The 50,129-nt window shown below is 30.8% G+C and carries 44 protein-coding genes and 2 pseudogenes (1 of these 46 only partly in view); 5 read left to right on the forward strand and 41 right to left on the reverse strand.

What is annotated here, in order from left to right; genetic code table 11:
• The 13 genes from G5V56_RS08465 to G5V56_RS08525 form a co-directional block, all read right to left on the reverse strand.
• Positions 1 to 565, reverse strand: the 5' portion of a protein-coding gene (locus tag G5V56_RS08465; RefSeq protein ID WP_166963826.1) for an SDR family NAD(P)-dependent oxidoreductase. Its footprint begins 200 nt before the window's first position; the window shows 565 of its 765 coding nt (coding positions 1-565); the start codon lies at positions 563 to 565; its stop codon lies beyond the left edge, outside the window.
• A gap of 32 nt (positions 566 to 597) precedes the next feature.
• Positions 598 to 1,881 (reverse strand): MFS transporter, encoded by a 1,284-nt coding sequence (locus tag G5V56_RS08470; protein WP_166963830.1) that lies wholly within the window; start codon positions 1,879 to 1,881, stop codon positions 598 to 600.
• Positions 1,882 to 2,132: 251 nt separating this feature from the next.
• On the reverse strand, positions 2,133 to 2,837 hold the full coding sequence (locus G5V56_RS08475; protein ID WP_166963832.1) for a FadR/GntR family transcriptional regulator: 705 nt from the start codon (positions 2,835 to 2,837) through the stop codon (positions 2,133 to 2,135).
• Between the two features lie 121 nt (positions 2,838 to 2,958).
• Positions 2,959 to 3,879, reverse strand: a complete 921-nt coding sequence (locus tag G5V56_RS08480) for a polysaccharide lyase family 7 protein (RefSeq protein ID WP_166963834.1) — start codon at positions 3,877 to 3,879, stop codon at positions 2,959 to 2,961.
• 10 nt (positions 3,880 to 3,889) lie between these two features.
• Positions 3,890 to 4,858, reverse strand: coding sequence for a PKD domain-containing protein (locus G5V56_RS08485; RefSeq protein WP_240911258.1), 969 nt, complete (start codon positions 4,856 to 4,858; stop codon positions 3,890 to 3,892).
• Between the two features lie 35 nt (positions 4,859 to 4,893).
• Positions 4,894 to 6,324 (reverse strand): RagB/SusD family nutrient uptake outer membrane protein, encoded by a 1,431-nt coding sequence (locus G5V56_RS08490; RefSeq protein WP_166963836.1) that lies wholly within the window; start codon positions 6,322 to 6,324, stop codon positions 4,894 to 4,896.
• A 27-nt stretch (positions 6,325 to 6,351) separates the two neighbouring features.
• Complete coding sequence (locus tag G5V56_RS08495; protein WP_166963838.1) at positions 6,352 to 9,453, reverse strand: SusC/RagA family TonB-linked outer membrane protein; 3,102 nt, start codon at positions 9,451 to 9,453, stop codon at positions 6,352 to 6,354.
• A 396-nt stretch (positions 9,454 to 9,849) separates the two neighbouring features.
• Positions 9,850 to 10,227 carry a cupin domain-containing protein gene (locus tag G5V56_RS08500; protein ID WP_166963840.1) on the reverse strand — a complete coding sequence of 126 codons (378 nt, stop codon included), beginning with the start codon at positions 10,225 to 10,227 and terminating at the stop codon, positions 9,850 to 9,852.
• Positions 10,228 to 10,324: 97 nt separating this feature from the next.
• Positions 10,325 to 12,613 (reverse strand): alginate lyase family protein, encoded by a 2,289-nt coding sequence (locus G5V56_RS08505; RefSeq protein ID WP_455433269.1) that lies wholly within the window; start codon positions 12,611 to 12,613, stop codon positions 10,325 to 10,327.
• A 159-nt stretch (positions 12,614 to 12,772) separates the two neighbouring features.
• The gene (locus G5V56_RS08510; RefSeq protein ID WP_240911260.1) at positions 12,773 to 13,738 is read right to left on the reverse strand and encodes a polysaccharide lyase family 7 protein; all 966 of its coding nucleotides are present in this window, start codon (positions 13,736 to 13,738) and stop codon (positions 12,773 to 12,775) included.
• A 156-nt stretch (positions 13,739 to 13,894) separates the two neighbouring features.
• Entirely contained in the window at positions 13,895 to 16,132 is a 2,238-nt protein-coding gene (locus G5V56_RS08515) for a heparinase II/III family protein (protein ID WP_166963844.1), read from the reverse strand.
• Positions 16,133 to 16,141: 9 nt separating this feature from the next.
• Complete coding sequence (locus G5V56_RS08520; RefSeq protein WP_166963846.1) at positions 16,142 to 18,466, reverse strand: chondroitinase-B domain-containing protein; 2,325 nt, start codon at positions 18,464 to 18,466, stop codon at positions 16,142 to 16,144.
• A 28-nt stretch (positions 18,467 to 18,494) separates the two neighbouring features.
• Positions 18,495 to 19,442, reverse strand: a complete 948-nt coding sequence (locus tag G5V56_RS08525; RefSeq protein WP_166963848.1) for a sugar phosphate isomerase/epimerase family protein — start codon at positions 19,440 to 19,442, stop codon at positions 18,495 to 18,497.
• A gap of 105 nt (positions 19,443 to 19,547) precedes the next feature.
• Between G5V56_RS08525 and G5V56_RS08530 the strand changes: the two genes are divergently transcribed.
• Positions 19,548 to 20,807, forward strand: coding sequence for an alginate lyase family protein (locus G5V56_RS08530; RefSeq protein ID WP_206285880.1), 1,260 nt, complete (start codon positions 19,548 to 19,550; stop codon positions 20,805 to 20,807).
• Between the two features lie 1,279 nt (positions 20,808 to 22,086).
• Here the strand turns inward: G5V56_RS08530 and G5V56_RS08535 are convergent.
• From G5V56_RS08535 to G5V56_RS08640, 22 genes and pseudogenes are all read right to left on the reverse strand, one after another.
• Positions 22,087 to 23,106, reverse strand: coding sequence for a tetratricopeptide repeat protein (locus tag G5V56_RS08535; protein WP_166963850.1), 1,020 nt, complete (start codon positions 23,104 to 23,106; stop codon positions 22,087 to 22,089).
• Positions 23,107 to 23,139: 33 nt separating this feature from the next.
• Complete coding sequence (locus G5V56_RS08540) at positions 23,140 to 24,108, reverse strand: toxin-antitoxin system YwqK family antitoxin (RefSeq protein WP_166963852.1); 969 nt, start codon at positions 24,106 to 24,108, stop codon at positions 23,140 to 23,142.
• 31 nt (positions 24,109 to 24,139) lie between these two features.
• Positions 24,140 to 24,871, reverse strand: a complete 732-nt coding sequence (locus G5V56_RS08545) for an ankyrin repeat domain-containing protein (RefSeq protein WP_166963854.1) — start codon at positions 24,869 to 24,871, stop codon at positions 24,140 to 24,142.
• Between the two features lie 23 nt (positions 24,872 to 24,894).
• Positions 24,895 to 25,362: a hypothetical protein gene (locus G5V56_RS08550; RefSeq protein ID WP_166963856.1), complete on the reverse strand. Its 468-nt coding sequence runs from the start codon at positions 25,360 to 25,362 to the stop codon at positions 24,895 to 24,897.
• A gap of 41 nt (positions 25,363 to 25,403) precedes the next feature.
• Positions 25,404 to 26,297: a tetratricopeptide repeat protein gene (locus tag G5V56_RS08555; protein ID WP_166963858.1), complete on the reverse strand. Its 894-nt coding sequence runs from the start codon at positions 26,295 to 26,297 to the stop codon at positions 25,404 to 25,406.
• A 280-nt stretch (positions 26,298 to 26,577) separates the two neighbouring features.
• Positions 26,578 to 27,078: a hypothetical protein gene (locus tag G5V56_RS08560; protein WP_166963860.1), complete on the reverse strand. Its 501-nt coding sequence runs from the start codon at positions 27,076 to 27,078 to the stop codon at positions 26,578 to 26,580.
• A 215-nt stretch (positions 27,079 to 27,293) separates the two neighbouring features.
• Complete coding sequence (locus G5V56_RS08565) at positions 27,294 to 27,875, reverse strand: outer membrane beta-barrel protein (protein WP_166963862.1); 582 nt, start codon at positions 27,873 to 27,875, stop codon at positions 27,294 to 27,296.
• A 160-nt stretch (positions 27,876 to 28,035) separates the two neighbouring features.
• Positions 28,036 to 28,767, reverse strand: a complete 732-nt coding sequence (locus G5V56_RS08570) for a DUF2846 domain-containing protein (RefSeq protein ID WP_166963864.1) — start codon at positions 28,765 to 28,767, stop codon at positions 28,036 to 28,038.
• A gap of 116 nt (positions 28,768 to 28,883) precedes the next feature.
• On the reverse strand, positions 28,884 to 29,804 hold the full coding sequence (locus G5V56_RS08575; protein ID WP_166963866.1) for a hypothetical protein: 921 nt from the start codon (positions 29,802 to 29,804) through the stop codon (positions 28,884 to 28,886).
• A gap of 132 nt (positions 29,805 to 29,936) precedes the next feature.
• On the reverse strand, positions 29,937 to 31,892 hold the full coding sequence (locus tag G5V56_RS08580; RefSeq protein ID WP_166963868.1) for a DUF3732 domain-containing protein: 1,956 nt from the start codon (positions 31,890 to 31,892) through the stop codon (positions 29,937 to 29,939).
• Positions 31,893 to 31,894: 2 nt separating this feature from the next.
• Positions 31,895 to 32,389 (reverse strand): three component ABC system middle component, encoded by a 495-nt coding sequence (locus G5V56_RS08585; protein ID WP_166963870.1) that lies wholly within the window; start codon positions 32,387 to 32,389, stop codon positions 31,895 to 31,897.
• Positions 32,386 to 33,576 (reverse strand): ABC-three component system protein, encoded by a 1,191-nt coding sequence (locus G5V56_RS08590; protein WP_166963872.1) that lies wholly within the window; start codon positions 33,574 to 33,576, stop codon positions 32,386 to 32,388. The genes G5V56_RS08585 and G5V56_RS08590 overlap by 4 nt, the downstream gene beginning before the upstream one ends.
• Before the next feature lie 259 nt (positions 33,577 to 33,835).
• Complete coding sequence (locus tag G5V56_RS08595) at positions 33,836 to 34,444, reverse strand: hypothetical protein (RefSeq protein WP_166963874.1); 609 nt, start codon at positions 34,442 to 34,444, stop codon at positions 33,836 to 33,838.
• Between the two features lie 339 nt (positions 34,445 to 34,783).
• Positions 34,784 to 35,011: a hypothetical protein gene (locus G5V56_RS08600; RefSeq protein WP_206285881.1), complete on the reverse strand. Its 228-nt coding sequence runs from the start codon at positions 35,009 to 35,011 to the stop codon at positions 34,784 to 34,786.
• Positions 35,012 to 35,031: 20 nt separating this feature from the next.
• Positions 35,032 to 35,241 carry an RDD family protein gene (locus G5V56_RS08605; RefSeq protein ID WP_166963876.1) on the reverse strand — a complete coding sequence of 70 codons (210 nt, stop codon included), beginning with the start codon at positions 35,239 to 35,241 and terminating at the stop codon, positions 35,032 to 35,034.
• A gap of 816 nt (positions 35,242 to 36,057) precedes the next feature.
• Positions 36,058 to 36,546 (reverse strand): alpha/beta fold hydrolase, encoded by a 489-nt coding sequence (locus tag G5V56_RS08610; protein WP_394366203.1) that lies wholly within the window; start codon positions 36,544 to 36,546, stop codon positions 36,058 to 36,060.
• A 3-nt stretch (positions 36,547 to 36,549) separates the two neighbouring features.
• Positions 36,550 to 36,908: pseudogene (locus G5V56_RS08615) on the reverse strand (alpha/beta fold hydrolase); the annotation flags it as partial.
• Between the two features lie 100 nt (positions 36,909 to 37,008).
• Entirely contained in the window at positions 37,009 to 37,437 is a 429-nt protein-coding gene (locus G5V56_RS08620) for a DUF3592 domain-containing protein (RefSeq protein WP_166963880.1), read from the reverse strand.
• Entirely contained in the window at positions 37,434 to 38,573 is a 1,140-nt protein-coding gene (locus tag G5V56_RS08625) for an FAD-dependent monooxygenase (RefSeq protein WP_166963882.1), read from the reverse strand. The genes G5V56_RS08620 and G5V56_RS08625 overlap by 4 nt, the downstream gene beginning before the upstream one ends.
• 2 nt (positions 38,574 to 38,575) lie before the next feature.
• Positions 38,576 to 39,757 (reverse strand): DUF1302 domain-containing protein, encoded by a 1,182-nt coding sequence (locus G5V56_RS08630; RefSeq protein ID WP_166963884.1) that lies wholly within the window; start codon positions 39,755 to 39,757, stop codon positions 38,576 to 38,578.
• 61 nt (positions 39,758 to 39,818) lie between these two features.
• Positions 39,819 to 40,610 (reverse strand): outer membrane lipoprotein-sorting protein, encoded by a 792-nt coding sequence (locus G5V56_RS08635; RefSeq protein WP_166963886.1) that lies wholly within the window; start codon positions 40,608 to 40,610, stop codon positions 39,819 to 39,821.
• Positions 40,597 to 42,954, reverse strand: a complete 2,358-nt coding sequence (locus G5V56_RS08640) for an efflux RND transporter permease subunit (RefSeq protein WP_166963888.1) — start codon at positions 42,952 to 42,954, stop codon at positions 40,597 to 40,599. Before G5V56_RS08640 ends, G5V56_RS08635 begins: the two co-directional genes overlap by 14 nt.
• An 88-nt stretch (positions 42,955 to 43,042) precedes the next feature.
• Between G5V56_RS08640 and G5V56_RS08645 the strand changes: the two genes are divergently transcribed.
• From G5V56_RS08645 to G5V56_RS08660, 4 genes are all read left to right on the forward strand, one after another.
• On the forward strand, positions 43,043 to 43,666 hold the full coding sequence (locus G5V56_RS08645) for a TetR/AcrR family transcriptional regulator (protein WP_166963890.1): 624 nt from the start codon (positions 43,043 to 43,045) through the stop codon (positions 43,664 to 43,666).
• A 15-nt stretch (positions 43,667 to 43,681) separates the two neighbouring features.
• Entirely contained in the window at positions 43,682 to 44,530 is an 849-nt protein-coding gene (locus G5V56_RS08650; protein ID WP_166963892.1) for an AraC family transcriptional regulator, read from the forward strand.
• Between the two features lie 122 nt (positions 44,531 to 44,652).
• On the forward strand, positions 44,653 to 44,994 hold the full coding sequence (locus G5V56_RS08655; protein WP_166963894.1) for a hypothetical protein: 342 nt from the start codon (positions 44,653 to 44,655) through the stop codon (positions 44,992 to 44,994).
• A 17-nt stretch (positions 44,995 to 45,011) separates the two neighbouring features.
• Positions 45,012 to 45,878: an NAD(P)-dependent oxidoreductase gene (locus G5V56_RS08660; RefSeq protein WP_166963896.1), complete on the forward strand. Its 867-nt coding sequence runs from the start codon at positions 45,012 to 45,014 to the stop codon at positions 45,876 to 45,878.
• A gap of 36 nt (positions 45,879 to 45,914) precedes the next feature.
• Here G5V56_RS08660 and G5V56_RS08665 read toward each other — a convergent pair whose 3' ends face one another.
• From G5V56_RS08665 to G5V56_RS08690, 6 genes and pseudogenes are all read right to left on the reverse strand, one after another.
• Positions 45,915 to 46,472 (reverse strand): DUF4386 domain-containing protein, encoded by a 558-nt coding sequence (locus G5V56_RS08665; protein ID WP_317166419.1) that lies wholly within the window; start codon positions 46,470 to 46,472, stop codon positions 45,915 to 45,917.
• Positions 46,473 to 46,560: 88 nt separating this feature from the next.
• Positions 46,561 to 47,373 carry a DJ-1/PfpI family protein gene (locus G5V56_RS08670; protein WP_166963898.1) on the reverse strand — a complete coding sequence of 271 codons (813 nt, stop codon included), beginning with the start codon at positions 47,371 to 47,373 and terminating at the stop codon, positions 46,561 to 46,563.
• 7 nt (positions 47,374 to 47,380) lie between these two features.
• The gene (locus tag G5V56_RS08675) at positions 47,381 to 48,118 is read right to left on the reverse strand and encodes an SDR family oxidoreductase (protein WP_166963900.1); all 738 of its coding nucleotides are present in this window, start codon (positions 48,116 to 48,118) and stop codon (positions 47,381 to 47,383) included.
• Between the two features lie 68 nt (positions 48,119 to 48,186).
• Positions 48,187 to 48,753, reverse strand: coding sequence for a Crp/Fnr family transcriptional regulator (locus tag G5V56_RS08680; protein WP_166963902.1), 567 nt, complete (start codon positions 48,751 to 48,753; stop codon positions 48,187 to 48,189).
• An 83-nt stretch (positions 48,754 to 48,836) separates the two neighbouring features.
• Positions 48,837 to 49,427: pseudogene (locus tag G5V56_RS08685) on the reverse strand (site-specific integrase); the annotation flags it as partial.
• Positions 49,403 to 50,026, reverse strand: coding sequence for a DUF6624 domain-containing protein (locus tag G5V56_RS08690; RefSeq protein ID WP_166963904.1), 624 nt, complete (start codon positions 50,024 to 50,026; stop codon positions 49,403 to 49,405). The pseudogene G5V56_RS08685 and the gene G5V56_RS08690, both read right to left, overlap by 25 nt.
• Between the last annotated feature and the right edge of the window lie 103 nt (positions 50,027 to 50,129).

A 50,129-nucleotide genomic window follows, 5' to 3' on the forward strand; every position in this document is an offset into this window, starting at 1 on the left:
TACCAGGAGAAACAGCGTTCACTCTAATTCCGTATTCAGCAAGGTCTTTTGCCAATGCTCTTGTTATTGCCTGAACTCCTGCTTTAGATGTTCCATATATACCTGCTCCAGGACCACCTGCATTCCAAGCAGCAATTGATGTATAATTAATTATTGAAGCGTTTTCTCCTTTTTTAAGAAATGGTATAGCTGCTCTTGAAGCAAAGAATGTTGAGTCAAGATTTAATGCCATTACGAATCTATAAAATTCGGTAGTCATTTCTTCAAACCTAGATCTTCCACCTAATCCTCCAGCATTGTTTACTAGCAAGTCAATTTTACCATATTTTTCTCCAATTTTATTGATATTTGAAGTTACTGCTTCTTCGTTTGTAACGTCAAACCCGTAATATTCTGCAGTGATTCCTTCTGCAGAAAGTTCTTTAACCCTCTCAGCTCCTGCTTCATCCTCTATCCCATTTAATATTACTGTATATCCATCTTTTCCAAGTCTTTTAGCTACTTGAAAACCAATACCCCCAGTGGCTCCAGTAATTACAGCTACTTTTTCTTTTAAATTACTCATATTTTTAAATTTTAATTTTATTAATTTTTAGACTATTCTACCGATTTAATATCCTTTGCAAAAAAATAGATAGCTCCAACTCCTAGTGGAACAAAAATGGCAATGGCTATGAAAACTGGTGTATAAGAGACCTCAGCTATAATTGGCACTAAAAAGTTCATAATGATAACTGAAAATACTCCAATCATACCCCCTAGACCAGCTAATGACCCAACAGATTTTCCACTAAATAAGTCGCTTGGTAATGTTTGTACATTTCCTATAGCAAACTGGAAACCAAACAATACAATGAACACTATAGAGACAAATACTTCTGCAGAATCAGCAAATAAGACAGTTGCAATTAATCCTGCTAACATAATAACTCCTCCAATTAAAATAGTCACTTTTCTACCTTTGTTAATTGAATTGGTTTTAGAAATTATTTTACCTGAAACGTAACCTCCAGAAATACTACCAAGTGCTGCGCCTACATAAGGAACCCAAGCAAACATTCCTACTTCTTTTACATTAAAACCATACACATCAAATAAATATATAGGCATCCAACCCACAAATAGCCACCAAATTGGTTCTAAAAAGAATCGGCCTACAACTATTGCCCAAGATTCTTTATGGGATAAAATTTCTGTAAGACTTAAACCTTTCGTCTCTTCTGTTGCATTTTGATCTGCAACACTTTGACCGCTTGATATATAATCTTGTTCTTCTTTTGTAATCCATGGATGCTTTCTTGGTCCTGCCTTGTTAATTAATAACCATGGAATAATCCATAAAATACCGAAAGAACCAACTACCATAAACGTAGTTCTCCAACCAAATGCAACAAACAATGTCGCAATAAACGGAGGTGCAATTACTGAACCAATAGAAGCACCAGCATTAAATAGACCTTGCGCTATAGCACGTTCTTTTATAGGAAACCATTCGGCATTACTTTTAACTCCTCCTGGCCAATTTCCAGCTTCGGATAAACCTAAAGTACTTCTAAAAAAGGCGATAGAAAATAAACCTCTAACCGTTGAGTGCATGAAAGACGATAGTCCCCATACACCAATACTTATTACATAACCAATTCTGGTGCCTACTTTATCAAATAGTTTTCCTGAAAAAAGTTGTCCTAAGGCATAAGCTACCATAAATATGTTTAATATTAAGCTATAGTCGTTTTTTGTTAATCCTAATGATTTAGAAATTGAACCTTCAACATTTTCATTACCCCACATAATTGAAAGTGCACTTCTGTCAATATAATTAATAACTGTTGCTAAAAATATCAACCCTATTATAAACCACCTTAATCCTTTTACTTTCATTATTTTATTTTTTATGAATGAGCACTTTAAAGTATTAGAAATGTATATACTAATTAAATTAGCACATCAATTAAAAGACTCTATTTATAAAAACTTAAACGTTAATTACTGCAATATCTTAATGACTTTGTACAAGTCAAATTGTGAAGAAATGCTTCAATTATGTATAAAACGTATTAAGTTTTTCCCTCCAAATTATTCTTAATTTAATATGAAGTCGTGCATCTTCATATTAAAATTGTTACTCTCTTTTATTTTATATTATAACAATACTGATATAATGTTTTAAAATGAACTTTCATTTTTTCCTTAGCTGCATTCTGGTCCTTATTTTTAATTGCTTCAAAAATATCGTTATGTTCTTTAATTCCCGATAAAGCCATGTCATCATCACATACGTGGTATTTAGCGAAATTTGTAATAATTTCAGGAGTAATAGACAACATAAAGGTATTTAATGTACTATTTTTACTAGCCTTTGCAATAGCTAAATGAAATAATAGATCCTCTTGAACAGCATCTTCATTATTTAAAACTTTTTTAGAATATGCATCAAGAGCATTCTGCATCACCTTTAAATCCTCTTCGGTTCTTCTTAGTGCAGCAAATTTTACCGATTTTAATTCCATTAAAATTCGTGTCTCTACCAATGATTTGAAATCAGGACTTCCTAATTGTAATATATCATCAATAATTCCATTCATTGCTATAGCTCCTACATTGGCTATAAACGTTCCGCTTTGAGGAATTGATTTTAACAATCCATAAAATTCTAATTTTTGAATTGCATTACGAACAACACCTCTACTAACTTCAAATTTTTCTGAAAGCATTCTCTCAGAAGGCAACTTGTCACCCGGTTCAAGGTTTTTATAATTAATTAAATCTCGAATCTTGTTGATTACTGAATTTAGTAATTGTTCATTATCACTTATTGAAAGCATTTCTAATTTCATTCTGTCTTAAATTGGTTTACCACATTTATCTCTATAAAAATATAAAAACTTTAATACTATACTTGGTATATGAAATTATTTCTAAAATATTTTTAAAAAATCAGATAAAAACGCTTTAAATTTAATGTTTAACTTCTAATTCGTAATATTTAACCTTTGCAAACGATCCTTCGTCTCTTGACTGAAAATAATTACCCGCTTTAAAATAATTTTCAAAAATGCCCCACTTCCTTATATGTATATTTTCGTAAACAGCATATTCGTAATTGTTTAAAATTACTACCATTTTACCATCAGACACTTTCACTTCTAAAGTAAACTTTTTAAAGCCAACTTCCTGCTCAAAAGTAAATCCTTTATCATCGCCCCAAGCATCTTCATGAAGCATTTCTTCATCAGTTGCATTTAAATTTTTAAGTTCTTTGGTCTTAACCCTGATTTTTCCGTCTTGCCAATAAATTTTTAGCATCGGAGGTGCATTATTGTCTTTTTTCCCAATTAAATCGCGTTGTTCATCTGTTAATCTACCATGAATTTGCATAATGATTACTTTATGATACTTGCCATCAGCTCCACGAGATACTTCTTCCATTTGAAGCTTTCCTTTCATATTACCTCCTTGTGCAAAAGTCCAATTTACATTGTTATCACCTGATATCATTTGCTCTCGTAATTCAGATCTAGAGTATTTAGTATTTGCGGTTGTAGCTTCACTAGGATACGCATAAAAAACCAAGGCTCCACTTGTTGAATCATTGTACATATATGGTAATAACCTCTCGTCTGTGGCATAATTTAAAATGGCCGGTGGCTCAACACTTGTGGCACTACCTTTTTTATTTAATTCAGGGGTTGTAACACTCCAATGGCTTAAATCAATATCGGGTAATTTATATTTTTTCTTCTTTTTCTTCTTATTTTTTGATTCTACTTTTTGGTTTTCCGAAACTGTAACGCCACTTGTCTTTTCTTGACAAACAGCGTTAACAGTAAAAAGAACTATTACTAAACTAACTATAAAGCTTTTTCGGAAATTGTACATTTTATTGTATTTATTCAACAGGATATACTTTAACATTATCAACATACAACTCATCATTAGTTATAGCATAAATCAATATGGAAACTTGGCCAGTTGCGTTTGACGTAAATGTTGTTGTAAGCTTTTCAAAATTACCTTTTCCATTAGCGGTAGCTCCAACAGCTTGAACTAAAGGACCAGCGTTAGAACTAGCCACAGCATCAACACCATCATCAAACCAACCATCTAAAATTTCAACTATTACGCGGTCTCCACCATCAATGTCTGCTACATCTGTTTTTATAGCATATTCATACTCAATAAAATACTCAGTATTTGGAGTAACAGTTATAGCTTGATAAGCATATCTAGTTGAAGTGCTTAAGGATGGACCTGCTGAAGTTGAACCTGTCCATTTTGCGCCAGGTGTTTTTGATGAACCTGAATCTGAACCGTCATAATTTAAAGGACTTCCGTCAGAACTAGCGTTATACGGATTTGTAGTAGTTCCATCAGAAAAACTTGCAAATTTCCAATCATCCCAAGTACTACCATTTGTACTTGTATCAAAATCTCCGTGCAATATTTCAGGAGTTATAGCAGCTGGTGTTGGCGGCTCTACAACTTCTATATCCAATGAAAATGTACTTGTTACACCTAATTTATCTGAAGCTGTTAGTGTTACTGTATATGTCCCTTCACCGGGATATGTGTTTTCTCCATCTACACCAGTTGAACTATTGCCATCACCATAATCCCAAACATAATCTGTTGCACTGGTAGATGAATTACCAAAAGTATATGTTAAATAATCCGATGTAACAGCAGCCGAAAAACTTGCTGCAGGAGGTGTTAAATCTGCTTTAGAGTTTGCATCTGGTAAATCATATGCCAAAGACTCTATAGAAGGATCGCAAGACGATAATGATACTGCCAATAAACCCATAATGGTCAACATAGGTAGTACCAAACGCTTTTGTAATCTGTTTATTTTTTTCATGTTTTCTTCTTTTTAAAATTAGAATTAATGTATTATTAATAACCTGGATTTTGACTCATTAAACCTTGGCTTAAGTTTATTTCTCTTTGAGGAATAGGTAATAATAAATCTGAAGATGTATAGCCATATCCATTAGCACTTGAAAATGCAGATAATACAGATTCTGCTTTACCCAAACGAATTAAGTCGAAAAGTCTTTGATTTTCAAAGGCTAACTCTACACGTCTTTCTAATAATAATTCGTCTACGGTAATTGTACCATCTTCATCATCTGCTAAACCAGCACGATTTCTAACCTTATTAAATGAGGTTAATGCACTAGTACTTGATGTTTCAGGTGCTCCTGCCATGATAGCCTCAACATGCATCAATAACACATCGGCATAACGTAAAACAATCCAATCGTTACCAGCTAATCTAGCATCACCCACAAATGTTTTTCCATCAGCTCCTCCATCATTCCCGTCTGGTAAATATTTGATGTTTTGATTTTGTGTAGATTGAAGACGATCTTGTCTGTAAGAATATTGTGTTCTGTCTCCACCATAGGCATCTAAAGCATTTACAGCATCATTAGTTACATAATTTACGCCAACGGTTCTACCAACTCCATTAAGAAATTCTGCAGAAAAATTCTGGCTGTCACTACTTAATCCTGTTTCAAAACCAATAGCAAAAATAATTTCTTTATTTCTCTCAGTGTAAAACACATCATAAAAATTATCCATTAAACCAAATCCACTATCCATAACATCTTCACAAAGAAGTTGTGCTTGTGCATAGTTTTTATTCTCTGTTAAATAAACTTTAGCCAAAAGCGCCTGTGCCGCAGCTTTTGAGGCTCTTGTTTTGTAGGTGTTATCTAAACCAGAAATAGCAGTTTGTAAGTCACTTTCAATTAATTCATAAATTGAAGATTTTGAAACTCTTGTAAATTGCATCTCTTTTTCTGATGGCGTAACAACCCTATCTATTAAAGGAATATCTCCAAATAATCTTACCAAATTAAAGTATGCATAGGCTCTTAAAAATTTAGCTTCGGCCTCAAAGGATGCTGCAGTATTAGCATCATCTACAACATCTAAATTACCTAATACTGTATTTGCTCTTAAAATAACGTTAAAAAAACTTCCATAATAATTGGCAACAATACCATTTGTAGCTTGTACTCTGTATTGCTCAAACTGAGCTGCTTCACCTTCTCCACTCTTTGTTCTGGTGTTATCACTTCTCATTTCTGTTAAATAAAACTCATATTGTATCGCATGTAAATCATCTGTACTAGTACTGTTGGTTCCCTGAATACCGTCGTAAACTGCAATAAGTGCAGTTTCTACTTCTGACGCATCTTTATAATAGGTTGCTGAAGTTATACCAGAGCTAGGTGCTGGCTCTAAAAAATCACTACCACAAGAAGTAACCATACTTCCCATTACTAGTAAGATTATAAATTTTAATTCTTTCATAATATATATTTTGTTAAATGTGTCTTATTAAAAATCTAAGTTTAACCCAATAGAGATGGTTCTAAAAATTGGTGAACCTGCTCTTTGGTAACCATAATTTGTTGGGCTTGTTCTATCTATAGATTCCGGATTAAATCCTGTGTAATCGCTTGCTGTTTTATACATTAAGTTTTGACCTGTTGCATAAATTCTTAATCCAGTAATATCATATTTAGATAAGAAATCTTTTGAAAAATTATACCCAATATTTACGTTACGTAATGCAATGTATGATGCATCTTGAATAATATCATCTGTAAAGATTTTCTCTTTTATAAATTGTTGATCTGGTGTAGTTGCAGGATTAAAATCTTGTGCACTTCCAAATTGATTAAAAAGGTATTGGTCTCCCATGTTTCTAATCTCAGCACCGTGGCTTCCTTGGAACATAAAGCTAAAATCTACTTGACCTATTGTAAATTCATTTGAAAAACTCCAAACTAAATTCGGGTATGGATCTCCTAATGGCGCTTTATCCTCATCATCTATAATACCATCTCCATTTAAATCTTTAACATAAACATCTTGCGCTTGCGCTCCTACTGGATGGTAGGGGTTATTTATATATTCTAATGGAATATCTCTATCTACAACCCAGCCGTAAAAGGTAGATATTGGCTTACCTTCTAAGTTAATCCATTCTGCCGCTCTTTTTTCATCAACATTGGTTATTTGTCCGTTAGAATCTGCGAAATCCACTAATGTGTTTTTATTAGTTGTAGCTATAATAGTAGATTTCCAACTAAAGTTTTCTGAATTTATATTTCTAGTTCTTAATTCAAACTCAAAACCTTCATTCTTAACTTCTCCTAAATTCACTAAAGCACTTTCAAACCCTGTTGAATAGGAAATTGGATTGTTTAAAAGTAATTGATCGCTTGTTCTTTGGTACCAATCAACAGAACCCGTAATACGATTATTAAATAATCCAAAATCAATACCAGGGTTTACTTCAACTAATCGCTCCCATTTTAATTCAGGGTTAGCTATATTCAAAGGGGTAAATCCTGATGAAATACTTCCGTCTATACTAGCTGTTACAGCACTTAGTAAAGCTAAATAAGGATAATAATCTACTAATATGTTACCAGTACTTAAACTGCTATCACTGGTGCTTACATCTGGGTCTACACTACCTGTATTTAAACGGTCGTTACCTGTTACACCATAACTCGCTCTAAGTTTTAAATTACTTATAATATTGCTGTCTTGTAAAAATTCTTCATTAGCAACATTCCAACCAATAGAAGCTGCAGGGAAGTTACCATATTTATAATCTGAACCAAATATTGAACTTCCATCACGTCTCATACTAAGAGAAAGTAAATATTTATTATCATACGCATAGTTAAATCTAGACACATAAGAAATTCCTCTTTTTTGCCATTCAAAAGCATCAGCATTAGATATTAACGCAGCATTAGTAATTTGTTTAACAGCATCAGACGTATAACCTGTTCCTGTAATACTTGAATTAAAACTATCTCTGGTTTCAAATACAACTCCTAAAGTAGCACCTATGTCGTGCTTACCAATAACTGTATTATAATTAAAGAAGTTATCTGAAATTAAATAAATTTCTCTCTGCGAAATTTCATCCATTTGAGCCGCAGCTGTTCCATTTCTACTTGCCAAAATACCTTGCCATCTTGTTCTTTTAGTGTCTTGATAAGAGCCAGATAAAGTCGTCCTAAAACTTAATGCTTTAGCGATATTATAATCTATGTAAGCACTACCAAAAATTTTGAATTTTTTGTCGTAACGCTCACGCTCTAAAACTTTTGCTGCAGGATTGGTATTTGATGTGTTACTTATATCTACCAATGTACTTCCATCTCCATATAAATCGTAATTATCAAACTGACGTTGTGTAGCATAATCTCCTATTTGAACATCTGGATAAAGATTTCTGTCAACAAATCGAATAGTATTTGCATCATGATAAACTGGCAACCAGTTTGTTTGTCTTAAAATATCATGAGTAGATCCATCAAAACGTCTTCTATTAGTGTATGAGGGATTAAAACTAACACCTGCTTTAAATTTATCATTTAATTTAGTGTCTAATTTAAGTCTCATTCCATATTTCTTAAAGTTATCGGTTAGTAAAACCCCCTCATCATTTGAGTAGTTAAGACTTGTAGTATATTTAGTTTTATCATTTCCACCCCTTAGAGACAATGAGTGACTTGTTATAGTACCTCCGTCAAAAATTACATCTTGCCAAGAACGATCAATTCCAATAAGTTGCTTGTATTTTGTTTTATCGGATAATACACCATTTGCTGCTAATTCAGCAGCAGCCGTTTCTGCAATAGAAAAGGTATAGGCATCACTATGTCGTGCTGCTTTGTAACCAGTAAAAGTACTATAACTAATCCTAGCTTTTCCTTCTAAACCAGCTTTCATACTTATCATAATAATACCATTAGCACCTTTAGAACCATAAATTGAAGACGATGCTGCATCTTTTAAAATTTCAAAAGAAGCTACATCGTTCATATTTAATGAGCCTAAAAAATCTGAATCTACAATAACGCCATCTACAACTATTAATGGTGTAGAATCACCTGCCATAGAACCTACCCCTCTAATGGTTATGGTTGGTGCTGCTCCAGCTTCACCATCAGTTGCTTGAATATTAACCCCTGATACTTGACCAACTAAGGCATCATCTACCCTAGACACAGCTATTTGGTCCAAATCATCATTAACCACCTTTGATATAGACCCTGTAGTAAGACTTTTCTTTTGAGTTCCATAACCAATAACAACAACTTCATCCAACTTTGCTAAATCTTCAGTCAGCGCAACATTTAAAGTTGTTTGGTTATCAATAATTCTAACTTGGGTTACATATCCTACATAAGAGAATTGTAACACATCTCCTTTACTAACCTCTATTTCATACTTTCCATCAAAATCTGTGGTAGTTCCTTTTGAGGTGTTTTTAATTACGACATTAACCCCAGGAATAGGTTGATTGTCAGTTTCAGACACTACTATACCAGTTAACTTGGTATTTTGTGCGAATAGTGTAATATTGAAAAACAATATTACCATTAGAATCAGCTTGTTTTTTAAATTCATAATTAGTTTTTTAAAGTTTAGTTTAATAAGCTTACTAATAATACCATTATATGGTACCGATTAAATTATTACTTCATTAAATAACAAGCGTTCTAACTATTTTTTTTAGATTTGTAGAACATGTTTTTAATAAAGTAATAACATGTATTAAGTTTTACTTCCCTCCACAAGAAGTAAATTGTTTAAAAGGATAGGCGTGCACCTGTCCTTTTTTTTTATAAAAATTTATTTAAATGAACTTTATATTTGGTAAACCAGTTTGGTTTACCAAATTGGTTTACCAAATATATATAAAATTTTGTTAATTCCAACGATTTCGTAAAAAAAGTTAAAATTTTATTTTAGATTTTCAATTGCTGCATGAAATCTTCTAGAATTGGGCTAGCAGATTTTTCCTTATGGCTTTTTATCTCCAAAATAAGATACCCCACCACCACTTAAAAAATCTTCTCTTACTGGACTAAATGTGTCTATTAGCATCCCTTCTTCCAAACAAACAGCACTATGCAATAAATTTGGTTCAATATATACTCCATCTCCTGCTTCTACAATTTTCTTTTCTCCATTAATTTCAAATTCAAATTTACCTGAAACACAATAGGTAGCTTGTGTATGAAAATGTTGATGTGGGGCACCTAATGCTCCTTTCTCAAATTTTACTTTTACCATCATGATTTGATTATCATAACCTAAGAACTTTCTTGATACTCCTCCACCAAGCTCTTCCCATTCCATGTCTTTTGTGATAATGTACTTTTCACTAAATCGTTTCATATGTTTATATTTATTGTTTTTTTTAAAGGTCATATGTTGCTTCCATATAATCATTCCCTTGAGTATCAAGTTCTCGTTATGGAAGGTTCATAATTTTTTATTTATTTATTTCTGTTAATTTATAAGCTCCTATCCATTTATAGGCTCTATCGTTTATCTTAATGGTGTGTTTACTGGTTTTTGAGTTATTCTTGAATGAAAACAAAAACAGCTTTTTTTCATCATTTACTGTTTCAATACTTATCGCAAAATAATCATCGTCACTATAAGCAATTTTCAAGCTTTTAATGTTACTAAATGCATTGGTTGCTATTTCATTAATAGGATCGTAATGCCCGTGCGATTCCAATAAAGACACAAAAAAAGTGTTTTTTGAATTCTTTTTTCTGATTATAAAACCAGGGTCATTTCTAAGATTAAAATCAGGATCGTGGGCTCCAATTCTAGTAAACAGTAAGTCATCGTCATTGGAAACAACCGATGTCAATGAATAAAATCGCTGTTTGTTAAACCAAGACAATTTAGCAGTACCGCTATCTGATTTGCCTTCACCTTCCTTCCATAAATGCTGATAACCGTTTTTAGAACCTAACGACTTTAACTCATCTGATTTGGTATATTTAAAATTGGTTGATATAATTTGTCCTAAATAATAATACGGTAAATCGTATTGGTTTTTGGATTTAGAATTAATTTTAATAATATCCAACAAATAGGGGTTTTCAAAATCATTATCTTTAATAAGCGCCATGGTTCTGTGCATTTCTGTCCCTGGATACGCATTGTTTTCTACTGCACTTATAATTTGTAAATTTGGATTGGAAGCATCAAACAAATATTTTTCTGAATGATGTAAACTACCAGTTTCAAAATCACCATGAAAGTGTGATGTTTCGTTTTGAACAATGGTATTGTGGGCTATCGTTTGTTTCGCCCAAGTGGTGTTTTCTTTTAAATAATTACCACCTCCTTTTTGTTGGATGTTTACAAAACGTCCCATACCGTAATCTTGAATTACTTCATGACCTCCTTCATAATACGAAAAAGACAATTTATCGTAATGCCCGTGGCTAGAGCCTTGCCCTGTATATTTTAAAACAAGTTCAAAATTACTATTCCGTAAAATACCGACACCTCCTTGGTCTCCATTTGGACCATCTGATAAATTAATTGACGTTTTTACAAATGGTTTTTCTTTGCCTTCTTTAACACCCAAAGCAACAGACATCCCTGTATCATCTAAAACCACTTTGTCTTGTTTTTTGGCTATGCTTAAAAGTTCTGGGTCTTGACTGCCAAAATGATAAGCAATATCAACCGCTGTAACTAATTCTCTTGAATAATACGACATCCCTTTTTGCGCATCATTAATTGGGAAAAAATCACCATCTTCATCTGTTAAGTTAATTAACGCATTAACTGATTTTACAAGCACACTATCTTTATATTCGAAAATCTTTAATTCTGGTTTTTTGTTTTGAAGTGCTTCTGCTAAAATCAAAAATGGATACATGGCATAACGTTGGTAATAAGGTCCTTCAGTAAAATAGCCATCTGGTGAAAAAGGCTCTTCTAGATTTGCTAAAAACCCTGCCTTTTGCCCTTTAACCTTTATAAGTCCGCCATCATTATCTTTCATGCCTTCTTTTAAATGATCATCATTTATGCCATATAGTGCTCGATTTAACAAACTATCATCATCCATCACTAAAGCAATCATACCTACAGCAGCATTTCCCCAAGTACTATGGTTGTGAATACGATTAAAAAATTGAGGATTTCCAATAGAGATAAAATCTGCGAATGGTTTAAATAAATCCTTCTCTAAAAAGTCTCTATCCTCTTTTGAAAGCCAATCATAAATACAATCATAAGCCTGACTTGTATAAACTAACCAGTTGGCATCGTTTAAGCATTGCCAAAACAATTTCCCTCTGGCATACGATCTGGTTTGTGGATGTAGAGGTAATGTAGGATACATTTTGGCATAGGCAAATAGCATATCCTTAATGTACCGTGCGTATTTTACATCACCTAGAATTTGAAACAAAACACCAGCTTTTTGCATGATGATAAAATTCCTTTTATGGCGTTCGTGGGTGTAGCCTCCAGAATAATCTTTTGGAATGGGCACCTCAATGCCATTTAAAATTTCGGCATCCACTTCTGCTTTTGTTTCTGCCAATGATTTATCAAACAAAGGAAGTTTTCCTAAATGCGATTTAATTTCTTGAACACCTGCTTTTGTTAAAACTAAATTTGGATGTCCTTGAATCGTAGACTCTGCTAAAACTTTAGTTTTGTTAGTAGTTTCTTCACAAGAAAACATTGCAATTAATAAGATTATTGTTAAAATTTTAAGTGATGGAGCATGTCTTATTTTCATCATTAATTTTTAAATATTATTACTAATCTTGTTTTTAATTACTCCGCTCTTTACTGGTAATTTTATTTTCATTATTTAATGTTAAAATTGATTGATTAAAACTTTTGAAAATTAATAATAAATAAATGTTTAAAAATCCCAATTTAGTATCCCTATTGTTTAATGTACTACTGTCAACTCATAATATTTAACTTTAGCAAAGGCATCTGGCTGAGTTGATCCCAAATAATTTCCTGCTTTAAAATAATTTTCAAAAGGCCATTTATCAAGACTTACATCTTGAAATGTAAATGGATTATCTTCATTTAATGTGATTTCTAATTTCCCATCAGAAGCAACAATTTTCAAATCAAACGCATCATATCCCACATATCCCATATTATGTTTAATATCAGACCATGTGTCACTAGATACATCCAACAAGGCATCTCCTTCTGTATTTTCATTTACTAAAGATTTTTTATAAGCCCAAAGGTCTCCGTCTATCCATGTCATTTTTAATAACGGCGGTCCGTTATTTGAAGAAAAACTATGTGCAGCCATGTCTTCTTTAGAAATAATCCCGTGTATTTGCATTACAATGACTTTAGGATAATCATAACTACTACCATCTGTATTTTTAGAAACCTCAACCATTTTTAGTTTTCCCGATATAATACCACCCTCAAAAAGCGTCCAATTTTCTTTTGAATTGTTAGGATTAATGAGTTCTCTTAATTCGGTTCTCGAATAGCTACTGTTATTGGTTGAAACATCTGGATAGGTATAAAAAACAATAGATCCGTCTGTAGTATCATCATACATAAAAGGTTTAACGGCCTCTAACGTTCTATAGGCATTATTTATAAGAACAGATGGTTGATATTCATCTGGACCACCATTATTATCTTCATCTACTGGTAATGTTACTTTCCAGTGTGAAAAATCAATGTTGGCATATTGAGGCATATTATCGTTTGAATTTGGCGTGTCAGGCATATTAGGAATGTTCGAACCGTTTGGATCGTAATATGGAACGGTAGGATCTTCAGTTCCGCCGCAACCTAAAACAACAAGAAAAGCAAACCCTAAAAAGAACACTTTAAAAAAGTTGAATATATATAGTTTATTTAATTTTATAAACATATTAAAATTGGTTTACCAGATTGGTTTACCAAATATATGTATAATTACTCATTAAACAAAAGAAACCTTAAAATTTAACGATAGTATCTTGTATATCAGATTTTAACAAGTTCGATAAGAGTAGTTTTCCTCAAAATTATGGCGCATTAGCCTATCCTATAATTGATATTTAACAACTTCACCCGGAGTAAGCTCTTGCTTTGTATGTCCTTTTGTATTCGATATATCAATAAGCACTGCTTCGTCACTTATTAATTGAATAATTAATTCATTATTTTCTTCTTTTAAAAATATATCAGCTTTTTTGGGTAGTTCTATTTTTACATTGTTTAAATTCAATGTGTTCACAGAAAAAAATAAAGACTTGTTGTTTTTGGTTAACGAAATTGGGTTGTCTCCTCCAATTTTCCACTCAGTATTATTTAATTTCCAACCTTTGAATTTAGGTCTTTTATCCTTCTCATCAATTCTATTGGAATAACCTTTATAAGGATATAATACTGTAATAAAACTAAAGTTGGTTTGATTCTTTTTTGAGGTAACCGACCATTGTTTACCTCTTTTGCCGTACGACTTAACGAAATCTGCTTCATTAATTTGGTAAATATCTAATCCTGAAGCATTATCAAATGTGGAACGTATTAAATTTGGTGATTCATCAAAAGTGTAATGTCCTTGCCAAACTTGTTTATAATCGTGAGTTTTATTGGATGAAAAGTTGTCTTTCACAATCCAAAAATCATCTTTTAAATAAATTACTTGTCTACTATAATTTACACCACTATTTTTAAATCCATCATGGCTACCTATAAATACATCCATATCCTTGTCGGTTTTCCAAGTAATGATCTTTGGGTGCGGCAATTCTAAAAATTTTCCAAAACCACTCCCCCCTTTATTAGAGGTATATTGTTTCCCTTGGAGTTCATCATCTACCAATGCGACATTTTTTACCATTGAATTTTTAAAAAACTCATAATCGCTTAAGGAATATCTAACCTGATAGTTTGGCAAAATAACTTTTCCATTTGCCATGGCTTGAACACCTAACATATCGCCATGCTGATGATCAGGTTTTTTGTCATCCAAACCAGCAGAAATAATCATCATTTTATCATCGGGATTCCAACCTTCACGCATAATATAATAGCCTGTTTGAGGAAATTCAGCCTCTTTCAATGTTGGAAACTTCAATTCAATATTACTCAACATTTTTAATTGTGCATCAGTAACATACCAAAACATCTTTGATTCAACATGATCATTAGCAAAATATCCCATTTTTGGAGATTCAAACAGCAAATAACCTAAGGTTAAAGCTCCGGAGATATCATTCTTTTCTGCCCAAGGCTCATCTGTATCATCAGATAATACTGGTGCTGATTTATCGGGATATGCAATTTTAGTAAGCGTAACAAAAAGCGATTTTAGTTTGTCCTTCCAAAAAGGTTTTACTTCTAGTTTACTAATTTTTGCAAGCTGATAAACATAAAAGTAATTACCGATATCGCTCATATGGTAATGAACCGTTCTTTCAAACTGAAAACCATCATCATTAATTTCATTTGACATATGCTTTTCTAACAAAGACATAGCATGCTCGTACCAAACATCTGTACCTTCAAAATCCCTAAAAAGAATTGAAATCATAGCCAACGCAGACATACCTCTCGTTTGATGATTTCCAGGTTCAAACGTTGGATTATTCTTACACAAATGAGATCCATGTTGCAGTAAGGTTGCAATTGTTTTTAACTGATCTTTATCTGTATAGGATGTTTGTCCTAAAAACATATTGTGGATTTGCAGCCAATTCAATATTCGATAGCCAGAACGAAATACTTCATAAACACCATTGCCGTCCTCTATTTTTTCATAATCTCCTGATTTTAGAGCTGTGTTTAAAGACTGTAATTGATTTTTAAAATAATCAATATATCTAGGATTTTTGTCTTGATAATAATAGTAAAAAGCAATATCTACTATTTTATGCTGGCGAGCCAAATGTCTTAATGCATAAGCATTTACCGGCTCACCATTTAAATAATTAAATGGTAATTTCCATTTGGTTGCTCCAGAAAATTTTGACAGATGGTCTTGAGCATTTTCAGTATGTTTTTTTTCAACACCTCCATAAATACTATTGTAATTATTAAATCGAGAATCAAAATTATTCCAATCATAAAAATAACGTTCAGCAAATTTATCTCGGAAGTATTGTGCTAAAATAGCTTCGGTGACAACACCATCTTTACTTAATGCTTCTTTAACTTCGGGTTTTAAATAATTAACAAGGCTGTCGATTGGAATTATTTGGTTTGAAGAAATGCTCTGTGCAGACCCCATTACTGATACCAAAAAAAGTCCAATAAAAAATGTTTTAAAATATCTCATAAGATTCGTCTAGTACATCAACTTTTGTTTCAGATTTTGCTCTATTTTGATGTCGCCTGAATTTACAACTGTATTATTAACAGGCTTTTGTCCTTTTTCTCCCCACAAAATAGCAACGGTTTTTACAGGGTTATTTTTAAAGATGTTGTTTGAAAAATCTACATTTACAATACCGTGATTCTGAATTAAAATTCCACTTTTATCCGCTTTACTACAATTTGTAAAGGTGTTATGTTGAAGTACAAGATTTCCGCCAATGGTTGACTCATCATAACCGCCACGATAGTAATCTAAAACTGTTGACTGAATATTATCAAACTGGGAGTTCATAATATATACAAACTCAGCATTATAATCTCCTTTTGCATCTGTTTCTTTGTTTAGTTCTATACCTCTTAAACAATTTTTAATAACACAATTATCTACTGATATAGTATCAGCAAACGATGCTTTATAAACTTTTATGACACTTTTAAAATTTGATATTTCTGAATTTTTTAGAAATAAATCATAAGCTTTGGACATGTTTTTATCTAAAGTGGTGAAGGCATCTTGTGTTTTATCACCTTTTAAATTAACGCTCTCTAAATTTAAAACACCTTTAGGATGCATTTTAAACGCAGCTTTCTCACCTGTAAATTGTAATTCTGCTTTATTCTTTTTATCCGCTGATGTAATGGTGATGTTTTTATCAATCACCAAAGAAGCATCCATCTCATAAACCCCTGATTTTAAAGATAAAATATCACCAGAATGTGCGTTTTTTAATTTATCAACTAATTCTTTATTTGTAGCAACTTCAAGTTTTTTAGAATCGTAATGAGGAGCATTTGTTGAAAACCAATCAGTTCCGTAAACCTTCTTGTTTATTAGTATTGGGTTTTCTTTTACTGGTAAGGTTATGGCACCAATGCTATTTTGTTTTAATCTATCAGCTCCAAAAAAATCGGTTGAGATTTTTTCAAAATCAAAGCCTTGATACACATCCTCTTGGTTTTTTGTTGGTACGTATAAGTAATCTGATAGTTTATTCACTTCAAAATCTCTTTGAATAATTCCATCATTTGAAACTTCACTTTTATTTTCACTATTAAAAATATTCTTTTTAAATGTTACACCATCCACTTTATCATAAGCCACTATGGGATAATTATCAACTTCATGATTATAAATAAGGTTATTAGCAAGTACCATACGCTCTGGTCTTGCTGAACGAATTTCAGAAGCTGGTAAGACATCTTTTTTATCAATATTAGCTCCTACACTAAACTGAAATGGTGATTTACAATCTATATAGGTGTTATAAGCAACAACGACATCTGTTACTTGCATATAACGATTTAAAGGTGATTTTGGAATACCGTTCATAACAGCCAAAGCACTTCTAAATTCTTTCCCTTTTAATTTATAAAAATAGTTGTTGGTAATCCAATGTCCCGTATTTATAACACGAATACCTCCAATAAATTCTGAATTGTCGTTACCTATAAAAACATTCCCATCAATGGTGCAATAGTTTCCATGTCGTAAAACCAATGAGCCTTCACTCTCAAAGAAGATATTATTTCTGTATTCATTAAAATTTGACTTATTTGAAATAACCTCTACCTCTCCATTACAATATTCAAAATAGTTATTAGAAACATTTGTGTACGATGGTGTCATGGAGGTATAGCTGTCTCCTATTTGTATGGTTTCGCCATGTGGTCCACCTTTACGTGGTCTGGGTCCAAAATAATTGTTTGTAATTTGATGGTGGTTATTAATATGCTCATTCCCCTTTAAAAACACCCTAACCGTTGGACCAAAATTAGATTTACCTATAATGTTACAATGATCCAATTGGTTATTTCGTCCCCAAAACTCAATCCAATGATCTGTTACTTCTCTATTAGGTTGTGTGAACTCTTCAATAACACAATTTGTAACCCTACTATGATTTGCAATGGTATCATTATTTAGCTTAAATCGTATAATGCTTTCTGAAGGTGTATGGCCGTTTTTAAAATACAAATCTTTTACTTCAAGATAGTCTCCTCCCAATTTTAAATCAGAAGCTCCCTCAATCATAACTTTACCAGCTGTTTCTGCTTTTAAAACTATTGGTTTTTCTTTCGTGCCTTTTCCATAAAACTTAATTTGAACATCAATCCAAATACCATTAGACATTACTATATTATCACCCGCTTTAGACTTGAATATTGCATCTTGTAATTCATCCGAATTACTGACTAGTATAGTATTAGACTCTAACTTATCTTGGCATGAAACAACTGAGATTACTAAGGTTAATAGAATAAGACATTTACTAATAAATTTTGTTTTAGATTGCATATGCATGATTATAAAAATTATTTAGTTTTTAGGCTTTTAGCCATAAACGTTGAACTTCATTTAGATCTTTTTTCATGGCATCAAACACCACTTTTTTATCGACTGATATTTCAGGATTTCCTTTTTCTGCACCACCTAAATCGTACTCTAAATGAAGAGATACTGGAGGTTTTAATTTATATTTTTTCAATAATTTAAAATAGGAAATAAAATCGACCATTCCTTGCCCTATGGGCACATTTACAAGCTGCCATTTACCATTTACTATTTCCCATTTAAAATCTTTCAAGACAATAACTTTAATATTTTGATTTAATAATTTAAGGCCATTTACCCATGAATTTCCCCCCTCAACCATAGCATGTCTAATATCATATTGCACCCCAAAATATTCTGGATTTGCGGTTTCAAGTATTTTCTTAATTTCCCAGAATGAAGCACCAATATTAGTACCCGCATGATTTTGATAACAACCTATGATGCCTAGTTTTTTATTTAACTCGCTTAATTTTTTTACTTCCTCTTGAAATATTAGCAAAGAATATTCCATAGGTAAACCTTCTTTGTATTTAAACCAATTAGTACGGTAAAAGTTTACGTTGGCAAGAGATGCACTTTTTAAAATATCAACATCTAAAGTATTATTTACACTCTCTATACTGGTTGTTATCATTTTACAGTTGGATCCACTTTTCCTTATAGCCTCAATAGCCTTAGGCAAATCTGTTTTAACGTTTTCTGGAAGTACATGCCCCTTGGGCCTTACTGTTAAATCAACTCCAGAAAAACCCATTTCTGCAGCCATTTCTCCAAGATTCTGATAATCCAGAAATTGGAGATGCTTTGAAAAAATACTTATTGATAAATTATCCGTTTCCCTCTCACCAAAGATGGTATTAGAAAATCCTAAAAAAGGGATTAAGCCGGCTGAAAACAACGTTTGCTTAACAAAATCCCTTCTTCTTATATTTGACATAATTCAAAAACAAATTGGTTTACCAGATTGGTTTACCAAATATATGTATATTTGTGTTATTACAAAAGAAAACATCGGTTAATTATAAAATATAAAACTTCTTCTATGACTTTAACAAAAAATAATCGAGAAAATGTTCTGTTTATGATAAAAATAGAAAAGACTTTATTCCTTATACTATTAATGTGTTTTTTTAATACAAACGCAAATACAAATCCTTTTATACGTTTAGATTCCACTAGTTTAGCTACATCAAAAAAAATGATTCAGAATGGCACTGCTTCTAAACAAACATTCACTGCTTATCAAAAACTAATTAAAAGCGCCAATAATTTACTAAAAAGTAAAAATCCAACAGTCATGGATAAAACCATGCTACCACCAACAGGAAACAAACACGATTATATGAGTATTAGTAGATATTGGTGGCCTAATCCTCAAAAAGAGAATGGATTACCTTGGGTAAGGATTGATGGAAAGACCAACCCTGAAACACAAACTGATACAGTTGACAGAAAAAGATTAGGTTTTATGGGAAAAGGCGTTTGGACTCTTAGTTTAGCATACTATTTTACCAATGATGAAAAGTATGCAAATAAAGCCATTAGCATGATTGAAACTTGGTTTTTAAATCCAGACACTCTTATGAATCCGAACTTGGAATATGCACAAAGTGTTCCAGGTAATCCAAATAAAAGGCCAACAGGTATTTTAGACGGCCGATCCATAGTTATGTTTATTCCTGATGCTATTAATTTACTTTCAGTTTCAAATAATTGGAAAGATAATCATAAAGCAAAAATGACACAATGGTTTACTGACTATTTAAATTGGCTAACTGAAAGCGATTTAGGTATAAAAGGAAGCCTGCAAAAGAATAATCATGGATCATGGTACAAATTTCAAGTTGCGTCGTTGGCACTTTATTTAGGTAATAAACCTTTAGCAAGAAACATGGTTGAATTGGCAGAAAAAAGCTTGGATGAAATGCTAAATAACGAAGGTGGACAAATTCATGAGCTCGCAAGATCAAGATCATTTTTTTATAGTTGCTTCAACTTACAAGCACTAATTAGTATTGCTGTATTAGGAGATAAAGTGGGTATAGATATGTGGCAATATGAATCTGAGAACAAAAAAAGTTTATCTTTAGCTATACAATATCTAACGCCAGTTGTTAAAGGTAAGGAATGGAATCATAGCACTTTAAAACCTATTGACCTATCGTACCTGCTTCCAATAATTTGGCAAATATCTAAAAAACACAACTCTCAAGAATACAAAAAACTTTTGGGAAAAATTATTGAAGAAAGTCCTCAAAATGATAATATGTTAGAGTTTTGGTTGTTAAATACTATTAGTTAAATTTTAGCTAATGAAATCTTGTAGAACAAAACTTTTAAAAGGAAAATTGGTTGAATGAACTATTATATTTAAAAAACAAAGCAACATAATCCTTAGATTATATCACAAAATGATTCTTCCAGTCAACTACTGTTTTTTCAAAATTTTCTACGGTAATTCCACCCTTATCTTCTAAGTTATTTTTAAGAATCTTAAATTTTTTGAACGAACCCAGATTCCCCCCGATTAGAACCTAACTCCTAAAACCTTTTATTTCATAGATTTTCGAAACTTCTAAATAATTAAGTGAAACGTTTAATTGCTGTTAGAATGACATAGACATTTTATCAAATTTCCAGCACTATATTTCTAATTCAGGGTTAACTAATTTCTCAATCATAGTTTAAATATTACCGTCAACTTTAGGACTAAATAAATCTTGTTTTATTTTTATTTTTAAAAATAACTTTTCTGTTTTTAAAAATAAAAATACCAATGAAATTATTGATTGTAGAACTAAAAACTTAAAACAAAATAACTGAGTAAAATGACACTTTATTTTTATTTCTAAAATCATGCTTTTGTCGATAATAATAGGTCATATGAAAGCATAATATATCGTAATGATGAAATCGGGGAAACCGCATAGTCTCTTGATTTCATCTGACTTTATCTATCGATTTACCGATATCATTTTAAACACAGTTAAAAGGTAGCTTAAACAACAAATTAAAATCAAAAAAAAAGTGAAGTAGAACCCAAACCTTAAATTTTTTCAACTACGTACTAAATAAATTTAATCAAAAAAATTGTGTCCATTCATTTGCAGAGAAAATTTGCAATAGTCTTTTAGTTCTACCTTGGGTTTTATTTAAAACTTTTCCTTGTTTTAAACATAAAAACTGATGAGTTACGGACCGTTATAAACAGCTTTAAAAAACCGTAATTTATAAGTATTTTGCTTTTTATCTGGGTATAATTTATCAAATAAAAAACAGCCCGCCCCCCGGTCCGAACCTTTTTCCAAAACCCCTTTGTTTACTGAATTTCCTAACCATTAAAATAATTGAGTGAAATAATAGTGAAACATTCATATTATCTATATTTTTTTATAAAAATCTTTTGAAAAGGCTTAAACTAAGAACTCATGGGTGAATGAAGAAAATTCTGCCAAAATTATATTGGCTTTGCCTTTGTTTGTTTTTGAAAAAGGCTAAATCTAGAATCTTTTAAAGAATAAAGATTTTAAATTTATTATTTTATTTATACATCAATTTATCTAAATATTACCGCATTTTTTTCAGTATCTTTTCAACCAATTACCAAAATCAGATAATTTGGTTTCATTACCATCAAGCCACTTTCTTGAATTTTCATTTCCGCTTTGGCTTATATACTTGCAATATGCTTCCATATGCTCACTCTTGGCTAAATCATAAAAAAATGTTGTATAAAAAACCCACCATATTCCTTTATTTTTCTTCTTTTTCAATTCTCCAAGCATAGTGAAAAAGGAATCTGTATTTTTAATAAACATTTCATCTTCTGTTTTTCCTTCATTTTCTTCTAAAGTTTTTGAGGCTTCAAGCAATGATATCATTAATTCTGCTGCACCAAAATCATTATCTTTATTTGTGGTTAATGTAATATTAATTGTATTTGGTTTATTCTCATCTTTAGATACATTTCCCCCAAAGTTTTCTTGGAGCATCTGGTAAGCTCCTAGTGATCTTTCAGAATCTGGTTCTAAAAAAAGGAAATAATGGGTTGCCAATAATGTTTGAACAGTATTTTTCTTTTGATTATTTATATTAGCTAACATGAGGTGACTGCTTGAATGGTTTGGGTTTTGCTCAATTGCTTTTATCACATTTTCTTCAGCCTTATCTAAATCATTTAATTTATAATAGTTTAATGCCAAATTATAATAAAGCAAAAAATGTCCATTTGTTTTTTTAATGGCTTTCTCAAAAAGTTTGATAGATTCCTTTGTTTTACCTAACATGTCCAACGCCGAACCTTTTGTTATGTAAGCAGGAATCATATATTCTGCATTTTGATTTATAACAATATCTGAGTGGTTGATAGCTTGTTTATAATCCCCTTCTTTAATATAGCTAAAAGAAAGCTCATAATTTACAAGAGGAGATTTTGGATTTATTTTAAGAGCTTTTTTATAGATTTCAATGGCTTTCTCATATTCCCCATTGTCATGATATTGAACTCCTTCTTTTACTATATCTTGAATAGTTGATTGGGCAACTAATTGAGTTCCCATAAAAACCATTACCAAAACAATTCCTATTTGTTTAATTTTCATTTGTTCAGAATTTTTAAAGGTTATGCTTTAAATTTAGTTTATTTCATTCAACACAAAAGGAATTTGGATATCTATATCTGAATCAGATTCTGAAACCCAAGGACCTAAAACCATTAAGATTTCAAAAATCCGTTCTTTCATTTTAAATTTTAAGAAATCTTTATGTTCTATTTTATTTAGATTTTTAGGAGAATTGGTTTGCGCAATAAAAGGCAGTGATGGGAGTTTATAATTATGCACTGCATTGGAATTATAAGTCACTTCTTTTATTGAAAACAGACCACTTTTAACTTCTGCTTTTACTTCAAAATGATAACTTGTATATGTATTCATTAAAACCAAAGGAACATTTATTAAATCGATGAAATACTCCCCTGATTGAATAAACCCACCTAGAGGTTTAATTTTGGTTTTATCTGTTCTTTTTGGATAATAGATGATTATATACTCTCCACTTTCATCATCTCTTGGTAAATAACTCTTTTTTATTTTTGCATTATCATTAGAAACAATGCTCTTTTTATTATCAAAGTCGTATTCTGCTATTATCTTTTTTCCATTGTCTTTAAAGATGTTCCACGTTCCAATAGGCTTCCCATTTGCATAACTACCTTTCTTAATAATTTTTCCTTTTCTACTAAAATATTTCCAGTCTCCAACAGGTAAATTATTTTCAAATTTAGCTATCAATTTAGGCTGTCCTTCAAAATAAAATAATTCATAGTCTCCATTTAGCTTTCCATTAGAATATTCAATCTTACTGATTAAAACACCATTGGTGTTGTTTACAACCCAAGTCCCATCCTTAACTCCATCTAAGTAATTTCCTTTTTCTATAATTTTTCCATTACTGAGCAATTGATATAAGCCATCAACTACATGAGCATCAGAATAATTGATAGTCTCTGTACAATTACAATGGTCATAATTATTGATTGTTTGAGCATATAACCCAATTTTCAAGAAAGTTATTAAGACTAAGGCTAAAATCATTTTTTGCATGGATACTATTTTAAGTTATGTTACTCTAGTGCTATTTTTTCATGTATTTTGCAAGCAATTCAGCTGCTTTTCTTTGCCCCCTTTCTTTAGCCAAATCATGAGCATTTTTCTTTTCTTTATTTTTTAAAAATAAATCAGCCCCATTATCAATCAATAGCTGAATTATATCTATATATCCTAATTTAGCAGCTTCTCCAAGTGCAAAATCACCATCATTATCTTTATTGTTTATATCAACCCCTTTTTCGATAAGAAACTTAACAATCTCGAAATGTCCTTTACCAGCAGCATGCTCAAGTGGTGTAGCACCATCCATTGCCTTAAAATCAATTTCAGCTTTATTTTCTGCTAAGTATTGTACAATTTCTAAATGTCCATTTCTTGCAGCCACTCTTATAGGAGTAAAACCACGATATCCATTAAAATTAACATCTGCCCCATTTTCCACTAATAATTTTACTATTTCTAAATACCCTTCTTGACAAGGGAATTCAATTGGAGTGGAATTACCTGGGGAAACCTTATTTATTTGATTGACATCTGCCCCACTTTTAATTAATAGCTCAGAAATGTCATAATTATTATCGGCCGTGGAACGCCATAAAGGAAATAGTCCATTTTTATTATATTCATTTACATCCTCTCCTTTTTCAATTAATGCTTTTACTTTTTCAATATCCCCTTTTTCTACAGCTTTATATGACTTTTGTGAAAATGCAATATTTGCCGTTGTTATAAATAATATGATTAATGCTTTCTTCATTATATATACTAATAGGTTTATTATTACTTACTTTCATTTATCAACTTTTTGATTTTTTTAGAAGGCTTCATTTTGTTCTTCACATTAGAACAATATTCAACCAATATTTTCTCTGCTTTATTATAAATGTCATCACTACTCAATACTTCACCATTGTTTTCTATCACGACTTTAGACATGGCTGCCATATAAAGCCCAAGTAAATCAGAATTTCCTTTGGTCAATTCTATTGCTTTTTTTCCAATATCAAAAGTGTAATCAGGTGTTCCCATCATCCATTTCATGATGTATTGAATTGAATTTAATCGATTTAATTCGGCTTCATTTGATGGATTGGTAAATAAATAATTGGCACACATTAGAACGTTAGCCTCTTCAGATTTATAACTTTCAACCGATTCAAATTCATATTTAGCTAATTCACTAAAATTCTGTGCAAACGATAAATTACAAGCTAAAATAATGATGGCAACAAGGATAATTTTTTTCATAATTTGTTTTTTTATTTTTTTTATATATTTATGTTGATTACTTATTTTTTTAATTCAATTATTTGCTGCCTTGCAAACTCCTTTGCCCTCTCTTCTCCATATTCAATTGTCTTTTCGTAATATTCAATGGCTTTTTCCTTATTCCCTTTTAGTTTATATCCTTGAGCAATATTTGAAAGTACAATATAATCTTTAGGGTCTATTTTTTCTGCTCTCAAAAGAGGTTCAAGTCCTTTATCATAGTCTCCAGTCAATAAGTATGTTACAGAAAGATTTGATAAACTCTCTATGTGTTTTGGGTAGTATTTAAGGATTTCATTGGCAATATCTCTCATATTTACAAGTAAATCATCATTTCCTGTTTCATAAAGCTGAACTTGGTAATCCTGTATAGAAGAAAGGAAAAATTCTCTTCCATCTTCTTGTTTCTCATTATTTGTCCAAGTCCAGTTATTGTTGTTTTTTGAAGAATACTCAACTGTTTTTATTATTTCTGAAGTAAAATTATCCCAATCAGATATCTGCCCTAAAGCATATATTTTACCAAATCTCATATCCAGTCGGTTTGGATAAAGTTTAATTCCCTCATCTATTTTATTTAGTCCTTTTTTTAATTCTGCTTGGTCATAATATACTCGGCTTCCCAAATAGCCTTTAATTTGATTTAGGCTGTCTTTTAGAACAAGTCTTTCTCCATTTGGTTCTTCAACCGTCATAGCAAGACCTTCTTGCCTTGATTTGTTAAAATAATAATTAAAATAGCTTGTGTAAAGTTCAGCATCTTCTGGATTTGCTGTTTTCCATTCAGTTAAAACTTTTAATTGGTTAATGATGTCATTAGTCTGGCAATACTTTTGAAATTCAGATTGATAATCTTGACTAAAACCTATTTGTGAAAGAAGAATTAATATTATTGTTACTGATATTTTTTTCATAGAGGTTTATAAACTCATTTTTTACATAAATAAAATTATATCTAATTATGTAAATAAAATATGACAATTGTTAGTCAGCTTCAAAAAAACGGTTAAAGGGGACCACTGAAAACAGGAGTTTTTGAACCACTTAAAAACTCTTTTAAGCCTAAGCTATTAAAAGGATTTACAATAATTATTGCCATGCTCACTTTTATCCGCAGTGGGTGGTATACTATGCCCGCCCTATTCAATTAAGCACTAACTAAGCATAATTTTTATATGGTGTTACAAACGGGTTTTATAGTCCGACATAATCAGTTTCTTTAATTTCTAAATCACCTAATCTGTTATTATTAATTTTTATTAAGTACCAGACGCTCCATATATTATCTGTATCTGGAATCGCCAAGCTTGAATTAAGGTAAATTATGTTTCCTTTTATGCTATCAATTTTGGTTGTGTAAAGATTACACTCGGCATAAAATTCAGGGATTAGTGATTTTTTAAAGTCAGTTCTGTCAATTCGTTTTTGGTCAACAATTGGGTCAGTCAAAAGTTTAAAATCTGTTACCGTTGTATGAGAATGGTCTAAATATATTTGATCTTCCCCTTGCGATAAACTCCTTACAATTAAACTATCATTTAAGCTATATGTTTTTAATTCAAGAGTGTTTCTTAGTTCAGAGATTTTGAATTCCTTTTTTTCAGAAATAGTGTCCATTACTAATGCCCAATAATTATTGATTGTATCCTTTTTCTTTTCAGAATGGACATTTTTTAATTCGGTATGAGGTTTCAATTCTGTTTCCTCTTTTAAATCAGTCTTTGATTCAATTTCAAGTTGTTTTTTATCAGATTTTTTTTTTGTCGCAACTTGATAAAAGAGAAAATGTAAGTATTAAAATCAGAAGTTGTTTCATTTCGTTTTTCAACTGTTTGATAACGTGTTTATTTATGGAAAGTATGGTTAGCTAAAACTGACAATTCTTTGTATACAGTACTATAGGTGGTTTTTTACAATCGGTAACCTAAACCTATTTTTAATATATTAACGTTTGTATTATATTTTATATCAGGAATTTCACTTTCAAGACTTATTTTTACAAAATCGTATTGAATTTGTGCAAACAATTTATCATTTATGTCATAAGCAATTCCGAAATTAATGTTTAAACCACTTTGAGTTTGACTACCACCAGAAATGTCAAATCCATTTTGTGTTCCTTTAGCGTCAAAAATTATAAAAGTATATCCAATTCCAATAGAAGGATGAAAACTTTTTATAGATTCAATGTCTAATTCCGAAAATATTCTTGGTTGAATTAAGTATGCTGTGATTTTAAAGTCTTGAAATTCATTGTTTGGTGGGGAATCATTGACTAAAACCCCACTAGTTAAAGAAGCTCCTAAATTTAAAGGATTTAATTCAGCAAATTTGAATTTAGCACCAAGGTCAATAATTCCATCATAATTTTCTCCAACAAAATTTTTGTCAATCGGAATAGGATAACTTAAATCAAGACTGAATTTTGAGTCTTGAGAAAATGATTTAATCGTAAAAATCAGTAGTAATGTCAATAATAATTTTTGTCTCATATTTTGGTTTTTAAATTACCTACAACGTTTCTGTAGATGGAAAGTTGCATGTGTTTGTGCTAGGATTTTTCAAAGAAAAATCAGAAACTAGCAAACGAGCAACAAACTTTGGCTTAGCTAAAACTAGCGATTTTTTATATACTTTAATTAGCAAAAGTTGTTATTCCATGTGTTCATATTCTCGAATCCCTACATTACTATCTACTAAATACATATCGGGTCTTCCAACAGCTACTCCCATATTTATTCCGCATCTGACAAAATATTCTTGTCCTTTTTTTATATTTATAACCACAGAATCTTTTGATTCGGTAACTCCCCAAAAAGTGTGTTTGCCAAAATTTGATGTCTTGTAATTAAATTTTTCGCCATTACGAACTCTTCCAATTATAGAATCATTATCAAGTCTAATTTTATATCCGATTAATGAACCTGCAAAATTCTTTGGTCTATAAAAATATACAATAGCATAATCTGCGTTATCTGGTAGTCTAGATTTATTTTTTACTTCGTGCTTTGCTATTAAGTCGATTAGTTTTTCTGTTTCTAAATTTCTGTACATTTTGGCTTTAATACGATAGCAGGTACTTCCAAAATTTGGTTTTTTCACCTCTATGAGTTGAATTAAATTCGCTCCAGATTTTTTGGCTGTTAGTTTTGCGTTTTCAATAACTGTTTCATAGCCGCAGTCTGTTGAGAATCCTGAATCTCCAATTTTTAAATCCCCAACAAATTTTGAACTTTCAGGAATTTTCTCATTAACACCTAAAATAAAAATTTGTGTGTTATCTTCTATCGTAGAGAATTTGGTATCCGTCAAGCTACTTCTAATCTTTGGTGAGCAAGAATGCAGTAAAAATCCAACTGATAAAATGGTTAATATTCTGTTCATTTTTTAAATGTTTGCTAACGTTTATATGAAAAATTGCGGTTTGTATGCAAGGATTTTTCGAAGGAAAATCAGAAGCTAGCAAACGAGCAATTTTTCACATACAGTGTTAGTTGTAGTTATTTCATTTTTAATTCATTCGTAAGTTTTTTAAATTCCTCAACTGTTGATTCAAAGTCATCTTTGACAAGTCCAGCTATTATCACAGCTCTATTTTCTTTGACAACACATGTCATAATTATTTGTGTTTCTTCATTATTTAAATTACCAATAATTAATTCTTCGTAGCAATTAAATCCGTTTAATTTTTTCCTTTCTGTTGGTATTCTTTTGGAGATGATTAATCCATTACTTTTAAGAGAATTCAAATTAGTATCAAAAAGAGATTTGGGTCCCATATCTGGTCTTTCAGTTGGTAGTTGAGAAATCAAATATGCTGATTCTCCCATAAAGCTGTCCTTTTTTATTCCATTTTTAGTATACAAGAACATGTTTGAAACCGTTTTCGAATATTTATAACTGCTTTTTGAGTCATCTATCTTAAAGAATGCAATTTCAAAAGGGTCGACTACTCTATTTTTATCGTATTCGATTGTTAAAAATGAGTTTTCGATTTGTTTAATTTTTTCTTTTTCAAAATCAGGAATAAATGCCATTACCATTACTGAAAACTCATTGTCACCAAAAACTAATTGTAAGCTTTTTTGATTAGGATTTCCTTGAAGAAATGCAAGTTTTGCAGGAAAACCATCAATCTTTAGTTTTTTGAAATCAAAAACAGTTACACCTTTTTTTTCAAAATTTTCTTTTGTAAAGCTTTTTGCGTTGGAATTGTAGTTTCCACCAAATAAGTCAAAAAACTGTATGACTGATTCTCCACTTTTTAATCCAATAAAATTAGCAGCCAATTTAAAGTTTTCTGGTTTATCTAGATAAACTCTAGTACCAGGTATTAATGTTTTATCAAAAGTTTTAATTTTGTTTTGTCCACAAGAACTAATTGTTAGAAGAAGGAATAAGCTTAAAAATCTTATTTTCATAATCTGGTTTTAATTACAGGTAACGGTCTAGTATAAGAATAGTAGCGGATAAAACGCACTAACTTTTCGGTAAAACACAGACCTTTTTTATATTTACTTACTTTCGCTTTAACGATTAAACCTCTATTATTTTTATACATTGTTGTACACAGTGCTTTTTCCGTTCAATGGTCCCCAATCATTTGGAATTAATTTTAAGCCATCTCTCCATATTTCCCTTACAGATTTTTCAAATCTATCATTTTTCAGATAGGCGTGGTCTGTAATTATTACTTGTAATTTTGGTGTTAAAGATTCTACTACGTTAAACATAAAATCAAACATTTTATTAACCGCTATTTCATCCGCACTTACTTCTACCACATTATCATTTTTTTCAGGTGGATAATAGACTTGTGTAGGTTGGTCAATGATTACAAAATTTGGTACAGGTCTATTATTTTGTATAAAGTGTTTATGAAGTGCAAAGACAATTAGTAAATGATAAGCTACCCAATTTGCTCCACTACCAATTTGTGGTAATGCAATAGGTTTAGTGTCAGAATCAATATACATAGTCAATTTATTAATGTCGAATCTAATTGGGTTGTTTTCATACTCAACATCTAATCCTTCAACCCATTTACTCATTTGCAAATTGATTTTATTAAGTATAGATAATAAAAGTTCACGTTCATTATCGCTATCAACAGTTTTTTCTAATTCAATAATCTTAGATTTTAGATTTTCAATTTTAGAATCTATACTTTCAGTTTCTTGTTCAATAACTATGCTTTCTAAAAACAAGCTAACTCGACCAATTATTTTTCCTCTACGCAAGTTTAAGTCTCTTACTGTTCTTGCTTTTTCGTTCTCTACGTATAATGCTGAGATACTTTTTTCTACTCTTTTTAATTCTGTTTCTACAGAATGATATTGTGTTTCTACAGAATCGATATAAGATTGAATACGAGGGCTTTCAGCTTTAGTAAATTTTAAATCCTCTCTAATATCAGCTAGAGATTGATTTATACTATCAATAGATGGGATTGAATTAATCAATTGATTGTCACACAGAGGACACAATGAATTATCTTGACTTGAATCTTTATACAAATTGATTGATTCAAGACGAATTTCCTGTTGTTTAGCTTCCGTTGAATAACCAAAAGAATTTTTTAAGTAATCTGTTGCTGCTTTTCTATTGTCTGATATTTTGCTCAAATCAGTTTTTAATTCTCCTCTTTTATCAATCAAATCTTTTAGTGCTGAATTTTCGGCCTTTACTGTCAATGGTTGATATTCCCAATTGGAAACGTACTCTAAAAAAGTGTAGGCCTCTTTTTGACTTTGAGGATTTGCTGTTTTCTCTAAAATCCCAATCTCTTTTGCTTCATCTATAAGTGAAAATGCTTGACTTATTCCCTCTGATTTTATCTTTTCCGATTCTCTTTTTTCTCGTACTAATCTATTTAGAAGTTTTTTGAGTTGAGCTATTTCACTTTCAATTGCTAATGAATTTTCATTTACGGCTCCTAAAAAATAAGGAAGAGTATCTTTTATTGATTGGGGAACAAACTCTTTATTTTGGTTGTAAAAAAGTTGGTATGGGTCAGCAACTAAATATTGAGGTTGGTAGCAATAAAATCGAGAATGTTTAAAGTTGGCTTTTAATGGTTCTCTAGTCAAAGAATCCGGAACGTGAACATTTTCTGAAATACCAATTTTCCGTGTTAAGTAATCTTTTAAAGCATCTACATTTAAATTTGAATTAATCTCCTCTAAATCAGGTAAATTTTCTCCAATATTTCGAATAAGACATACAGTAGTAGAAGCTTGAATACCTTTTATATTTGGATTTTCACGAGCAATAAAAGCTGATTCTGAGTCATTAAAAGCTAATAAAATCGCAAAATAGGAAACAGTATCTCTAATTATCCCTTCTGGAATATCACAACCTTTCGAAGCTAGGCAATAATTAATTATTTCAATCAAAGCAGATTTACCTGATTTTGATTCACCAGTTATGATATTAACTTTACCCAATTCAAATGGTAAAATTCGCTTTTCTCCACTATGACTATATAATATAATTTTCTGTATTTGCATATTTATGGTGTAATTCTTAGAAATGAGTATATTGACTTAACATTAGTCGTGGAAGACAACCATTTACCAAGCATTTCTGCTTTTTTTAATATATCGTTGTATTCCTGATAATCATCTTTGTTTATTTTTTTTACTTTTTCTTCTCTTGCTAATATTTCAGCATTTTCGTTGAGTTCAATTTTACTGTGAAGTAATAAAAAGGACAAAGCCTCTTTTGTATATTTTACCATACTTCGAGTACGTTTTGGAAAATCAAAAAATAAGTCATCATTTTGCTCCACCCAAACAAAAAAATATGTTCTAACTGTTCTTGGCATTCTTTCTCTAGTTGCCTTGTGAAGCACTATTGGTAGTACTAAAAAAGCAAACGCATAAGGAAATTTCTTATTAGTATGTTTGTTATATTCTTTAGCGGTTGCTCTGATTATTTCACCACAAAAAGCGGGATTAAATAAATTTGCAACTATCTTATTCCGTTCTGTCCAGCCTAAATTCATAAATCTTCTTTATAATTTGGATGCCAACCGATTTTTTTTGAATCTGCAAGCATTTGATAACTTCCTCTAGTTAAATAATCTTCATTGAATTTCTCTCTAATTTTTATTTGTGGACAAGATTTTGCAAATTGTTCTAAGTAAAAACCTTTTCCTAACTCTATTAATTCTTCGATACTTTTTTCTTCTGCTTCATCACACATTATGTCGAAAATATTCTTCCAATAATTAAATAGTTTCACATCATACTGTTCTTCCTCATCTGGATTCAATAGATGAAGTCTTAACCATTTAGAACGTTGTTCAAATGCTCTTCTAAAATCACTGATAGCTCTTTTTAGAGTTCTCGAGTTCGCTTTGATTTTTATTAATTCTAGTTGTTTTAAAAAATTTCTTTCCTTTAAACTTTCCACATCTTCATCTGTTATTTCTAGTTGTATAGGAAAATGATTTGGTAAATTATCTGCTTGAAAAGAGTCACTGATATTGGCGATTTTCAACTGTAATTCACTTGAACTAATATTGTCTATTTGTGATGTCAAATTTTCTATTGATTTTGCAAACCACCATCCTTCTAAAATTTCTAGAAATGCATCTATTGTACTTGGGTAAGTAGAAAAAATCAGTTCTTTTTTTATTTTGTCATTAATCTCAGTAATTGCAATTGAATTATCTAAAATTCTAATTCGTTTTATTAGGTTTTTTTTGTTCTCTAAAGATAAACTTTGATATGCCAGATAAGCTTTTTCATTGGTCTTGTTAGTAGATTCTATTGCGATTCTATCCAAAACTTTAATTACTTCTAAAACCTCGCTATCTAACGTTATGTTTTTTTTGAATTTATGAAGCACACTAGATTCTGGAATCTCCTCTGTTGTTATTAGATTAAAAATTGTTGAATCTAAATCTATCGTTCCATTATTTATATACTCAGACCATATTCGAATAGTTTTCCAGAAATCTACACTTGAATCTGTAAGATTTGCTTTATTCTTAATATGTAATTTGGTTTGTAAAAGTTGTAAAGTATTAATATCCTCAATTTCAATATCATCTAAGTTTTCAATTCTGACTTTCGGATTGTCGAGTTCTTTTGAGTGACTTAATAGAACTAGTAAAGCGTATTTTATTTGATAGAAGTAACCTAAAGATGGTTCTTTTGCAGAAAAGTCAGTAATTGTTGATGTCATAAATCTAAATTTTGTTCAGTTACGTGAGTTTTTCTGCATTGTGTACAACTAGTTATACGATGAATTTTATCCTCATTATCTTATGCTTTTAGTGGGGATAATTGGAGTTCAAATTCATCTTTAAGAAGCTATCATTATTATTTTTTTAAAACTAAAAATTTTAAGGGAGAGACTATTACGGAAATCCATAATCCTATTAAAACGAAAGTACAAATTATTTACAAAATGTAATACAATAATTACAAAAAATATCACCTTTTTATTCAAATTTTGAATTTTTCCAAACCCTCATTAATTCTATTTTTTCTTTTTCTTTTATGTAATTGAGGTTTACACCAAAATCAAGTCCATTTATATATCTAAAATATAAATCTTGATGTAGAATAATATTATCTTTTGGCCCATAAACTGTAATGTGAAATAAATTAAATTCTAAATTATCAATTTTTTCTTTTGAAGAAATTGTATCAACTTTTATTCCACGACTTGCATAAAGCTCATAAAGCATTTCTTTAACTAATTCTTTATTTTCTTCATATTCTCCATCATATTCAGGTTCAAATTTTTCAGATGATGACTGTAACACATGAAATCTGTCTTTCTGAAAGCTTATCAGCTGTTTTAAACCACTTGCATCATAGTCAATACCAATTGCTTCATTTATTGCTTTTAATCCTCTATCCTGTCTTTCTTGTGTTTCTTCTCGTTGTGTTACATTCCAACCTTCAGGGATTTCGATAGTCCAACCAATCTCTTTACTATGATATATGTTTTCTTTAACTGTTCCTTCGTCAACTTGTTTATTTGGGTCGGTTCTACAAGAAGTAAGAAAGATTAAAGTCAAAATGGTTAAAATGTAAACTCTCATATGGTATTATATAAAAAAAGTTATCTTTCTAAAACTTTATTATTCTTGTTTAAAACTATAAATTCTAAGGGAGAGACTATTACGGAAATCCATAATCCTATTAAAATCGAAAGTACAAATTATTTAAATTACTATTTTGAATTGGTTTGGTTTTACTTTAACATTTTTTATAGGCAAGGTAAAATTTGGAGTTAAACTTGCTTGCAATTGCGTTTATATTAGAATAATTCTGGGTTTGCCAACAAAAAATTTTCAAAGAAAAATCAGATATAACAAACCCACAACTAACTCTATATAAGTACTAAACCGCTATTATTTTTTATGCGATTTTGCACAGAATTATTTTCCTGGTTTGTAAATTGCTCCAGTAGCAAAATCAACAATTAATCCAGGGGCAAAAAGCACAATATCCGCAATTAATGCGACTACTCTAACTTCCCTTTGTTGATCTCCAGCAGCTGGTTTTGTTTTTTGATGAGCAGTCACTCTTCCACCAAAAACTGTTGCACAACTTGACATCATTATTGCAACAAATCCTATTGCAATTACATTTTTCATTTTTTTCATTTTTAAAATTTAATTTATGTTTATACTCGTTTTAATTCTGTTTTGGAAAGTATATCGTGAATTCCATTTGATAAAAATAGGTACGATAAAAAATCAATAGGTATTAACCTTGATAATGTCCTTATTAGTATTCTTGAAAAACTAGGTTTTAGTCCACTTTTAGCATCTACAATTTTAGTTTTAGTAATCATTTTTGGGGTTTTAATGTAAAATTTTAATGTAGTTCCCATAATTTTTAAAATTTTGTTTAAGATTAATGATTTTGATTAAAAACTGGTGGAATAAAAAAATGACATTAAATGAGTTGAAATAAACTCAACTGTAAACGAAGACCCAAAAACCTTTTCATTTAATCCGTTAACTCTTCACCTAAATCTAATTTTGGTGAAACATTTTTTCACTATGGTGAAACAATAGTGAAACAAATTAGCGGTATTAAACGAAATTTAACGAACCCAACTGAAAACAAAAACCCCACAGTTCCTGAGAACTGTGGGGTAATGAATTTAATTGAATCTTATTTTGTGACCTCGACTGGATTCAAACCTGTCTAACAATTCTTAATGTTTATAACGGTTTTGTGGCGTTAATCGATTTGAGGTGTTACAATAACAACCTTTTAAATTGAATTAGTTTGCTGAAAATTATCTTTCAATCTTATTTAAAGATACGAAATTTAATAGAAAAGAGGATAAAGAGAATCAAAACTTATGATGTTTTATCAATATTCAGTTTTTATTTTATTCTTTTTGTTCAAGTGTTCAATATCTAGATAATTAAGAATTCAGTCGTCTTTCATTCCAAAACTGTTTAATTTTATTACATTTCTATAACCAAATCCTAAATATAGTTTGATTTCGGAATGACAGGTAGACCACCTAATCCCATAAAGAATTATATATCAATCATTTATAAATTTCAAAAACAAACTGTTATCCGATTTGTTGACAATACTATAAATGAACTTAAAGTAAAATGCTTTACTTACTGGTTTTATAAAGATAAATATTATTACATAAACTAGACACAACCTATTTACTCTTCCTCTAACAGTAATGGCTATAAAAACCTATTAATATGCTTCTGAATAATTTATGGTTATGAATCCAAGGAATATGACCTGAATGAGTGACCACCTCATATTCTGCTGAGGGAAACCTAAGGTAAGTATTTTCTTTACTAGATCCATAAATATCATTTTCACCATAAGTAATAAGAATAGGGAAAGCTGGATTTATAAAGGTGTTGAGTGATTTGTAATTTATAATTTGTTTTCTGGTTTTATTTATTGGAGCTGCATGAACTTTGTTAAATAAATCATTGTCAAGCACAACATTTTTAAAGCCTTTATTGTAATTTTTTAAGACTTGTTTGTAAAGATTTTTATAACCACTGCTTATGCCCAAGGCACCTAATCCAGAGTTCAAACCCATCATTAACCATTCAGAATTTGAGCAGCTTTTTTTATTGAACATGAGCGCTTCTTTTTCGGTTTCTTTCCATATCTTGTTTGTGCCTGAGCTTGGGCTGCACAAAAACAAACTCTTTATTTTTTCAGGTCTTTCCTGAGCGTATATTTGAGCATATAAACCACCCCAAGAATGTCCAAATAAGTGAAAGGAATTAGGTTTAAATAGTCAGCAATACTATCGATATCCGAAACGTAATTTCCCATTGAATAATCACAATTTTTGCATGTAGAATTTCCTGTTCCTCTTTGGTCAAAAGTTATAACTCTAAAAAAATCTTTTAGTAGATTAACTACTTCTGTCATTGGGTCAGGCATGCCCGGACCACCATGAAGTAATATGATAGTATCTGCTTTTTCTTCTGAAAAAATCTGAATATGTAAACTGGTTTGGTTGTTGACTAATACTTTAGAGGAATAGGGTTTCATGTTTAATATAAATTACTTTTATTCATCCAATCTTCAAAACTCATTAAACTTTTAACCATGCCCTTTTTAACTTGGGGCTCCAATCACTATAATTACTTTTTTAGTCGGCATCTATAATTACTTTTTTGGGATTGTTTGGATCGTACTTTACCCATAAAACATTTCCTTTTTGGAGTTTATGAATATCCATTTTGGAAAAAAATCCTGAAAAATGTTTTTCGTAAGCAGGTGTGTATCGAGGTTTAACTTTAAGGTATACTTTTATTTGAGGGTTATATCGACTATCATACATGCCGATTTCTTTCACGTCTAAAATTTCTGCCGTTGCTGATACACCAACTTTTTTAAGCCTTTTTGAGCGTAATTTTCTTGAAAAGTATCCAACTAGAATAATGCCCACAGCTACAATAGGTATTAGTGTCCTAAATTCATTTATCCAGGGTAAATCTGAAAATTTAAAAGAAACAATAATGGCTATAGGAATAAGTAAAAAGAACCAGGTGTTTTGTATTTCGTATTTGTATCTCATAATGGTGGATTAGGGGTAATGGTAAAGAGTTTTATGTTTTGTTTTTTGGTGGCAGATTTAGGTATTAATGGCACTATCATATTTCTTAAAAGTACTATCAAGAGATTATTAGTTTGAGCTAGTTTGCCTAACTTCCAACTAGTATTGGTGACATTGTGTGCTTTTTCCATGCGCATGGTTTGATATTTTTCAAAAGCCTGTTCTGTGGTTTGCTCTTCAGCTAGACAATTGCTTAAAACTAAGGCACTTTCTATGGCTTGGCAAGCACCTTGTCCCATATTTGGGGTCGTGGCATGGGCGGCATCTCCAATAAGGCATACGTTTTTATCATACCATTTTTTCATAGGTTTTAAATCCCAAATTTCATTTAGGAGAATATTCTCTTCAAGAGTTTGATCAATAATTTTTGAAATGACAGGGTGATAATCGGCGAAAATCTCTTTAAGGTTAGGGCTTTGAGATGCTAAATTTTTATTGATTAAAGCATACCAATACACTTCCTTTTTAGAGATATGTACAAAGCCAAACCGATTACCTTTACCCCAAGCTTCTTTTAGTTTGTTTTTGTATTCAGAGTCTAAATCAATATTGGTAATCCCACGCCAACAAAGCTGATTGGCATCTCGTAACATGCTGTCTTTAAAAATAGATTCTCTAACTTCTGAATGAATGCCATCAGCACCTATTACAATATGAGCATAGTGTTGGGTTCTATTATCAAAATTTAATAACACTTTATTATTTTCTTGAGTGATGGATTTTAGCCTTTTATTGAGGTAAATAGGTGTGTTTCCTAAATGGTTTACCAGTATTTCATGAAGTTCCGCTCTATGTATAGCTACATTTTTAACTCCGAATTTAGATTCCAATTCTGTAAAATCTACACCCGCTAGAACCTTTAACTTTTTGTTGGTCGATTCCATTGAACTAGTGTAATTAGCCTGTTTTAAAATATCGTCGTAAACACCTAATTTTTTATACACTTGCATGGCATTCATGGCAAGATTGATACCTGATCCGGCTTTTTTAAATTGTGGAGCAGCCTCAAAAATCTCAACTTCAAAACCTCTTTGTTTTAATGCAATGGACGTTGTTAATCCGGCAATACCAGCTCCTATAATGGTTACTCGTTTCATCTTTAAAAATAGTATTTAGCTTTTATCCAAAATTCTGAGTTGTCCTTATAAGGACTAAATTGTCCTTCATCACCCTTAAACCAATCGTAGCCTATAAAAAGGTTTATGGAATCTGAAAGGGAGTATTCTACTGCTGTGCGATCATAAAATCCTTCGTAATCTAAATCTACATAAGCAAAAGTTGAGAGCTTTAGGTTGTTGTTTAATATAGATTTTGAAATGCCTATTGTAGCTAAGTTTGATATTTCTTTTGAAATTAAATCTGAAGTATAATCACTTATAGATTTTAAATAATATTGTGTGGTGATATTCCAATCATTTCCCGGATACCAATCTAATCCTAGTAAAGCGTTAAGACTATTTTTAGTAGTAGTTGCTTTTTCTTGATTTGCAACACCTTGAATTTCATTAAAGTAGTAAGCAAATTCACCTCTTATAACCATCGATCCTTTTGAAATCGAAAAATCTGTTGATAGAACATCTAATTTATGATAATTAGGCTGCACATAAATAGTGTCATTAGCTTGTGAAGTGGTGTAATTAAAAACAGGTGTTTTATTCCATGTATGTAATGCGGTTAAGCCAATGTCTATCCCTGACAGAAAAAATGAACTCCTGATGACAAATTCGCTATTCTTTAATGTTTTATTAGGTTTAGTATCTAAATCAATATCATATTCTGGATACCCAGAAGTTGGAAAAGCAGACCAAGCATTGTCTTTACTGTGTGGGATTATTGTAAAGGCTGGAACAGGGGTAAAGACAAGCTCTAGTCTGAAAGATGGTTTTTGATAATTAAATTTAATAGCATTTGCTGGTACTCGAATATCGTCATAATCTCGAGTTAAAAACTCGGTAAAATCTAAAGGAGAAATAAGGTCTGTTATTTGGAGTGCATCTGCAACTCCCCAAACAATTATCTGTCTACCAATAGTGGCAGTCCAGTTATCTTTTGAGTATTCAAAATAAGCCTCTCTTAATTCAAATCCTGTTTGATCTGGAATGGCATCGTTATGAGTTAGATTAAAAGACGTAAAAAAATAAGCGTTGTTATGCTGCATTTTTAGTTCGCCTCGCATTCGGTTTCGAGTGTTCATAAAATCGTAAGGATTGGAACTTCTAACAGCATAGTATCCCTCTACAAAGCCACCAAAATCAAGCTTTGGTTTTTCCTGTTGAGCCATCAAATAGAATGGCGAATTAAAAAACCAAAAGCCAAAAAATAATAGATGATATATATGCTTGTTAATTAACAATACCTTTTTCCATTTTAGAAACCGTAAACATATTTTCATTAATAGAAATGTTATAGGTAACATCTGTTATGCTTAAAATAGTTTCGTGGTTTTGTTGATGGTTTACCATGTGCATTTTATGAGCTATCCAAAAACCATCAACTTTATTTATATCAGTTACAATAAGGGTTTTCATTAGGTTGCCCATTTTGTCATAAAACTCAATTTTATGAGCAATTAGTTGGGTTTTATCTATATAACTAACTAATTTGGAGTAGATGTCTCGTGGATCTGTAGGAGTAGATTCTATCACCCAAAGGTTATCATTACTTGTTTGGTTTTCTAATAATTTATAGGTGTTTTCATCAATGTTTCGTGTGCCCATATCTTCATAGGTAAAATCGGTCCCCATGAAGTAATCTTTTTTGGCAGATGTTCCACTAATACGTCTTGTTTTGTTTAAAGCAGGTAAAAACAGCCAGCGGTCATCTTCCTTGTTAGAATCATCATATTCCCAAGTTAAAAACGCAGTACCCTCTACATCAGCAGGTGATAAGAAGTACATCAAATTTTTTTTATCCTTATCAATATCCATAGAATAGATTAAGACTGATCGCAGCCTTTTACTACCTCGTTTATTAATGAGTTCCATAGTGAGTTTGGCTTTTCTATTGTTGCCATCTGGACGGTCAATAACAGTTTGCATGATTTCTCTAGCACTAATTGTTTGTGCAAAAGAACTGATGCTTAGCAGCGCACAAAACGCATATAGTATGGGTTTTATAAGTTTATTGGTTTTCATGATGTATAGATTTTTCTTTACCGAAGATTTTAAATTGTTTCATTAGGATTGGGGTTACCAACATGTCAGCTATTAAGGCTGATAATAATCCTAAGGTTGCTAATACACCCATGTGGATGTAAATATTTGCTGATGAGGTTGTATAGGTTAGGAAGTTGGCTGATAAAATAAGGGTTGTAAGTACCAAAGCAATACCTACACTGCCAAATGTTTTTTTAATTGACTGATTGTAATTACTGGTTCTTTCAAATTCTAATCTACCATGATTAAAGAAGTGGATGGTGTCATCAACTGCTAAACCTAAAATCATTGGGATGATGGTTACAGTCATCATATCCAAAGGGATATTAAAAAAGCCCATAATACCGCCAACGGTTATAGCGGGAGCAATGTTAGGAATCAAGCCTACAAGACCAGCCTTAAAGCTTCCAAAAACAATAATCAATAAAGTTGTAATGATAGTCAAAGCCACAAGAAATGAATTGATTTGTCCCTTTACTACATATTCATTAACTTTTGCATATTGCGGGATAGTACCTACTACTGATAGTCTTGCTTCTGGGAATAATTCTTCAGCTTTTGTGTGTAATAATTCATTTTCATGTCTGAGTTCTCCAGAATTGTAAGAGTCTACCTCTACCATTATGCGTAGTCTTTTATAATCATAATCAATCCAGTATTCACTTTCGCTACCACCAGCATTTTCATAAAGTAGAAGTTCTTGTGCTAACTGTCTTTCATCATTAGGAATGGAGTAGTGATTTTTATCGTTCTCGTTTAATACTTGATTTAAATCTTTTACAATGTCTAGTATGGAGGTTGTTTTTTTAGTGAGTTCAAACGATTTGATATAGGTGTTTAACTCATCTAGTTTTTTTAGATTTTCTGGGAGTTTAGCATCGCCGTTATTTGGTAGCTCTATCATTAAATCATATGAGTAAAGGGAGCCTAATTCGGTATTAGCGATATCTAATATGATTTTTACATAAGGTACTTTAGTACCAATGGTTTTTTCGATATCAAATGAAGCTTTAACTTTAGTCATCCCATAAATGAGAATAGCCATCATTACAAAAGCACTTATCAAAATAGTTTTAGGATAGTTAAGAATGTAGGCTCCAAACTTTTCTAAGTATTCAGAAATAGGATGCTTTGTAGAGTTGTTTTTTGTCTGAACAGGTTGTTTATCTTTCCCAAAGCTTAACAGAATTGGCATGATAAAGAGGATGATTAGTAAAATGGCTAAAACGCAACCTGCAGTTATCAAGCCAATAAATCTGATAGTTGGTACTGGCACAATCAAAAAGGATAAAAGCGCGCTAAATGTGGTTAAGGCTGTAAATAGAAGTGGCCATCCGGTTTCTTCAATAGCAAATAAAACAGATTCACGCCGATTGCCAGTTTGCCTCATATGTCTATTATAAAAGGTAAAAACATGAATAGAGTAACCGATAGAAATAGCTAAAGACAATAGTATAGGAACTGTTATAACTAATCCCGCAATTTTAAAATTTAAAAATCCGGCAAATCCAAAAACAATAATTACAGCCGAAATAGTTGCTATAATAGGTGTGATTACTCCAACAAATGAACGAGTGGAGAAAAGTAAAAAGAATAAAGCAATTATTAATGCCATGCCTAACACTCGAGCCGACTCTTTATCAAAAAAAGTTTTCTCGTTAAAATTAAAATAGGGCATTCCAGTTGCATGGGGATTTAACGGTGAATATTTATGTTTTTCAATTATTTTCTGAACTGCGTTACCAACACGTAGTTCTGGCATTTGTTCACCTCTCTTTTGCCAATCTTTATAAAAGGGAATTAGCTTGAGTATAATCCAACTGTAATGCCCATCTTTGGAGAGTATTTTTTCTGCAACATGTTCTTTTTTGTAAATGTTAGCTTTTATGGAGTCGAGTTCTTGTTGTTTTTCTGGAATTAGATTAGGTACGGGATGGGTTATTTCAATGCCATCACCATTACCAATCATGAATTCCATATCTGTTAGTGATGTAATTTTGTCAGCAAAAGGTACACTGTCCAATAATTCATTACTAAGGTCTTTTAGCAATTCAAGATGATGTTTTGTAAAAAGTGAATCAGACTTTACTAAAACTCCCACATACTGATCATTACCAAAAATTTCCTTAAACTCATCTGTCATAACAATCAAAGGATCATCCGGTAGAAACATACTCTCGTTAGAGTATTCAATAGTAATTTTTTTTAAGCCTAAAAAACCAATAGCAGTTATTACTACGAAAGCTGTGATTATTGCCCATTTATTTTTTAAGGTATATTTAGCAACTTTCTTGAAAGCCTTATTAATTTTATTTATTTTCACTTTATAGATACATTTAAAATTAGGTCAAATTTACTAAAATTTAATTAAATTAGGTCAAGTGTACTAATTTTTTTATTTTTATATTGTTATGGGTAATACTAAAGAGAAAATATTGAGTCAGTCGCTATCCTTATTTAATAAAGAAGGTTTAGCGAAGGTTACTTTAAGAACCATTGCTAGGGCTATGAATATTAGTCAGGGAAATTTAAACTATCATTTTAAAAAGCGAGAAGATATTATTGAAACGTTGTATCATCAATTGGTAAAACGTATTGATGAGGCTTTAACTGAAAATCAAGGAAAAGAACCTTGCTTAAAGTTGCTTGTCGATATTTCTACAACTATTATGAATAGTTTTTACGATTATAGGTTTTTCTTTTTAGACTTTGTACAGATTATGAGAGAGCATGAGTCGATAAAAGCACATTATCTAAAATTAAGCGAGATGCGCAAAATGCAATTTAACAATTTGTTTAAGGTGCTTATAGATAATGGTGTGCTTAGGGAAGAACAATTGCCTAAAGAGTATGTGTATTTATATGATCGTTTTCAAATAATTGGTGATTTCTGGATTTCGTCTGCCGAAGTAGTAAATAAAAGAATGTCTAAAAAATATATTGATTATTATTCTGAAGTAATTACCCAGGCGATTTACCCTTATTTAACTGATAGAGGTAAAAAGGAGTATCATGCTATTTTTAATGGCAATTAAAACATTTCTTTTTGAATGATAAAAATACCAGAATATTTTATTAATGACAGGAATGTTAAATCTCATACCTTAGAAAACAATACATTATTACTTCAAAAGAGTGTATTTGATAGTAAAGGTAAAGTAGAGTATCATTTAACGGATTTTCTAATTGGTTATGTCATAAGTGGAAAAAAGAGAATACACAATACCTTTAATCAAATTGAATTAGTACAAGGAGAATATTTCTTTATCCCTAAAGGTGTTTATTATTTAATTGATGTTTATGATATTGCTAATTTTGAATGTATATTATTGTTTTTTAATACAAGTTTTTTGAAGCAGATATTCTTTCAGGAAAAAAAGAGAAAACATAATGATATACTGTCACCAAAAAAAATCAATAAGTCTAACTTACTAGATAATTTCTTTTCTTCATTGCTATTGTACCTTGATGAAAAGATGGTTTCTTTAGATATTTTAAATGTAAAAGTTAAGGAACTCTTTTTAATTTTAATAAATGATGAAAAAGACTCTTCAATAGCTAATTATTTATCAAAATCAGGATTAAGCCAGAAAAGTGTTGAATATATAATGGAGAATAACTATTTAAAGCCACTTTCTATAAATGATTTTGCTAACCTATGTAATAAAAGTGAATCTTCATTTAAGCGAGATTTTAAAAAAATTTATAATGACACACCTGTTTCTTGGATTAGGAGAAAAAGGTTAGATAAAGCAGCATATTTATTAACAGTTAAAGATTATACAGTAACAGAGTGTGCTTTTGAAGTTGGGTATTCTAACATCTCTTACTTTATAAAAATATTTACCAAACAATTCGGTGTGTCACCTAAACAATTTAAAAGTCAACAAGAAATCTGATCGATATAAATCATTTTTTGGCCTAAACAGGCTAGTGTTTGACTCTCCGATGGTATAATTTTGGACATTATAAAAGCAAATGTAATTGTATGTTTAACTTGTCATGGTTTCAAATTTATTTAATGGTATTAAGTGTTTTTATCTTTTTTTATTGGGTAATATCTCACTGGTTTTTCTCAAAATGGTATCATAAACTACTTGGCTTTAAAGAAGGTAGTTACCAAGAGTCATTTGTTAAAATAATAGGTACCAATGGTATTTTACCAAGTCTGGTATTGTTTATTATTGCACTAAACCCTGAGACCAATAAGGAACTAGCGGTAATTTATTTATTGTTTTTACTGGCAATGGCTTTAACTTACCTTTTTTTGATATTTAAATACAATTTTCCAGAAAGAGAATACTGGAATGTAGCTTTAATAACAATTAATATATTAATCATTTCATTTTATTTTCCTTGGTAACTTAAAAAACTCAAATAATGAAAATATCTTTTATTGGCCTTGGTATCATGGGTGAACCAATGGCTAAAAACTTGTTAAAAAGCAGATATGATTTAACCGTTTATAATCGTAGCCAGAAAAGTTTAGATAAACTAAAGTCAATGGGAGCTAACACCGCAAAATCATTTCAGGATGCTGTAATAGACGCTGACTTAGTAATAACTATGCTGTCAACACCTCAAGTGATTGAAGAGTTAACCTTATGTGAGCCTGGTTTTATTAGTAAAATGAAAAAAGATGCAATTTGGATGGATTGCTCAACAGTTAACCCATCTTTTGCAAAGGAAATGTTCAAAGAAACTAAGAAAAAAAATGTAAACTATATAGAAGCTCCTGTAGCAGGAAGTAAGCCTCAAGCAGAAGCAGCTATTTTAACTTTTTTTGTAAGCGGTGAAGATAGACTCATAAAAAAAATACAACCTGTTTTAGGCTATATGGGCAAAAAAATAATAAAAACAGGTGAATCAATAGGTAGTGCCAGTACTTTTAAAATAATAGTAAATTCACTCTTAGCAAATTCTATGTTGATGTTTTCTGAAGCATTGCGATTTGGTGAAAGCGCAGGATTAAAAAAAGACTTTTTATTAGAAACTTTACCATTACTCCCCGTTACACCTCCATTTATTGCCGCAAAAGCTGATAAGATAAGAATGGATGATTTTTCTGCGCAGTTTCCTCTGGAATGGATGCATAAAGACTTATTACTCGCAAGCTTAACATCAAAAGAGATTAATTGTGATTTAACATTAACGGAGCTTACTAAACATATATTTGCAGAGGCAAATAATAATGGTTTTGAGAGGCTTGATTTTTCAGCTATTTATAAATTTTTAAACAAACCTTAAAATTGTATTAATACTATTAGAAAATGCTCTTAAAATCTATTGGGTTTTCTTAATCAATAACCAAATAGCTAAAGACATTTCTCCAATTATGCTTGGAATGGCTATAAGAGCCAAAAATATAGACGCATATTGATTATAATCAGGCAAAAGAAAATGCATAGTTGTATCTAGTATATACATTGCACCACCTAGAATAAGGAATAAGGTTATAAACTTTGGCCGTTTAATAATTTTGCCTAGTAAGATGAGATGAATCCCAAAAAAGAACAAGCCTATCAACCATATTGTATTAAAAATGTCTAATTGATGTAAGATGCTTTCATCTGTTTTTAAATTAAAAATAATAGGAAGTGCAAAAACAGCAACTCCCATTATTGATGCATGCATCATTCTAAAAAGTGTACTTAAAATAGTTAAAGTGTGGTTTTTATAGAGCTCATAAAAAGCCCAAGCTATAACGACATCAAAAACAACCGTGATTAAAAATGCTAGAATTCCATATCTAACTAACATTGGGTTTGACTCAAGAAACTTAAAGGGGTTTTTGTTAATGACTCTAAGACAAAGAAATTCGCAAATATGGCAGTGAAAAATATAATAATATAGCTTATACCTGCAATTTTAGAAATAGATCCCATATCAAATTATTATATATTATAAGATATTCTTTTTTGTTTAAAATTTAGTTTTTAATAGGATAGCTTTGCGAATACTCTAATAAAGCTTCAAGGTACAATTTGTTAAAAGCCTCACTAGAATACGGATTTTGACTACTCACCAAATTACGGTCTCTAACAGCAAAATTAGATTTTGGAGATTTGCTTTTATAAATTAATCCCATTTGTTTAAGTTGTTTTGCAATCTTTCTTTTTTCTGGTTTTCCTTTCATTATAAAAGATTCAATAAACCACTCTTCTAGCGGGCTTACAGAATTAATTTCATACCCAACAAACGGATTTTCTTTTTTTGGAATGCTTAAAATAAGACTTGGTGCGTGACAGACTAACCCAATAGGCTTATTGTTTTCAGCAAAATATTTAAGCAATTTGGAAACGTTTTTTTCATTTATTAAATCTACCATCAAACCTTGTCCTCCAGGAACTATCATACCATCATAATCTTGCAAGTTCTCAATTATCTTTTCTAAAGAAAAAGGATTATTAAATGCACTGTCTTTTTCTACAAACAACAAGGCTTCTGTTTTAATTTCTGAATTATTCTTCCAGTATTTATCATCTTTACTTTCATTGTCAATTGTTGCCACGACAGCATTTGGAGTTGCAAAGTCCACACTAAAACCTGCATCCGAAACAGCTTTATAGGGTAAGTAAAACTCGTTAAGAAAAACACCTGTTTGACGTAGTTTTTTGCCGTTATTAAGTTCTAAAGTGTCTGCTGCGCTTAATACAAATAAGATTTTTTTACTTTGCGCCGTAATAGTTGTGGTCAATAATAACAAGATCAGAACGAGGAATATGTAAAGTGGATTTTTCATGTTAGATTTATTTTGTACTTCTATTAATAATTTTATCAGCTGCTTTTGGACAAATTCTATTTATAACTCTCAATAGTTTTACTTTACCGATATTAATTTCAAATCTATCTTTTTTAAAGGCTTTTATAAATTGATTGGCTAATTTTTCTGGAGACATTTTATTGCTTCCTCTACCTTCTGTCATTTTTGTATTCACAATAGGTGGAATAATCTCAAAAATCTTTACGTGGTTTTTTAACTGATCTCTTAATGATTTTGAAAATATATGAATAGCCGCTTTTGTGCTGCAATAAACAGGAGCCTGATGTTTTGGTACGATTGCTAATGCAGAAGACACATTTATAATGGCAGCATTGTCCTGCAATTTAATAATTGGTAATAATAAAGCTGTAAGTTTTAATGGGGCTAATAGATTAACATCAACTTCAGAATCTATTTTTTCAATTATTTGATGCTCCTCAGCGAAGTTGTAATTATATTGTATGCCAGCATTATTAATTAAAATGTTTAAGTCTGTGTGATTTACTTCAACAAAATTTTTGAGTTTAAGTAATTCCTCTTGTTTAGAGATATCACATTTAAACGGAATGATTCTTTTATCATAATCTAGTAAATCTTCTAGCTCAGTAAAATTTCTTCCTACAACAATAATTTCATTTCCGTATTCAAGAAATTTTTCGGCTAAAGCTTTTCCAATACCAGTAGTTGCTCCTGTTATAAGTATTTTGTTATTATTTAATCGCATTTTTAAAAGATTTGACTAAGCGAAATTGATAATAACAAAACAATCCTGCATTTACATATGTAAAGATTTTATTTTTTAGACCTGATTCTGCTAAGTTGTGTGGGTGAGACGCCTAAATAGGATGCTATATGGTATTGAGGAACCAGATTTTCTAAATTAGGATATTCTTTTTGAAAGATTTTATAACGATCAGCTGCGTCTAAAGTAACCAATTCAACTTCACGTTTTTCTTTAATAGTAAATTTTCTTTCTGCTAAAATTCTGGCAAGACTTTCAATTTTAGGATAGCTGTCATATAATTTGTTTATTTCTTTAAAATCGGAAATCAAAATCTTACAATTGGTCAAACACTCAATGTTAATTAAGTTTTTTTGTTTAGTTATAAGAGATGAATAAGCAGCTACAAAACTATTCTCTATAAAAAATGTTTTATTGTATTCTTTTCCATTGCTATTTCTATAAAAAGCCCTCATTATCCCAGACTTAAGAAAGGCAAGTTTAGTTGAATATTCTCCTGCTTTTGCTAAATAATCCCCTTTTTTTAAATCCTGTTCAAAAAATAGAGATATAAAGACATCCGTCTCTTTAGGGTTAAAGGATATCAGTTTTTCTAAGAATTTTTTAAAATTATCCATTAAACTAATTTATAAAATAATCCCAACTAATTAGTAACATTATTATATTTTGCATGCCCTCTTTAAGACACTATTAAATCATTTTATGCTTTTTGTTTACAATTATTTATTATAGCCATTTTTCTTTTCAATATTTCCATATCATCACTAACTTTTCGCTCAATAACTTTAGCATAAATTTGAGTAGTAGCAATCTTTGAATGTCCTAAAAGTTTTGAAACAGTTTCTATGGGCACACCATTACTTAAAGTTATTGTAGTGGCAAATGTATGGCGTGCAATATGGAAAGTAAGATTCTTTTTGATCTTACATAAATCTGCTATTTCTTTTAAATATGAGTTAAGCTTTTGATTTGAAATGTTAGGAAACAAGGTTTTTGTTTTCTTGGTTTTAATATGGCCTTAGTATTTCTCAATTAATTCTTCGGCAATTGGAAGCAATGGAATTTTCACCTTGTTATGTGTCTTTTGTCTATTAGTGATTATCCATTTACCTCCATCAATACCGAACGTAATATTATCTTCGTTGAGGTTCATAACATCAATATATGATAGGCCCGTATAACAGCTAAACACAAACAAATCCTTAACGAGTTCTAGCCTTTCAATTTCAAATTTCTTTTCAATAATAGCCTGTAATTCTTTCTCTCTTAAAAATCCGCGTTCATTCTTGTCATTTGGTTTAAATATTCCTCTATTGGTTCGAGTCCAATTGATTTTCTTCTTTTATTAACATTTCCACTGTCAGCTAATTTCTTTGTAAAGGCTTGTGCTATGTCAAAATTGTAGTCAACTTGTGTTCCATAGATCTGAGGTTTTCCTGTATTAAGATTCACTCTATCTAAAAGAAGTCCATAGTTGCTTGGCTCTGCATTTCCTTTTTCGACCTCAATTATCATTTTTTCCAATATTTCTTTTTGAAAATCAGGATTATGGTCAGAATGTTGAACAATAAGCCAAAAATTTTTTGAACCTTCTTCTCCAGCTAAATCAAAGCCTACAAATCCGTATTCATCAAATATCTGTTTTAGGCGTTTTTGGTGAGTAGTAAAAACGCTGTCCTTAAATGAATTCCATTGTTCAGAAGTCATTTCTTTGTATTTTCCTTGTGGTATATAGGCAGCGATTTGGTCGACTTCAGCCATTTTTTTGAGCTCGTCAGCCAAGTATTGATTGAATTTTATTTTTTCTTGAATTTCTTTTTTCTCAGATGTTTTTTCTTTACATCTAAATAAGGTAATTCCAATGACTATGATTACTAATATTGCTTTCATTCGTGTCGTTATTTTTGCTTGCAGGTAACGGGAGTTTGCGCACAAACCCCATTTATTTCTATAAATCTATAGATTTTCTACAAATTAATGACATATGAGCTCA

The organism is Yeosuana marina, from assembly GCF_011762485.1.
Classification (GTDB): Bacteria; Bacteroidota; Bacteroidia; order Flavobacteriales; family Flavobacteriaceae; genus Yeosuana; species Yeosuana marina.

Bases quoted from the DNA above. Each gene is read 5' to 3' on its own strand.
- G5V56_RS08580 (WP_166963868.1), bottom strand. From the start codon at position 31,892: ATGCAAATACAGAAAATTATATTATATAGTCATAGTGGAGAAAAGCGA.
- G5V56_RS08570 (WP_166963864.1), bottom strand. From the start codon at position 28,767: ATGAACAGAATATTAACCATTTTATCAGTTGGATTTTTACTGCATTCT.
- G5V56_RS08645 (WP_166963890.1), top strand. From the start codon at position 43,043: ATGGGTAATACTAAAGAGAAAATATTGAGTCAGTCGCTATCCTTATTT.
- G5V56_RS08545 (WP_166963854.1), bottom strand. From the start codon at position 24,871: ATGAAGAAAGCATTAATCATATTATTTATAACAACGGCAAATATTGCA.
- G5V56_RS08650 (WP_166963892.1), top strand. From the start codon at position 43,682: ATGATAAAAATACCAGAATATTTTATTAATGACAGGAATGTTAAATCT.
- G5V56_RS08680 (WP_166963902.1), bottom strand. From the start codon at position 48,753: ATGGATAATTTTAAAAAATTCTTAGAAAAACTGATATCCTTTAACCCT.
- G5V56_RS08480 (WP_166963834.1), bottom strand. From the start codon at position 3,879: ATGTACAATTTCCGAAAAAGCTTTATAGTTAGTTTAGTAATAGTTCTT.
- G5V56_RS08635 (WP_166963886.1), bottom strand. From the start codon at position 40,610: ATGAAAACCAATAAACTTATAAAACCCATACTATATGCGTTTTGTGCG.
- G5V56_RS08470 (WP_166963830.1), bottom strand. From the start codon at position 1,881: ATGAAAGTAAAAGGATTAAGGTGGTTTATAATAGGGTTGATATTTTTA.
- G5V56_RS08670 (WP_166963898.1), bottom strand. From the start codon at position 47,373: ATGAAAAATCCACTTTACATATTCCTCGTTCTGATCTTGTTATTATTG.
- G5V56_RS08690 (WP_166963904.1), bottom strand. From the start codon at position 50,026: ATGAAAGCAATATTAGTAATCATAGTCATTGGAATTACCTTATTTAGA.
- G5V56_RS08600 (WP_206285881.1), bottom strand. From the start codon at position 35,011: ATGAAAAAAATGAAAAATGTAATTGCAATAGGATTTGTTGCAATAATG.
- G5V56_RS08625 (WP_166963882.1), bottom strand. From the start codon at position 38,573: ATGAAACGAGTAACCATTATAGGAGCTGGTATTGCCGGATTAACAACG.
- G5V56_RS08535 (WP_166963850.1), bottom strand. From the start codon at position 23,106: ATGAAAATTAAACAAATAGGAATTGTTTTGGTAATGGTTTTTATGGGA.
- G5V56_RS08475 (WP_166963832.1), bottom strand. From the start codon at position 2,837: ATGAAATTAGAAATGCTTTCAATAAGTGATAATGAACAATTACTAAAT.
- G5V56_RS08525 (WP_166963848.1), bottom strand. From the start codon at position 19,442: ATGTCAAATATAAGAAGAAGGGATTTTGTTAAGCAAACGTTGTTTTCA.
- G5V56_RS08660 (WP_166963896.1), top strand. From the start codon at position 45,012: ATGAAAATATCTTTTATTGGCCTTGGTATCATGGGTGAACCAATGGCT.
- G5V56_RS08510 (WP_240911260.1), bottom strand. From the start codon at position 13,738: ATGTTTATAAAATTAAATAAACTATATATATTCAACTTTTTTAAAGTG.
- G5V56_RS08555 (WP_166963858.1), bottom strand. From the start codon at position 26,297: ATGAAAAAAATATCAGTAACAATAATATTAATTCTTCTTTCACAAATA.
- G5V56_RS08585 (WP_166963870.1), bottom strand. From the start codon at position 32,389: ATGAATTTAGGCTGGACAGAACGGAATAAGATAGTTGCAAATTTATTT.
- G5V56_RS08630 (WP_166963884.1), bottom strand. From the start codon at position 39,757: ATGGCTCAACAGGAAAAACCAAAGCTTGATTTTGGTGGCTTTGTAGAG.
- G5V56_RS08595 (WP_166963874.1), bottom strand. From the start codon at position 34,444: ATGAGAGTTTACATTTTAACCATTTTGACTTTAATCTTTCTTACTTCT.
- G5V56_RS08540 (WP_166963852.1), bottom strand. From the start codon at position 24,108: ATGCAAAAAATGATTTTAGCCTTAGTCTTAATAACTTTCTTGAAAATT.
- G5V56_RS08495 (WP_166963838.1), bottom strand. From the start codon at position 9,453: ATGAATTTAAAAAACAAGCTGATTCTAATGGTAATATTGTTTTTCAAT.
- G5V56_RS08530 (WP_206285880.1), top strand. From the start codon at position 19,548: ATGACTTTAACAAAAAATAATCGAGAAAATGTTCTGTTTATGATAAAA.
- G5V56_RS08605 (WP_166963876.1), bottom strand. From the start codon at position 35,241: ATGGGAACTACATTAAAATTTTACATTAAAACCCCAAAAATGATTACT.
- G5V56_RS08590 (WP_166963872.1), bottom strand. From the start codon at position 33,576: ATGACATCAACAATTACTGACTTTTCTGCAAAAGAACCATCTTTAGGT.
- G5V56_RS08515 (WP_166963844.1), bottom strand. From the start codon at position 16,132: ATGAGATATTTTAAAACATTTTTTATTGGACTTTTTTTGGTATCAGTA.
- G5V56_RS08485 (WP_240911258.1), bottom strand. From the start codon at position 4,858: ATGAAAAAAATAAACAGATTACAAAAGCGTTTGGTACTACCTATGTTG.
- G5V56_RS08565 (WP_166963862.1), bottom strand. From the start codon at position 27,875: ATGAGACAAAAATTATTATTGACATTACTACTGATTTTTACGATTAAA.
- G5V56_RS08575 (WP_166963866.1), bottom strand. From the start codon at position 29,804: ATGAAAATAAGATTTTTAAGCTTATTCCTTCTTCTAACAATTAGTTCT.
- G5V56_RS08675 (WP_166963900.1), bottom strand. From the start codon at position 48,118: ATGCGATTAAATAATAACAAAATACTTATAACAGGAGCAACTACTGGT.
- G5V56_RS08550 (WP_166963856.1), bottom strand. From the start codon at position 25,362: ATGAAAAAAATTATCCTTGTTGCCATCATTATTTTAGCTTGTAATTTA.
- G5V56_RS08655 (WP_166963894.1), top strand. From the start codon at position 44,653: ATGGTATTAAGTGTTTTTATCTTTTTTTATTGGGTAATATCTCACTGG.
- G5V56_RS08505 (WP_455433269.1), bottom strand. From the start codon at position 12,613: ATGAAAATAAGACATGCTCCATCACTTAAAATTTTAACAATAATCTTA.
- G5V56_RS08520 (WP_166963846.1), bottom strand. From the start codon at position 18,466: ATGCAATCTAAAACAAAATTTATTAGTAAATGTCTTATTCTATTAACC.
- G5V56_RS08620 (WP_166963880.1), bottom strand. From the start codon at position 37,437: ATGAGATACAAATACGAAATACAAAACACCTGGTTCTTTTTACTTATT.
- G5V56_RS08490 (WP_166963836.1), bottom strand. From the start codon at position 6,324: ATGAAAGAATTAAAATTTATAATCTTACTAGTAATGGGAAGTATGGTT.
- G5V56_RS08500 (WP_166963840.1), bottom strand. From the start codon at position 10,227: ATGAAACGATTTAGTGAAAAGTACATTATCACAAAAGACATGGAATGG.